The sequence below is a fragment of the Pseudomonas sp. S2_F07 genome (assembly GCF_054668325.1).
Map to the genome: position 1 here is coordinate 3265001 of NZ_CP162758.1, position 57671 is coordinate 3322671.

At 59.8% G+C, this 57671-nt stretch carries 52 protein-coding genes (2 of these 52 running past the window's edge); 27 read left to right on the plus strand and 25 right to left on the minus strand.

What is annotated here, in order from left to right:
- Nucleotides 1–31 carry the 5' portion of a tyrosine--tRNA ligase gene (tyrS, locus tag AB4O40_RS14785; protein WP_223541855.1) on the minus strand. Its footprint begins 1169 nt before the window's first position, so the window shows 31 of its 1200 coding nt (coding positions 1–31); its start codon is at nucleotides 29–31; the stop codon falls past the left edge of the window.
- Nucleotides 32–242: 211 nt separating this feature from the next.
- On the opposite strand from tyrS, the gene AB4O40_RS14790 reads away from it, so the two are divergent.
- Both AB4O40_RS14790 and AB4O40_RS14795 read left to right on the plus strand, forming a co-directional pair.
- Nucleotides 243–1673 (plus strand): peptidoglycan DD-metalloendopeptidase family protein, encoded by a 1431-nt coding sequence (locus AB4O40_RS14790; RefSeq protein ID WP_223541854.1) that lies wholly within the window; start codon nucleotides 243–245, stop codon nucleotides 1671–1673.
- A gap of 3 nt (nucleotides 1674–1676) precedes the next feature.
- Nucleotides 1677–2768, plus strand: coding sequence for an anhydro-N-acetylmuramic acid kinase (locus tag AB4O40_RS14795; RefSeq protein WP_056726668.1), 1092 nt, complete (start codon nucleotides 1677–1679; stop codon nucleotides 2766–2768).
- Nucleotides 2769–2836: 68 nt separating this feature from the next.
- On the opposite strand, the gene erpA is transcribed toward AB4O40_RS14795, so the two are convergent.
- Nucleotides 2837–3187, minus strand: coding sequence for an iron-sulfur cluster insertion protein ErpA (erpA, locus tag AB4O40_RS14800; RefSeq protein WP_007906865.1), 351 nt, complete (start codon nucleotides 3185–3187; stop codon nucleotides 2837–2839).
- 166 nt (nucleotides 3188–3353) lie between these two features.
- Nucleotides 3354–4388 (minus strand): N-acetyl-gamma-glutamyl-phosphate reductase, encoded by a 1035-nt coding sequence (gene argC / locus AB4O40_RS14805; protein ID WP_007980174.1) that lies wholly within the window; start codon nucleotides 4386–4388, stop codon nucleotides 3354–3356.
- Between the two features lie 295 nt (nucleotides 4389–4683).
- Here argC and hemJ point away from each other — a divergent pair, with 295 nt between their 5' ends.
- From hemJ to coq7, 6 genes are all read left to right on the plus strand, one after another.
- Entirely contained in the window at nucleotides 4684–5112 is a 429-nt protein-coding gene (hemJ, locus tag AB4O40_RS14810; protein WP_056726667.1) for a protoporphyrinogen oxidase HemJ, read from the plus strand.
- 33 nt (nucleotides 5113–5145) lie between these two features.
- Nucleotides 5146–6114 carry an NAD(P)H-dependent flavin oxidoreductase gene (locus AB4O40_RS14815; protein ID WP_056726666.1) on the plus strand — a complete coding sequence of 323 codons (969 nt, stop codon included), beginning with the start codon at nucleotides 5146–5148 and terminating at the stop codon, nucleotides 6112–6114.
- A gap of 93 nt (nucleotides 6115–6207) precedes the next feature.
- Nucleotides 6208–7173, plus strand: a complete 966-nt coding sequence (locus AB4O40_RS14820) for a DUF805 domain-containing protein (protein WP_414913377.1) — start codon at nucleotides 6208–6210, stop codon at nucleotides 7171–7173.
- Between the two features lie 61 nt (nucleotides 7174–7234).
- On the plus strand, nucleotides 7235–8023 hold the full coding sequence (locus AB4O40_RS14825) for an SDR family NAD(P)-dependent oxidoreductase (RefSeq protein WP_056726664.1): 789 nt from the start codon (nucleotides 7235–7237) through the stop codon (nucleotides 8021–8023).
- 80 nt (nucleotides 8024–8103) lie between these two features.
- Nucleotides 8104–8442, plus strand: a complete 339-nt coding sequence (locus tag AB4O40_RS14830) for a histidine triad nucleotide-binding protein (protein ID WP_056726663.1) — start codon at nucleotides 8104–8106, stop codon at nucleotides 8440–8442.
- A gap of 149 nt (nucleotides 8443–8591) precedes the next feature.
- Nucleotides 8592–9239 (plus strand): 2-polyprenyl-3-methyl-6-methoxy-1,4-benzoquinone monooxygenase, encoded by a 648-nt coding sequence (coq7, locus tag AB4O40_RS14835; protein WP_056726662.1) that lies wholly within the window; start codon nucleotides 8592–8594, stop codon nucleotides 9237–9239.
- Between the two features lie 82 nt (nucleotides 9240–9321).
- On the opposite strand, the gene speD is transcribed toward coq7, so the two are convergent.
- Nucleotides 9322–10113: an adenosylmethionine decarboxylase gene (speD, locus tag AB4O40_RS14840; RefSeq protein ID WP_007986012.1), complete on the minus strand. Its 792-nt coding sequence runs from the start codon at nucleotides 10111–10113 to the stop codon at nucleotides 9322–9324.
- A 240-nt stretch (nucleotides 10114–10353) separates the two neighbouring features.
- Nucleotides 10354–10776, minus strand: coding sequence for an OsmC family protein (locus tag AB4O40_RS14845; RefSeq protein WP_007994936.1), 423 nt, complete (start codon nucleotides 10774–10776; stop codon nucleotides 10354–10356).
- Nucleotides 10777–11004: 228 nt separating this feature from the next.
- On the opposite strand from AB4O40_RS14845, the gene crp reads away from it, so the two are divergent.
- Nucleotides 11005–11649: a cAMP-activated global transcriptional regulator CRP gene (gene crp, locus AB4O40_RS14850; RefSeq protein WP_056726661.1), complete on the plus strand. Its 645-nt coding sequence runs from the start codon at nucleotides 11005–11007 to the stop codon at nucleotides 11647–11649.
- Nucleotides 11650–11659: 10 nt separating this feature from the next.
- Here the strand turns inward: crp and AB4O40_RS14855 are convergent, their stop codons facing one another.
- From AB4O40_RS14855 to AB4O40_RS14870, 4 genes are all read right to left on the minus strand, one after another.
- Nucleotides 11660–12361 (minus strand): lipoate--protein ligase family protein, encoded by a 702-nt coding sequence (locus AB4O40_RS14855; protein WP_056726660.1) that lies wholly within the window; start codon nucleotides 12359–12361, stop codon nucleotides 11660–11662.
- Nucleotides 12362–12460: 99 nt separating this feature from the next.
- The gene (gene trpC, locus AB4O40_RS14860) at nucleotides 12461–13297 is read right to left on the minus strand and encodes an indole-3-glycerol phosphate synthase TrpC (RefSeq protein WP_460053964.1); all 837 of its coding nucleotides are present in this window, start codon (nucleotides 13295–13297) and stop codon (nucleotides 12461–12463) included.
- Entirely contained in the window at nucleotides 13294–14343 is a 1050-nt protein-coding gene (gene trpD / locus AB4O40_RS14865; protein WP_056726658.1) for an anthranilate phosphoribosyltransferase, read from the minus strand. The genes trpC and trpD overlap by 4 nt, the downstream gene beginning before the upstream one ends.
- Before the next feature lie 9 nt (nucleotides 14344–14352).
- The gene (locus AB4O40_RS14870; protein WP_007906885.1) at nucleotides 14353–14946 is read right to left on the minus strand and encodes an aminodeoxychorismate/anthranilate synthase component II; all 594 of its coding nucleotides are present in this window, start codon (nucleotides 14944–14946) and stop codon (nucleotides 14353–14355) included.
- A 408-nt stretch (nucleotides 14947–15354) separates the two neighbouring features.
- Here AB4O40_RS14870 and estP point away from each other — a divergent pair, with 408 nt between their 5' ends.
- Nucleotides 15355–17265 (plus strand): esterase EstP, encoded by a 1911-nt coding sequence (estP, locus tag AB4O40_RS14875; RefSeq protein ID WP_056726657.1) that lies wholly within the window; start codon nucleotides 15355–15357, stop codon nucleotides 17263–17265.
- A 167-nt stretch (nucleotides 17266–17432) separates the two neighbouring features.
- Here the strand turns inward: estP and trpE are convergent, their stop codons facing one another.
- From trpE to AB4O40_RS14925, 10 genes are all read right to left on the minus strand, one after another.
- Entirely contained in the window at nucleotides 17433–18914 is a 1482-nt protein-coding gene (gene trpE / locus AB4O40_RS14880) for an anthranilate synthase component I (protein WP_056726656.1), read from the minus strand.
- A 69-nt stretch (nucleotides 18915–18983) separates the two neighbouring features.
- On the minus strand, nucleotides 18984–19802 hold the full coding sequence (locus AB4O40_RS14885; RefSeq protein WP_056726655.1) for a phosphoglycolate phosphatase: 819 nt from the start codon (nucleotides 19800–19802) through the stop codon (nucleotides 18984–18986).
- Nucleotides 19799–20473 (minus strand): ribulose-phosphate 3-epimerase, encoded by a 675-nt coding sequence (gene rpe / locus AB4O40_RS14890; RefSeq protein ID WP_008027088.1) that lies wholly within the window; start codon nucleotides 20471–20473, stop codon nucleotides 19799–19801. Before rpe ends, AB4O40_RS14885 begins: the two co-directional genes overlap by 4 nt.
- Before the next feature lie 115 nt (nucleotides 20474–20588).
- The gene (locus tag AB4O40_RS14895; RefSeq protein WP_056726654.1) at nucleotides 20589–21737 is read right to left on the minus strand and encodes an iron-containing alcohol dehydrogenase; all 1149 of its coding nucleotides are present in this window, start codon (nucleotides 21735–21737) and stop codon (nucleotides 20589–20591) included.
- A 219-nt stretch (nucleotides 21738–21956) separates the two neighbouring features.
- Nucleotides 21957–22781 (minus strand): ABC transporter permease, encoded by an 825-nt coding sequence (locus tag AB4O40_RS14900; protein WP_007980200.1) that lies wholly within the window; start codon nucleotides 22779–22781, stop codon nucleotides 21957–21959.
- A gap of 12 nt (nucleotides 22782–22793) precedes the next feature.
- Nucleotides 22794–24041: an ABC transporter permease gene (locus tag AB4O40_RS14905; RefSeq protein ID WP_056726653.1), complete on the minus strand. Its 1248-nt coding sequence runs from the start codon at nucleotides 24039–24041 to the stop codon at nucleotides 22794–22796.
- Nucleotides 24042–24211: 170 nt separating this feature from the next.
- Nucleotides 24212–25255 carry an ABC transporter substrate-binding protein gene (locus AB4O40_RS14910; protein ID WP_056726652.1) on the minus strand — a complete coding sequence of 348 codons (1044 nt, stop codon included), beginning with the start codon at nucleotides 25253–25255 and terminating at the stop codon, nucleotides 24212–24214.
- A gap of 48 nt (nucleotides 25256–25303) precedes the next feature.
- The gene (locus tag AB4O40_RS14915; RefSeq protein ID WP_056726651.1) at nucleotides 25304–26428 is read right to left on the minus strand and encodes an ABC transporter ATP-binding protein; all 1125 of its coding nucleotides are present in this window, start codon (nucleotides 26426–26428) and stop codon (nucleotides 25304–25306) included.
- Between the two features lie 257 nt (nucleotides 26429–26685).
- Nucleotides 26686–27315, minus strand: a complete 630-nt coding sequence (locus AB4O40_RS14920) for a response regulator (protein WP_008051638.1) — start codon at nucleotides 27313–27315, stop codon at nucleotides 26686–26688.
- Nucleotides 27316–27385: 70 nt separating this feature from the next.
- Entirely contained in the window at nucleotides 27386–29782 is a 2397-nt protein-coding gene (locus AB4O40_RS14925) for a PAS domain-containing sensor histidine kinase (RefSeq protein WP_223541851.1), read from the minus strand.
- 73 nt (nucleotides 29783–29855) lie between these two features.
- Between AB4O40_RS14925 and AB4O40_RS14930 the strand changes: the two genes are divergently transcribed.
- Nucleotides 29856–30845, plus strand: a complete 990-nt coding sequence (locus AB4O40_RS14930; RefSeq protein ID WP_460053955.1) for an alpha/beta hydrolase family protein — start codon at nucleotides 29856–29858, stop codon at nucleotides 30843–30845.
- 120 nt (nucleotides 30846–30965) lie between these two features.
- Here the strand turns inward: AB4O40_RS14930 and AB4O40_RS14935 are convergent, their stop codons facing one another.
- Genes AB4O40_RS14935 through AB4O40_RS14945 form a run of 3 tightly spaced genes read right to left on the minus strand, consistent with a single transcriptional unit; the run spans nucleotide 30966 to nucleotide 33422 of the window.
- A complete protein-coding gene (locus AB4O40_RS14935) occupies nucleotides 30966–31733 on the minus strand; it encodes a TerB family tellurite resistance protein (protein ID WP_056726648.1) in 768 nt (255 codons plus the stop codon).
- 1 nt (nucleotide 31734) lies between these two features.
- Nucleotides 31735–32406: an N-acetylmuramate alpha-1-phosphate uridylyltransferase MurU gene (murU, locus tag AB4O40_RS14940; RefSeq protein WP_056726647.1), complete on the minus strand. Its 672-nt coding sequence runs from the start codon at nucleotides 32404–32406 to the stop codon at nucleotides 31735–31737.
- Complete coding sequence (locus AB4O40_RS14945) at nucleotides 32403–33422, minus strand: aminoglycoside phosphotransferase family protein (RefSeq protein WP_056726646.1); 1020 nt, start codon at nucleotides 33420–33422, stop codon at nucleotides 32403–32405. The genes murU and AB4O40_RS14945 overlap by 4 nt, the downstream gene beginning before the upstream one ends.
- A 130-nt stretch (nucleotides 33423–33552) precedes the next feature.
- On the opposite strand from AB4O40_RS14945, the gene AB4O40_RS14950 reads away from it, so the two are divergent.
- The 11 genes from AB4O40_RS14950 (at nucleotide 33553) to AB4O40_RS15000 (ending at nucleotide 47722) form a co-directional block, all read left to right on the plus strand.
- Entirely contained in the window at nucleotides 33553–36351 is a 2799-nt protein-coding gene (locus AB4O40_RS14950) for an LPS-assembly protein LptD (protein WP_056726645.1), read from the plus strand.
- The gene (gene surA, locus AB4O40_RS14955; RefSeq protein WP_156385820.1) at nucleotides 36332–37648 is read left to right on the plus strand and encodes a peptidylprolyl isomerase SurA; all 1317 of its coding nucleotides are present in this window, start codon (nucleotides 36332–36334) and stop codon (nucleotides 37646–37648) included. The genes AB4O40_RS14950 and surA overlap by 20 nt, the downstream gene beginning before the upstream one ends.
- The gene (gene pdxA, locus AB4O40_RS14960; protein ID WP_056726643.1) at nucleotides 37645–38634 is read left to right on the plus strand and encodes a 4-hydroxythreonine-4-phosphate dehydrogenase PdxA; all 990 of its coding nucleotides are present in this window, start codon (nucleotides 37645–37647) and stop codon (nucleotides 38632–38634) included. The genes surA and pdxA overlap by 4 nt, the downstream gene beginning before the upstream one ends.
- Nucleotides 38631–39440: a 16S rRNA (adenine(1518)-N(6)/adenine(1519)-N(6))-dimethyltransferase RsmA gene (rsmA, locus tag AB4O40_RS14965; protein WP_046039480.1), complete on the plus strand. Its 810-nt coding sequence runs from the start codon at nucleotides 38631–38633 to the stop codon at nucleotides 39438–39440. The genes pdxA and rsmA overlap by 4 nt, the downstream gene beginning before the upstream one ends.
- Nucleotides 39441–39555: 115 nt before the next feature.
- Entirely contained in the window at nucleotides 39556–39936 is a 381-nt protein-coding gene (gene apaG, locus AB4O40_RS14970; protein WP_007980214.1) for a Co2+/Mg2+ efflux protein ApaG, read from the plus strand.
- A complete protein-coding gene (locus AB4O40_RS14975; RefSeq protein WP_414917941.1) occupies nucleotides 39936–40817 on the plus strand; it encodes a symmetrical bis(5'-nucleosyl)-tetraphosphatase in 882 nt (293 codons plus the stop codon). Before apaG ends, AB4O40_RS14975 begins: the two co-directional genes overlap by 1 nt.
- A gap of 33 nt (nucleotides 40818–40850) precedes the next feature.
- Nucleotides 40851–41180 (plus strand): thiosulfate sulfurtransferase GlpE, encoded by a 330-nt coding sequence (glpE, locus tag AB4O40_RS14980; RefSeq protein ID WP_008051614.1) that lies wholly within the window; start codon nucleotides 40851–40853, stop codon nucleotides 41178–41180.
- Between the two features lie 297 nt (nucleotides 41181–41477).
- Entirely contained in the window at nucleotides 41478–43400 is a 1923-nt protein-coding gene (locus AB4O40_RS14985) for a PrkA family serine protein kinase (RefSeq protein WP_007980217.1), read from the plus strand.
- A gap of 204 nt (nucleotides 43401–43604) precedes the next feature.
- On the plus strand, nucleotides 43605–44876 hold the full coding sequence (locus AB4O40_RS14990) for a YeaH/YhbH family protein (protein WP_056726641.1): 1272 nt from the start codon (nucleotides 43605–43607) through the stop codon (nucleotides 44874–44876).
- Nucleotides 44873–46435 carry a SpoVR family protein gene (locus tag AB4O40_RS14995; protein WP_056726640.1) on the plus strand — a complete coding sequence of 521 codons (1563 nt, stop codon included), beginning with the start codon at nucleotides 44873–44875 and terminating at the stop codon, nucleotides 46433–46435. Before AB4O40_RS14990 ends, AB4O40_RS14995 begins: the two co-directional genes overlap by 4 nt.
- Before the next feature lie 63 nt (nucleotides 46436–46498).
- A complete protein-coding gene (locus tag AB4O40_RS15000; protein ID WP_056726639.1) occupies nucleotides 46499–47722 on the plus strand; it encodes a multifunctional CCA addition/repair protein in 1224 nt (407 codons plus the stop codon).
- 86 nt (nucleotides 47723–47808) lie between these two features.
- Here AB4O40_RS15000 and folK read toward each other — a convergent pair whose 3' ends face one another.
- Both folK and folB read right to left on the minus strand, forming a co-directional pair.
- Entirely contained in the window at nucleotides 47809–48327 is a 519-nt protein-coding gene (gene folK, locus AB4O40_RS15005) for a 2-amino-4-hydroxy-6-hydroxymethyldihydropteridine diphosphokinase (protein WP_223541849.1), read from the minus strand.
- Nucleotides 48318–48674: a dihydroneopterin aldolase gene (gene folB / locus AB4O40_RS15010; protein WP_056726637.1), complete on the minus strand. Its 357-nt coding sequence runs from the start codon at nucleotides 48672–48674 to the stop codon at nucleotides 48318–48320. The genes folK and folB overlap by 10 nt, the downstream gene beginning before the upstream one ends.
- A gap of 74 nt (nucleotides 48675–48748) precedes the next feature.
- On the opposite strand from folB, the gene plsY reads away from it, so the two are divergent.
- Entirely contained in the window at nucleotides 48749–49318 is a 570-nt protein-coding gene (plsY, locus tag AB4O40_RS15015) for a glycerol-3-phosphate 1-O-acyltransferase PlsY (RefSeq protein WP_056726636.1), read from the plus strand.
- Between the two features lie 23 nt (nucleotides 49319–49341).
- Here the strand turns inward: plsY and tsaD are convergent, their stop codons facing one another.
- On the minus strand, nucleotides 49342–50367 hold the full coding sequence (gene tsaD / locus AB4O40_RS15020; RefSeq protein ID WP_056726635.1) for a tRNA (adenosine(37)-N6)-threonylcarbamoyltransferase complex transferase subunit TsaD: 1026 nt from the start codon (nucleotides 50365–50367) through the stop codon (nucleotides 49342–49344).
- A 199-nt stretch (nucleotides 50368–50566) separates the two neighbouring features.
- On the opposite strand from tsaD, the gene rpsU reads away from it, so the two are divergent.
- The 4 genes from rpsU to AB4O40_RS15040 all read left to right on the plus strand — a co-directional run.
- Nucleotides 50567–50782 carry a 30S ribosomal protein S21 gene (rpsU, locus tag AB4O40_RS15025; RefSeq protein ID WP_002551877.1) on the plus strand — a complete coding sequence of 72 codons (216 nt, stop codon included), beginning with the start codon at nucleotides 50567–50569 and terminating at the stop codon, nucleotides 50780–50782.
- A gap of 481 nt (nucleotides 50783–51263) precedes the next feature.
- Nucleotides 51264–53231, plus strand: coding sequence for a DNA primase (gene dnaG / locus AB4O40_RS15030; RefSeq protein ID WP_460053944.1), 1968 nt, complete (start codon nucleotides 51264–51266; stop codon nucleotides 53229–53231).
- Between the two features lie 67 nt (nucleotides 53232–53298).
- Nucleotides 53299–55146 carry an RNA polymerase sigma factor RpoD gene (rpoD, locus tag AB4O40_RS15035; protein WP_150725191.1) on the plus strand — a complete coding sequence of 616 codons (1848 nt, stop codon included), beginning with the start codon at nucleotides 53299–53301 and terminating at the stop codon, nucleotides 55144–55146.
- A 123-nt stretch (nucleotides 55147–55269) separates the two neighbouring features.
- Nucleotides 55270–57671, plus strand: the 5' portion of a protein-coding gene (locus AB4O40_RS15040; protein WP_056726631.1) for a bifunctional diguanylate cyclase/phosphodiesterase. Its footprint extends 1345 nt past the window's final position; 2402 of the gene's 3747 nt are visible here — the first part of the coding sequence; the start codon lies at nucleotides 55270–55272; the stop codon falls past the right edge of the window.

Genomic DNA, 57671 nt, shown 5'->3' on the forward strand with positions numbered 1-57671 from the left:
TCAGCGCTAGCTGCTCTTCAACCGACTTCATAACAGACCCGCAAGGCTCAGATTCAAAGGGAACCAACCATACAAGATCGCGCGTCAAATACAAGGTTTGCCCGGCGCACGGAAGCCAATCCATAGACAGAACGTCTGCGGACTTGCTTCAGAGATGATTTGGTTATATTTTATACAGTTATTTCATCTTCATCATGTCATTCATCTTTTCCAATTCATCTTTTTCAAAGTCAAAACCACTTATGACCACAGAATCGTCTAAAGCGCCGCCGCTTTACCCGAAGACCCACTTGCTTGCCGCAAGTGGCATCGCTGCCCTTCTCAGTCTGGCGCTCCTGGTATTCCCTTCCAGCGATGTCGAAGCCAAAAAGACAACCCTGAGTCTTGAACTGGAAAGCCCTGCTGAACAACTGACACAAGATCAAGACGCTGCTGACGCCGTTCAAGCCACAAATGAACCAGCAACCTCCCCCTTCGCGCAGATCGACAACAGCGCCGAAGACACTCAGGAAACCGCTCAGGCCGAACCTGCACCTGCACCTGCACCAGTCGTCGAAGAAAAGAAGCCGGCAAGCCACAGGGAAGTGATCGTCACCAAGGGTGACACCCTCTCTACACTGTTCGAGAAGGTCGGCCTCCCGGCCACTTCAGTGCATGACGTGCTGGCCAGCGACAAGCAGGCCAAGCAGTTCAGCCAGCTCAAGCACGGGCAAAAACTCGAGTTCGAACTGAGCCCTGACGGCCAGTTGACCAACCTGCACAGCAAGCTCAACGACCTCGAAAGCATCAGCCTGACCAAGAACGACAAGGGCTACACCTTCAATCGCATTACCGCGAAACCGACCGTGCGCTCTGCCTATGTACACGGCGTGATCAACAGCTCGCTGTCGCAGTCCGCAGCCCGGGCCGGCCTGTCTCACAGCCTGACCATGGACATGGCCAGTGTGTTTGGCTACGACGTGGACTTCGCCCAGGATATTCGCCAGGGCGACGAGTTCGACGTGATCTACGAACAAAAAGTCGTCAACGGCAAGGCCGTCGGCACTGGCCCGATCCTGTCGGCGCGCTTCACCAACCGCGGCAAGACCTACACCGCCGTGCGCTACACCAACAAACAAGGCAACAGCAGCTACTACACCGCTGACGGTAACAGCATGCGCAAGGCGTTCATCCGCACACCGGTGGACTTCGCCCGCATCAGCTCGAAATTTTCCATGGGCCGCAAACACCCGATCCTGAACAAGATCCGCGCCCACAAAGGCGTTGACTACGCAGCACCGCGCGGTACCCCGATCAAAGCTGCCGGTGATGGCAAGGTCCTGCTGGCCGGCCGCCGTGGTGGCTACGGCAATACCGTGGTCCTCCAGCACGGCAACACCTACACCACGCTCTACGGCCACATGCAAGGCTTCGCCAAAGGCGTGAAGACTGGCGGCACGGTGAAACAGGGCCAGGTGATTGGCTATATCGGCACCACCGGTCTCTCCACCGGGCCACACCTGCACTACGAGTTCCAGGTCAACGGTGTACACGTCGATCCGCTGGGCCAGAAACTGCCAATGGCCGATCCGATTGCCAAGGCTGAACGCGCACGCTTCCTCGCCCAAAGCCAGCCACTGATGGCGCGCATGGAACAGGAAAAAGCCACTCTGCTGGCTTCGAGCAAGCGCTAGGCCATGGCGCTCTATATAGGTGTGATGTCCGGAACCAGCCTTGATGGCCTGGATATCGCACTGATCGAGCAAGCCCCGGCGATCAGACTGATCGCCTCCCACTACATCCCGATGCCCGACTCCCTGCGCGCCGAGCTGCTCGGTTTGTGCGCCAGCGGCCCGGACGAAATCGCTCGTTCCGCCATCGCCCAGCAGAACTGGGTGAAACTGGCAGCCCAAGGGATTCATGCCGTACTCGCCCAAGAGCAACTGAAGCCTGACGACATTCGTGCGATTGGCAGTCATGGCCAGACCATCCGCCATGAACCGGCACGCGGCTTCACTGTGCAGATCGGCAACCCGGCCCTGCTGACCGAGCTGACCGGTATCACCGTGGTCAGCGACTTTCGCAGCCGCGATGTCGCCGCCGGCGGACAAGGCGCACCACTGGTTCCCGCTTTTCACGAAGCCTTGTTTGAAGAGCAGGCCGGCAATCGCGCAGTGCTGAACGTTGGCGGCTTCAGCAACCTCAGCCTTATCGAGCCCGGCAAGCCGGTCGCCGGTTTCGACTGTGGCCCGGGCAATGTGCTGCTGGATGCCTGGATTCATCAACAACGCGGCGACCACTTTGACCGTGACGGCCAATGGGCTGCCAGCGGCAAGGTAGAACCGGTGCTATTGAATGCCCTGCTCAGCGATCCGTTCTTTGTGACCAAAGGCCCGAAGAGTACCGGCCGGGAAGTGTTCAACCTGCCATGGCTGACACGGCATCTGGCACAACTGCCAGCCTTCGCCACCGAAGATGTTCAGGCGACGCTGCTTGAGCTGACCGCGCTGACCATCATCGAATCACTGCAAAGCGCCCAGCAAGACACGCAAGAACTGCTGGTCTGCGGCGGAGGCGCTCACAACACCACTTTGATGACGCGCCTGGCCAGCCTGCTGCCAAACGCCAGCGTCAGCAGCACCGCCACTTACGGCGTGGACCCCGACTGGGTCGAAGCCATGGCCTTCGCATGGCTGGCTCATTGCTGTCTCGAAGGCATCGCAGCCAACCGTCCGAGCGTCACCGGTGCCCGCGGCTTGCGCGTACTGGGTGCCATCTATCCCGCATAAATCCTCCACACAGCAAAACGCCGCAAGGCCCTGAGGCCGTGCGGCGTTCTGTGAAACTGGTGCGCTGATCAGATCGAGAACGAAGAACCGCAGCCACAGGTGGTGGTCGCATTCGGGTTCTTGATGACGAAACGCGAACCTTCCAGACCTTCCTGGTAGTCCACCTCGGCACCTGCCAGGTACTGGAAACTCATCGGATCGACAACCAGACTCACACCTTCGCGCTCGACGATGGTGTCGTCATCGGCCACTTCTTCATCGAAGGTGAAGCCGTACTGAAAACCTGAACAACCGCCGCCCGTAACGAATACGCGCAGCTTCAAGCGATCATTCCCCTCTTCATCGACCAGGCTCTTCACCTTGTGCGCGGCACCGTGGGTGAATTGCAAAGCCGTGGGGGTGAAGGATTCGACGCTCATGCTGACTATCTCCCGGCGTTACGCCGTCATATTGCGTGATGACGCGCATTATCCGCTTCTCCTAGAAAAGCGGTCAACTATTGTTATGGTATATCAACCAATCCAATCGCCGGCCCGGAATGCAAAAAGGCCCGTCTGACGGGCCTTTTGCTGTACGCCATAAAGCTTATGGCAGCATGCCGGCGTGGGACAGGCCCAGACGCTCATCCAGCCCGAACAGAATGTTCATGTTCTGCACCGCCTGACCCGAAGCGCCTTTGACCAGGTTGTCGATCACCGACAGCACAACCACCAGATCGCCATCCTGCGGGCGATGCACCGCGATACGGCAGACGTTGGCACCCCGTACGCTACGAGTCTCCGGATGGCTGCCGGCCGGCATCACATCGACGAACGGTTCGTTGGCATAACGCTTTTCAAACAACGCCTGCAGGTCCACCGAGCGATCAACAACGGTTGCGTAGAGCGTGGAGTGAATGCCACGAATCATCGGGGTCAGGTGCGGAACGAAGGTCAGGCCGACGTCCTTGCCTGCTGCGCGACGCAGCCCCTGGCGAATCTCCGGCAGGTGGCGGTGACCCTTGACCGCATAAGCCTTCATGCTTTCCGACGTTTCGGAGTACAGCGAGCCTACGGAAGCACCACGACCGGCACCGCTGACGCCGGACTTGCAGTCAGCAATCAGATGCGCGGCATCGGCCAGGCCGGCTTCGAGCAATGGCAGGAAACCCAATTGCGTTGCAGTCGGGTAGCAGCCCGGCACGGCAATCAGGCGCGCCTTCTTGATCTGCTCGCGATTGACTTCCGGCAAGCCGTAGACCGCCTCGTCCAGCAACTCCGGTGCACCGTGCGGCTGGCCGTACCACTTGGCCCATTCATCCGCGTCTTGCAGACGGAAGTCGGCCGACAGGTCGATGACCTTGGTCCCGGCCGCCAGCAGTTCACCCGCCAAGGCATGGGCAACACCGTGCGGCGTGGCGAAGAACACCACATCGCAGGCACCCAGGGTCTTGATGTCCGGAACGCTGAACGCCAGGCCGTCGTAATGGCCTCGCAGGTTCGGGTACATGTCGGCCACGGCCAGGCCAGCCTCGGATCGGGAAGTGATGACAACCACCTCAGCTTGCGGATGTTGCGCCAACAGACGCAGCAGTTCGACACCGGTGTAACCCGTGCCGCCGACGATACCGACCTTGACCATAAACCTGCCCTCAACGAACCCACTGGAAAGCCGTCGATAATAGGGGCCGCGCGCCCCTGCGACAACCGTCAAGGTGACGTGCGGACGCTCACGAGTCCCGTCTCGGGCATACGTTCAAGTTTTGGCGAGTGGATTTTGTTGCCAGACAAGGCGCCGCGACGAGTCATAGCCCGCTATGGCGAGGAGCGGCAACGCAGTATGGCGACAAAAGACACCGTCAAAATTGAACAGTTATGTCCGAGACGGGACTCTTTCTCTACTATTCGGGTTACCGTGAATTGGGGAATAACTAAAAATGCTCTATCTGTGGCTCAAAGCGTTTCATATCGTCAGCGTCGTGTGCTGGTTTGCCGGCCTGTTCTACCTGCCACGGCTGTTCGTTTATCACGCACAAAGTGAAGACACGATCAGCAAGGAACGCTTCAGCATCATGGAGCGCAAGCTGTACCGGGGCATCATGGGCCCGGCGATGATCGCCACGCTGATTTTCGGCGGCTGGCTCATCTACCTCAACCCAGGCATCTTCAGCCAGGGTGGCTGGATACACGCCAAACTGACCCTGGTCGTATTGCTGATCGGCTACCACCACATGTGCGGCGCCCAGGTAAAACGTTTTGCCCGTGGCGAGAACACCCGCAGCCATGTCTTTTATCGCTGGTTCAATGAAGTGCCGGTTCTGATATTGCTGGCTATCGTAATTCTGGTCGTCGTTCGGCCGTTCTAAATCCACCAGGCACAACTTACCGGGGTACTTCCAATGTCGCTGCCCGCTCTGCTCGAAGAACGTTTGCGTCTGCCCGTGGTGGCGGCGCCGATGTTCCTGATTTCCAATCCGCAATTGGTACTCGCCTGCTGTCGCCAGGGCGTGGTCGGCAGCTTCCCGGCGCTGAACCAGCGCGAAAGCAGCGGTTTCAAAGCCTGGCTGGAAGAAATCGAAGCCGGGCTGGCGACAATGGAAAACCCCGCGCCTTATGCCGTGAACCTGATCGTCCATAACAGCAATCCTCGTTTACAGGCGGATCTTGAGATCTGCGTCGAACACAAAGTGCCGATCGTGATCACCAGTCTCGGTGCCGTGAAAGAACTGGTCGACGCGGTGCACAGCTACGGCGGCCTGGTGTTCCATGATGTGACAACTCGTCGTCATGCCGAGAAAGCGGCCGAAGCCGGCGTGGATGGCTTGATCGCCGTGGCTGCCGGCGCCGGTGGACACGCCGGGACCTGGAGCCCGTTCTCGCTGATTGCCGAAATCCGCCAGTTCTTCGACAAGACCTTGTTGCTGGCCGGTTGCTTGAACCACGGCCACGAAATTCTTGCCGCTCAATTGCTCGGCGCGGATTTGGCCTACTTTGGCACACGATTTATCGGCACGACCGAAAGTCACGCGCCTGACGCCTACAAAGAAATGCTGCTGACATCCAAAGCGGCAGACATCATCCATACTCCAGCCGTGTCAGGTGTACCCGCGAGTTTCATGCGCCAGAGCCTGGAGGCCGCCGGTTTTGACATGGCCGCCTTGCAAGGCAAGGGCGAGATCAACTTCGGTTCCAAGCTCAAACCCGTGAGCGATGAGGCCAAGGCCTGGAAGACCGTTTGGTCTGCAGGCCAGGGTGTGGGAGAAATCGAAGACTTGCCGAGTGTCGAGCAGTTGATTGCACGTCTCGACGCGGAGTACCGCCAGGCCCTGGAGCATGCCGCCCAGTTGCCAAAACGCTGGCCGCGCTGACAGCAAATCTTGGCCAGTCTTGCCCGGCTGGCCCTACATTCACCCGGGCACAAGCTTCTTCTTTCAACCTCTCGCGACAAGGATGCCTCGCACATGGGCGAAAATCGTTTCAAGATCGTATTCGAAGGCGCCTTGCTACCCGGTGTCGACATCACCACGGCAAAGCTCAATCTCGCCGACTTGTTCAAAAGCGATGTCACAGCCATCGAGCGCTTGTTCGCCGGGCGTCCGGTAGCGCTCAAACGCAACCTGTCGCAAGCCGACGCCCATACCTATCTCCAGGCGCTGAGCAAAACCGGTATCGACGCCCGCATCGAAGCCGAAACGCCGATCGAACTGAACCTCGCCGACGTGCATGAGCATGCTCCGGCCAACAGCCAGGAGCCATTGGCAGACCCGCAATCCCCTTACGCGCCGCCTCGCGCGCCCGTCGGCGAAGCCGTGGCGGAATTCGCTACGCTCAAGCCATTCAGTTTCGATGGCCGTATCGGCCGCTTGCGTTACCTCGCCTGGACGCTGGTGCTGTCAACTGTGCTCTTGGCCGTTTGCGGGGTGTTTGCCTTGGTCGCCCTGGCTCTCATCGGCGCGGATTCGACCGGCGGCCTGATATTGGGCAGCTTGCTGGCCTTGATCCTGTTCGTCGGCTTTATATTCGTCAGCATCCAGATCACTGTTCAACGCTTGCACGATGTCGGTTGGTCCGGCTGGTTGTGGCTGCTGAACCTGGTGCCGTTCGTTGGCAGTTTCTTTCCGTTCGTGATCATGGTTGTGCCGGGCAACGACACCGCGAACCGCTACGGCCCGCCGCCTCCGCCGAACAGTACTGCGGTCAAGGTATTGTCTTCGCTGTGGCTGGTGGTTATCGCGCTGGTTCTGTTCGGCTCGCTGGCCGGTGGTCTCACGGCGATACGGGAAGAATACAAAAGCGCCGCCCAGAGCAGCTACGAAAGCAGTTCGGTCACCACCGATGAAATCGAAGTCGAGGTCGAACCGGTGCCAAATTCCACCGACGATGCAGCCGAAGAGGCCCAGCCCCCTGTAGACTCTGCGAAAGAATGAACAGCGCTCCTGGCCCGTGACACCTGCGTCGCGGCGCGGAGCTGTTGCGATGGAGAACTGCATGACCCGTTACGCTCTGATCACTGGCGCCTCCAGCGGCATCGGCCTGGCAATGGCCGAAGCGCTGGCCCGGCGTGGCCGCAGCCTGATTCTGGTGGCCCGACAACGTGATCAGCTGGAAAGTATTGCGATTGAACTGACCCAGAGGTTCGGCGTGGAGGTGTTGTTCCGTGCCTGTGACCTGGGCGAACCGCTGCGCCTGTCCGGGTTCCTGCTGGAGCTGGAAGAAGGCGACCGGCAGATCGATCTGCTGGTCAATTGTGCCGGTATCGGTACATGCGGCCCGTTTCTGGCCCAGGACTGGATGACCGAGCAAGACCTGATCGAAGTGAACATCCTCGCCCTCACCCGCCTGTGCCATGCCATCGGCAACAGCATGGCCCTGCAAGGCGGCGGACAGATTCTGAATGTGGCCTCGGTGGCGGCGTTTCAGCCCGGGCCGTGGATGAGCACCTATTACGCCAGCAAGGCGTATGTGCTGCACTTTTCCGAAGGATTGCGCGTCGAGCTGAAAAAATGTGCGATCAAGGTTTCGGTGCTCTGCCCCGGGCCGACCCGAACGGCATTTTTCCGTACCGCGCAACTCGACAGCGAAAAACTGACCAACAGCAAACTGCTGATGAGCCCTGAGGAAGTGGCGCTCTACACCGTGCGCGCACTGGAAAAGAACAAGGCGATCATCATTCCCGGGCGGCGCAACCGCTGGTTCGCCTTCCTGCCGCGACTCGGCTCGCGGTGGCTGACTCGCACAATCGCCGGCATGATCAACAAGGCCTACTGCCCGCGCTGATCCAACCCAAGGTAAAAGGCTGGGCGCTGGCATACACCATGAGTACACTCAGGCCAGCCCAAACAACGGAGAAAACAGCTGTGGATACTCTGTTCACCAAGATCATCAACCGGGAAATCCCGGCGAAGATCATTTACGAGGACGACCAGGTACTGGCCTTCCACGACATTGCCCCACAGGCGCCAGTACATTTCCTGGTGATCCCGAAAAAACCGGTTCGCACCTTGAACGACCTGACCGAGGACGACAAGACATTGGCCGGGCACATACTGTTCACCGCCCAGCGCCTGGCACTGGAACTGGGCTGTGAAAAAGGTTTCCGCGTCGTCATGAACTGCAATGAAGAAGGCGGGCAAACCGTCTACCACATTCATATGCACGTGCTGGGTCAGCGCCAGATGCACTGGCCGCCGGGCTGATTGCGCCAAACCCTGTGGAAGCGGTGCATTGCCGCCTCCACACAAGGCATCACAACAATGTCACAGCACCTGCATCACAATGACCCAGCGCAAACCTTCCCCGGCCGATTGGGTTAAACTGGCCGCCGAAATTCCCCCCGGAGGTCAGCATGACTACCCAACGTCACTACTCGCCGATTGACCGCCTGCTGCTGCAAGCCGATGCCGCGATGCGCACCTTGCTGCCCTTCAGCGGCCAGCCGTACCGTCCGTCGCCTGCCATCGTGCAGCCGGATGCGAAAATGAGCGACGAAGATACGCGCCACGTTGCCGGCCTGATGCGCATCAACCATACCGGCGAAGTCTGCGCCCAGGCGCTGTACCAGGGGCAGGCGCTGACCGCCAGGCTGCCGCAAGTGCGCGCTGCGATGGAGCATGCCGCCGAAGAAGAAATCGACCACCTGGTCTGGTGCGAACAACGCATCCATCAACTGGGTAGCCACACCAGCATCCTCAATCCGCTGTTCTATGGCATGTCGTTCGGGATTGGCGCAGTGGCCGGCCTGATCAGCGACAAAGTCAGCCTCGGTTTCGTTGCGGCAACGGAAGACCAGGTGTGCAAACACCTGAACGAGCATCTGGAACAATTGCCGGCCGAGGACGAAAAATCCCGGGCAATTCTTCAGCAGATGCGCATCGATGAAGAACAGCACGCCGAAAGCGCGCTGGAGGCTGGCGGCTTCCGCTTTCCGGCACCGGTGAAGTTCGGGATGAGTCTGATGGCCAAGGTGATGACAAAGAGTACTTATCGGATCTGACTCCGTTTTTTTGTAGGAGCCAGCGCCAAAATAAAAAAAGGCGACTGCCGTGAGGGAGTCGCCTTTTTTGTGTTCGAAAATCTTACGCCATATTGCGCGCGTAGAAGATTTCGAGCATTTCGTGTTTCACCCGTTCGGTCACCTGGGCGCGTTGCTCAGAGGACAGGTTGCTGGTGGCGTCGCCGAACAAGTAGTTATCCAGTTCGAAGTTCTTCAGCAGCATCTTGGTGTGGAACAGGTTTTCCTGGTACACGTTCACGTCGGTCATCTGGTACGCGTCGTAAGTGTCGTCGGAGAGGTAGTTCTGGATCGAATTGATCTCGTGGTCGATGAAGTGCTTTTTGCCTTCAACGTCACGGGTGAAGCCGCGCACTCGGTAATCCACGGTCACAATGTCCGAATCGAACTGGTGAATCAGGAAGTTGAGCGCTTTAAGCGGTGAAATGACCCCGCAAGTCGACACGTCGATGTCCACACGGAAGGTTGCAATACCGCTGACCGGATGGATTTCCGGGTAGGTGTGCACCGTGATGTGGCTCTTGTCGAGGTGGGCCAGAATGATTTCGGGCAGCGGGCCCGGGGACTCTTCGATCTGACTGTCGGTCGGGGTTACCGGTTCCTCCGAGATCAGGATCGTGACGCTGGCGCCCTGCGGCTCATAGTCCTGACTGGCAATGTTCAGGATGTTGGCACCAATGATATCGACAACTTCCGTGAGGATCTGCGTCAGGCGTTTCGCGTTGTACTCTTTATTGATGTACTCGACGTAAGCCTGCTGGTCTTGCGGGGTTTCCGCGTAGCAGATGTCATAGATGTTGAAGCTCAAGGTCTTTGTCAGGTTATTGAACCCGTGGAGCTTGAGTTTGCTTTTCACCGTTAAAAACTCTCTATGTGTTTGCGGCCCGGCCGCGTGATCAAGCATGCCCGTCAGATGCGAACAACGCACCTGCGTAGGACGGTTAACACCTCTTCGCGATGGCGATTTTGGTTGTCTGTTTCGGGTTTGAGGCCTGTCGGCTGACGGGCCACTACCCTGAAAAAAGTGGCGCATTATGCAGACGTCAGCTTGTGTTCGCCAGAGTCTGCACTGCTTTTATGATAGTTGAATGTCGATTCAACCGAGCTCGATGATCTCGTAGTCGTGGGTAATTGCCACGCCAGCCGCGCCGAGCATGATCGAGGCCGAGCAATACTTCTCGGCAGACAGTTCGATGGCACGTTTGACCTGGGCTTCTTTCAGCCCGCGGCCCTTGACCACAAAGTGCATGTGGATCCTGGTGAACACCTTTGGATCTTCGGTCGCACGCTCGGCTTCGAGGAAGGCTTCACAGCTTTCCACTGCCTGGCGGGACTTCTTGAGGATGCTGACCACATCGAAATTGCTGCAACCGCCAACACCCAGCAGCAGCATTTCCATCGGCCGGACACCCAGGTTACGTCCGCCGGCATCGGGCGGACCGTCCATGACCACGACATGACCGCTACCGGATTCGCCGAGGAACATGGCTTCGCCAGCCCATTGGATGCGTGCCTTCATCGCCAAGACTCCACTGTATAAAAAAGGGTCGCCAGCTTAGCACAGGCCCCGTGATTGACAGCGCCCGGCGTCCTGGGACATATCCCACTGCCTTGTAGGTAAATGCTCGAATATTGCAGGAAGTGTCTGTTAAGCTGACGCCAATTCTATGGCGCACAGCCAGCCTTACTCCAGCGTTCACTATTTATAAAAACCAAACATACCGTGCAGTTTTTTCGGGATACAACCATGGTTGCTATTGCCCCCAACTCCAAGATCAAGAACCTCGACAAGCTGTTGATGCATTGCCAGCGCCGCCGTTATCAGGCCAAGAGCAACATCATTTGTGCCGGCGACCGCTCGGAAACGCTGTTCTTCATCATCAAAGGCTCAGTCACCATCCTGATCGAAGATGATGACGGCCGGGAAATGATCATTTCCTACCTGAACGCCGGGGACTTTTTCGGCGAGCTGGGTCTGTTTGAGCAAGCCGGCCTGGAGCAGGAGCGCAGCGCCTGGGTGCGGGCCAAGGTTGAATGCGATGTCGCGGAAATCAGCTACGCGAAATTCCGCGAATTGTCCCTGCAGGACCCGGACATTCTTTACGTCCTTAGCGGACAAATCGCACAGCGCCTGCGCAACACCACGCGCAAGGTCGGTGACCTGGCATTCTTTGATGTAACCGGTCGAGTCGCCCGCTGCCTGCTGGAGCTGTGCAAACAGCCAGACGCCATGACGCACCCCGATGGCATGCAAATCAAGGTAACCCGTCAGGAAATCGGTCGAATTGTCGGTTGTTCACGGGAGATGGTCGGTCGCGTGCTCAAGGATCTGGAGGAACGCAACCTGGTGGACGTCAAAGGCAAGACCATGGTGGTCTTCGGTACGCGATAAGCTCGAAAACCTAGCCGCTGAACATCTGCACGAGCATCAACCGGTAGAGTTCGTCGAGGCGTGCCAGTGCATTGGGTGCCGTGAACTTCTCATGCAGCGCGATGTGGCTTTCGGCGCGCACTCGTTGCTCCAGACCGCAAGCCTCGTTGAAACGATTGACCGCGGCGACCATAGACTCTCGCTCGTTATCGATCAGCATCGCTCCGTGCACCAGTCCTACCGGACGCTGCCCACCCAGGCTCTGACGCCAGCGCTGGGCGGTGCCAACCATCTTGCGACCATCGAGGTTGACGTTGAAGCGACCATCACAGAACGCCCCCTCGATTTCGCCAAGGGACGACGTGCCGCCCAACTCATCCAGCAGCTGACAAATGGGATCGCACAAACGGTGGTAACCGGTTTCGATGCGATTCAGATCCCCTTCGCTGCGCGGCGGTGCGTAAACCAGCGCGATGTTGATCGTTGAGGCCGATTGCGGCACCGGCTCGCCACCGGTTTCACGCAACAGTACTGGCCAACCGGCCACCGCCGACACTTCACATGCAGCCTCGAAACCCGACAAGCGGCTCAAACGGCGTGGCATAACCAGCGCCCGATCGCTCGGCTGCCAGAACAGCAGGCCGAACTCCGCGTCGCCGGAACAGACCGATGCCAGCAAGTCCTGTTCGGCTTGCAGGCCGGCTTCGATGGTGAGGGAGGTTGGCAGCGACATGGAAGGCTCCGACAGACCAGAGGTCTTCAGGGGATTTGCGGGCCTCTTCGCGGGCAAGCCCGCTCCCACAGTGGAAGCGGATTGCCTGTGAAGATGTATTCAGTCGAGGGTCGAGCCGCTGACGGGAATACCGCGCTCAGGGAAGAACAGACGCTGCAACTCGGTACCCGGGCTTTCGGCGCGCATGAACGCCTCGCCGACCAGGAATGCGTAGACGTCGCTGATTTCCATCAGTTCGACATCGGCGCGATTGAGAATGCCACTCTCGGTGATGACCAGACGATCTCGCGGAATACGCGGCAACAGGTCGAGGGTGGTTTCCAGGCTGACATCGAAGGTGTGCAGGTTGCGGTTGTTCACGCCAACCAGCGGAGTATCGAGGGTTTTCAACGCTCGCTCCAGCTCATCGCCGTCATGGACTTCCACCAGCACATCGAGGTTGACGCTTTTGGCCACGGCTGCCAGTTCGGCCATTTTCACGTCATCCAGCGCGGAGACGATCAACAGCACGCAGTCGGCACCCAAGGCACGGGCTTCGACGATCTGGTATGGATCGATCATGAAGTCCTTGCGGATCACCGGCAGCTGGCACGCCGCGCGGGCCTGCTGCAGGTACGCATCCGCGCCCTGGAAGTAGTCGATGTCGGTGAGTACCGACAGGCAGGTCGCGCCGCCCTTCTCATAGCTTCTGGCGATGTCGGCGGGAACGAAGTTCTCGCGGATCACGCCCTTGCTCGGCGAGGCTTTCTTGATTTCGGCAATGACTGCCGGCTGCTTCAGCTTGGCCTGAGCCAGCAAGGCCCCGGCAAAGCCACGGGGCGCATCGGCCGCCTTGGCCAGGCTTTCCAGCTCGCAGAGGCTGACGCGAGCGCTACGCTCGGCGACTTCCTCGACCTTGCGCGCCAGAATCTTTTCCAGAACCGTCGGTACACTCATCCCTCATTCTCCACTCTGAATACCGCGGTAAACGCACCCAGCTCCTCGAGCTTTTCCCGAGCGAGGCCGGTGTGCAGCGCATCGTGCGCAAGTGCAACTCCCTCTTTCAAACTGCTGGCATGATCGGCGGCGTACAGCGCGGCACCGGCATTGAGCATGATCATCTCGGCCGCTTTCTGACCGTTCTCGGTCTTGCGCTTGCCCAGGGCATCGCGAATCAGCTCAAGTGAAGCCGCCGGGCTTTCCACCGCCAGGCCATGCAGACTCTGGCTCTTCATGCCCAGGTCTTCCGGCTCGACCCAATACTCGGTGATCTGGTCGTTTTTCAGCTCTGCCACGAAGGTCGGTGCTGCCAGGCTGAACTCGTCCAGGCCATCCTTCGAATGCACCACCAGCACATGCTTGCTGCCCAGACGCTGCAACACTTCCGCCAGCGGCCGGCACAAGGCCTGGGTGAATACGCCTACTACCTGATGCTTCACGCCGGCCGGATTCGTAAGCGGGCCGAGCATGTTGAACAAGGTCCGCAGACCCAGTTCGCGGCGCGGGCTTGCAGCGTATTTCATCGCAGAGTGATGGGTCTGGGCAAACATGAAACCAATACCAACGTTGTCAATGCAGCGCGCCACTTGCACGGGTGTCAGGTTCAGGTAGATACCGGCCGCCTCCAGCAGATCGGCACTGCCGCTCTTGCCCGAGACTGCACGGTTGCCGTGCTTGGCCACGGTGCAGCCAGCAGCGGAAACCACGAACGCAGCAGCGGTCGACACGTTGAAGATATTGGCGCCGTCGCCGCCGGTGCCCACTACATCGACCACACCGTCGAGGGTCTTGAGTTCGACCTTGTCCGCCAGTTCACGCATCACCGACACGGCACCGACGATTTCGTCGATGCTTTCGCTCTTCATGCGCATGGCCATCATGAACGCGCCAATCTGTGCGTCCGAGCATTGCCCGGTCATGATTTCGCGCATCACATCGCGCATTTCATCGGTGCTGAGGTCAAGGTGATCGACGATACGGCTCAGGGCTGTCTTGATGTTCATGAAAAGTCCTTAGCGCGTGCCGCCGGTTTGTTTGAGGAAGTTGGCGAACAGTTCATGGCCCTGTTCGGTGAGGATCGACTCAGGGTGGAACTGCACGCCTTCGATGTTCAGAGTCTTGTGACGCAGGCCCATGATCTCGTCGACCGAGCCGTCTTCGAGCTGAGTCCAGGCGGTCAGCTCCAGGCAATCTGGCAGGGTTTCGCGCTTGACGATCAAAGAATGATAGCGGGTCACCGTCAGCGGACGATTCAGGCCTTCGAATACACCCTTGTCCTCGTGAAATACCGGGCTAGTCTTACCGTGCATCACTTGACGGGCGCGCACCACATCACCGCCAAAGGCCTGGCCGATGGATTGGTGGCCGAGGCAGACGCCAAGAATCGGCAGTTTGCCGGCGAAATGCTTGATCGCTTCAATCGAAATTCCGGCCTCGGTCGGGGTGCAAGGACCGGGGGACACAACGATGCGCTCAGGGTTGAGGGCTTCGATTTCAGCGATGGTCAGTTCATCGTTGCGCACGACCTTGACCTGGGAGCCGAGCTCGCCCAGGTACTGCACAACGTTGTAGGTAAAGGAGTCGTAGTTATCGATCATCAGCAACATGGCGTATAGAACCTCTTGAACTCACTGACTTTAAAGATGGCCTTCGAATGTTTTACCCGCAGGGCGCTGCGCTTTGTCAGGTGCCGACGTAGCGCCAGCAAAGCGGCATTTCAAACAGGTAAAGAAGGCAAAGCGGTACAGGTCCGGCGAAGCCGGTAAAAGAATTCAGGCGCGCCAACGCCAGCGGGCGTGTGCCTTGATGACTTGATCCAGGAGTTTACTGATGATCAACACGGGGAAGGTCTCGTTCGTACGTCCCGGCACAGTAACTTAGCTGGGCAGAGCGCGCAATATCGCCGGAGGCACTGTCCGCGAATCTATCAAAGGCTTCGCGACAGATGGCAAAAGGCCGAAAGTTTTTGGTACTGTCGTTTCGTTCACTAAAACAATAAATAAACGGACTTGCTCATGATCAAACAGTCGTTGTTTGTACCGCTCGCAGGATGCTTGCTCGCGATCGCATGCGCCCAGGCGAACGCCGCACCCAATCCTTATACAAATTTCGTTGTCTTCGGGGACAGTCTCAACGATGCAGGGACCTTTGCCGACACGGGCGGGCCTGCCGGAGCGACACAGCGCTTCACCAACCGGACGGGACCGGTGTACCTGGATGGCAGCGGCGAAGTCCGCTCGCTCAACTCCACACAGATCCTGGGTGGGAAACTGGGGTTTTCACCGGACCAGACGGCATCTTCTACTTCAGCAGTTCGCGCCAACGAAGGCCTGCCTGATGGTAACAACTGGGCTGTAGGCGGCTACCGTACCGACCAGATTCTTGATTCGATTACCAGCATCTCCGCCACCGGCGAACGCACCCGGTCCGGCTATCTTCCATCCAATAACTTCCGTGCCGACCCGAACGCACTGTATTACCTGTCGGGCGGCGGTAACGACTTCCTGCAAGGACGCGTCACCAGCCTGCCCCAAGCCAGTGCCGCCGCCGACCGCCTGGCCGACAGCGTGCAGACCCTGCAAACCGCCGGTGCCAGATACGTCATGGTCTGGTTGCTGCCCGATATCGGCTTTACCCCGGCGTTCAACGGCACCCCGCTGCAAGCGTTCACATCTCAACTCAGCGCCCAGTTCAACACTGAACTGGTAAGCCGACTGCAAAACATCAATGCCGAAGTCATCCCGCTGAACATTCCGGTACTGCTCAAAGAGACTTTCGCCAACCCGGCACAGTTTGGCCTGGCCACCGACCAGAACCTCATCACCACCTGCTTCAGCGGCAACGGTTGTACCGAGAATGCCCGCTACGGCATCAACAGCGCCACGCCGGACCCGACCAAGCTGATCTACAACGACTCGGTGCACCCCACCGAAGCCGGGCAACGCCTGATCGCCGATTACGCCTATTCCCTGCTGGCCGCACCATGGGAGCTGACCCTGCTGCCGGAAATGGCCCAGGGCACCGTGCGTGCGCATCAGGATGAGTTGCGCAACCAGTGGCTGGCCGATTGGGAAAACTGGCAAGGCGTCGGCCAATGGCGAGCCATCGTTTCCGCCGGCGGACAGCATCAGGACTTTGACGGCCAGGACAGCGTTGCAAGCGCCGACGGCAACGGAGCCAACCTGAACATCGGTGGCAGCTATCGTCTCAACGATGCCTGGCGTGTTGGTCTGGTGGCCGGTTTCTATAACCAGGAACTCGAAGCCGGCAACAACGACTCCGACTACAAGCTCAACACTTACCTGGGCACGGCATTCGCCCAGTACCAGCAAAACCGTGTGTGGGCCGACGCGGCGCTGACGGCCGGGCATCTGGATTACGACAGCCTCAAGCGCAAATTCCAGCTGGGCGTCAACGAACGCGGCGAAAAAGGCGATACCAGCGGCTACGTCGAAGCCTTCAGCGCACGCGTGGGCTACGACATTGCGCAACAAGCCAGCAGTCCTTGGCACCTGTCGCCGTTTGTCAGCGCCGACTTCGCCAAGGTACAAGTCGATGGTTACTCGGAGGACGGAAACAATTCCACGGCGCTGACCTTCGCCGATCAGGAGCGTATTTCCCGGCGCCTGGGCGCTGGCCTGCAGGGCAAATACCAGATCACCCCGCAAACCCAGGTGTTCGGCGAAGCGGCAATCGAGCGTGAGTACAACGACGATACCCAGGACGTGGACATCAACCTCAACAGCCTGCCAAACAACCAGTTCACGCTGGAAGGCTACACCCCGCAAAGTCACTTGCAACATGTGAACCTGGGGGTGAGCCACAACCTCACCAAGGACCTGGCACTGCGCGCCAGCTACAACATCCGCAAGGACGACGACTTCACCCAACAGGGCATCAATGTAGGTGTTGCGCTGGACTTCTGATGTGCAACCAATAAAAAACGCGGCGCCCTCACAGGCGCCGCGTTTTTTTGGCGATGAGATCATTGTGGGAGCGAGCTTGCTCGCGATAGCGGTGGGTCAGACAACATCAATGTGGCAGTGATGGCCCCATCGCGAGCAAGCTCGCTCCCACAGGTTTTTTCGCAAACTCAGGCGTTCGGTGTTTGTTCCGCCAGGGCAACGGCGCGGAACATCGCGCGGCGCTTGTTCAGGGTTTCTTCCCATTCCAGCGCCGGCACCGAGTCGGCAACGATGCCGCCACCGGCCTGCACATGCAGCTCGCCGTTCTTGATCACCGCCGTGCGGATCGCAATGGCGGTGTCCATGTTGCCGTTCCAGGCGAAGTAACCGACCGCACCGCCGTAGACGCCACGTTTGACCGGCTCCAGTTCGTCGATGATTTCCATCGCGCGAATCTTCGGTGCGCCGGACAAGGTGCCCGCCGGCAGAATCGCCCGCAGTGCATCCATGGCCGTCAGCCCGGCTTTCAGTTGCCCGGTGACGTTGGACACGATATGCATCACGTTGGAGTAACGCTCGATGACCATCTTCTCAGTCAGTTTCACCGAGCCGATTTCCGAAACGCGACCGGTGTCGTTACGCCCCAGGTCGATCAGCATCAAATGCTCGGCGATTTCCTTGTCGTCCGACAGCAGGTCTTTTTCCAGCGCCAGGTCAGCCTCTTCGTTGGCGCCCCGCGGACGGGTGCCGGCAATCGGGCGCACGGTGATCAGGTTGTCTTCGACCCGCACCAGTACTTCCGGCGAACTGCCAACGACGTGGAAGTCGCCGAAGTTGAAGAAGTACATGTAAGGCGTCGGGTTGAAGCAGCGCAGTGCGCGATACAGATCGATGGGGGCCGCCTTGAAGTCGATCGACATGCGCTGGGATGGCACGACCTGCATGCAGTCACCGGCCAGGATGTATTCCTTGATGGTGTCGACGGCTTTTTCGTAATCGTTCTGGGTGAAGCTGGAGCGAAACACCGGGTCAGCCGATTGTTGCTTGCTGAAGTCCAGGCCACGGCGCGGGGTGATCGGCTGTCGGAGTTTTTCCAGCAGCTCTTCCAGGCGCGCGCGACCTTGTTCAAAGGCGTCTTCCTGCGCCGGGTCGGCCAGGACGATGGCGTGCATCTTGCCGGCCAGGTTGTCGAACACCACCACGGCGTCGGACACCATCAGCAGAATGTCCGGTACGCCCAGCGGGTCCGGGTTCGGGCATTTGCCCAAGCGCTTCTCCACATAACGCACGCAGTCATAACCGAAGTAGCCCACCAGGCCGCCGTTGAAACGCGGCAGGCCAGCAATGGTCGGCACGTTGTAGCGCGCCTTGAAGGCTTCGACGAAGGCCAGCGGATCTTCCACGTCGTGGCTTTCGGTCTCGACGCCATCGACGGTCACGCTGACGTGATGATCATGAACCCGCAGCACGGTTCGGCACGGCAGGCCGATGATCGAGTAACGCCCCCATTTCTCGCCGCCCTGTACGGACTCCAGCAAGTAGGAATTGGGCTCGTCGGCCAGCTTCAGGTAGATCGACAGCGGCGTGTCGAAGTCGGCCAGGGTTTCGCAGGCAAGCGGAATGCGGTTGTAGCCGGCAGCGGCCAAGCGCAGGAATTCTTCGCGGATCATGAGGTGCCTCGTGGCTTGAGGGTCGAACAGTCAGGTATGCAAACGCGCCGGAAACCGGCCAGGATCAAGTCAGGCGCGCCAACGCCAGCGGGCCAGGGCCTTCATGACTTTCATCCAGAGTTTGCGAGTGACCACCACGATGGCGTTTCCAGAAGGGGGTTTGACAGCGTCGGCCAACGTTATCTCAGCGGCCGGATCCAGGCAACCGGGAATTAGCTTGCGCAGGTCGTCGATCACCAGTGCCGGCGATTCTTCCGCGATCGGCCGACCGTGGTTATAGCCGTAGCTCAGGGCCACGCACTTGACCCCCGCCGCTTTCGCCGCCAGCACATCGCTGCGCGAATCGCCGACGAACAAAGACTGCGAAGCCGGAATGTTGGCCATTTTCATCACGAAAAACAGTGCGGCCGGATCGGGCTTTTTTTGTGGCAGGGTGTCGCCGCCGATGATCCAGCGGAAATAACGGCCGATTTTCATCTGATCCAGCAGCGGCGCGACGAAACGCTCCGGCTTGTTGGTGATCAGCGCCATCTCGACGCCCTGCTTTTGCAGCCATTTGAGGGTGTCGCGCACGCCGGGGTAAACCACGGTCAACTCATGGCTCTCGCCATAAGCCTGCATGAAATGCTCCAGCGCCCGTTCGGCTTCGTGGTCATCGACCGCCGAATGATCGATAGCGCCAGCCAGCGCACGACGCACCAGTACCGGCGCGCCGTTGCCGACCCATTCGCGTACCGCTTCCAGACCGGCGGGCTTGCGACCGAGTTTGAGCAGCATCTTGTCCACAGCCACTGCCAGGTCCGGGACCGAGTCGATCAAGGTACCGTCCAGATCGAACATCACCAGCCGCGGCAGTTGCCCCGGGAACAACTGCTCAAATCCACTCATGGGCGAGCCAGCGCCAGTTCGGAACGCATCTTCTCGATGACTTCCTGATAGTTCGGCGCATTGAAGATGGCCGAGCCGGCGACGAAGGTGTCAGCGCCAGCCGCGGCGATTTCGCGAATGTTGTTCACGTTCACGCCGCCGTCGATTTCCAGGCGGATGTCACGGCCCGACGCATCGATCAGTGCCCGCGCTTCGCGCAGTTTGTCGAGGGTGCCGGGGATGAACTTCTGCCCGCCGAAGCCCGGGTTGACGCTCATCAGCAGGATCATGTCGACCTTGTCCATCACGTACTTGAGCACGTCCAGCGGGGTCGCCGGGTTGAACACTAGGCCCGACTTGCAGCCGCCTTCGCGGATCAGTTGCAGAGAGCGGTCGACGTGCTGGCTCGCTTCCGGGTGGAAGGTGATGTAGGTCGCGCCGGCTTCGATGAAGTCGCCCACGATGCGGTCCACCGGGCTGACCATCAGGTGCGCGTCGATCGGCGCGGTCACGCCATACTTGCGCAGTGCCGCGCAGACCATCGGGCCGATGGTCAGGTTCGGTACGTAATGATTGTCCATGACATCGAAGTGCACGAAGTCGGCGCCGGCGGCCAGGACGTTGTCCACTTCTTCACCCAGGCGGGCGAAGTCGGCGGAGAGAATCGACGGAGCAATTACGAAGGGCTGCATGACGCACCTTTTCTGAGCAGAATCACGATGGCGCGCATTGTATACCTCATGCTTTGAAGCGCGCACCGTGAGCGCGATGATTGGACCTTGCCATCATCCATCGACGGCTGGGGTCCTAGTACGCCGCGCGATAGATCTTTTCGATATCGACGGCACTCAACTTACGCGGATTGTTGCGCATCAAGCGCTCGATCCCCGCTGCTTCCACGGCCATGGAAGGAATGGCGTCCTCGGGCACACCGAAACTACGCAGGCCCTGGGGAATTTCCACCGCGGCACACAGTTCGGTCATGGCTTGCACGGCTTTGTCAGCCGCTTCGTTGATGCTCAAGCGAGCGGTCTTCACGCCCATGGCCTCGGCGATATCCTGCATGCGTTCGATACAGGCCATCTTGTTCCAGGTCATGACATGGGGCAGTAGCAAGGCATTACTGACCCCATGGGCAATGTTGAAGCGCCCGCCCAGCGGATACGCCAGCGCGTGCACCGCGCCAACCCCGGCATTGCCGAACGCCATGCCGGCCATCAGGCTGGCAGTGGCCATGTCTTCCCGGGCTTGCAGGTTCGACGGATTGGCATACGCCTTGGGCAAAGCCTTGGCGATCAACTTGATGGCGCCGATGGCCAGGGCATCGGTAATCGGCGAGGCGTTGACCGACAGATAGGACTCGATGGCATGCACCAGCGCATCGACACCGCTGGCCGCCGTGACGCTGCGCGGACAGGTCAGGGTCATTTGCGGACTGACCAGCGCCACATCCGGCAACAGAAAGTCGCTGACAATGCCCTTCTTCAGTTGCGCGACCTTGTCGGAAAGGATGGCGACGTTGGTCACCTCCGAGCCGGTGCCGGCGGTGGTCGGGATGGCGATCAGCGGCGGGCCTTTGCGCGGGACCTGATCGATGCCGAACAGATCCGCCAGCGCACCGTGGTACCCGGCGTAGGCCGCCACGCTCTTGGCAATGTCGATGGCACTACCGCCACCGAGGCCGATCAAGCCGTCATGCCCACCGTCACGATAGGCCTGCATGCAATCTTCGACGATGGCTATTTCCGGGTCCGGCAGCACCCGGTCGAAAATCTCGTAACTGCGTTCGCCCAGCTGCTCCAGTGCCAGTTCTACCGTGCCGGATTTCACCAAAGCGGCATCAGTAACGATCAGTGGGTTGTCTATGTCCAGACGCGCCAGTTCGGCAGACAGTTGCTCGATGGCACCTGCGCCGGTGATCAATTTGTGAGCGATTTTGAAAGAGGAAAGACTCATGTGCGCAGCCTCTTATAGGTAGGGGAGCTGGGCACAATAGTAGCTGGGGATTAGAGGTTGTCTTCTATTCAGGTCGTGAATGACCGAGGACCTCGAAAACGCCAAAAATCCCTGTGGGAGCGAGCTTGCTCGCGATGAGGTAGTTCCAGTCGATAAAGATGTCGACTGATAGTCCGTCATCGCGAGCAAGCTCGCTCCCACAGGGAATGAGGTGATTCGTCAGACCTGCGCAGTACGCAGTTTCTCGCTACGCCCTCGCAGCCATTCCAGGGTCAGCAGCAGGATCACCGAGAAAGCAATCAGCAGCGTCGCGGCGGCGGCGATGGTCGGGCTGAGGTTCTCGCGGATGCCGCTGAACATCTGCCGTGGCAGGGTCGCTTGTTCGGGGCCGGCGAGGAACAGCGTCACCACCACCTCATCGAACGACGTCGCAAAGGCAAACAGCGCCCCGGAGATCACGCCCGGCGCAATCAGCGGCAAGGTCACCCGGCGGAACGTGGTCAGCGGCGAAGCACCCAGGCTCGCGGCGGCCCGCACCAGGTTATGGTTGAACCCCTGCAAGGTCGCCGACACGGTAATGATCACGAACGGCACACCCAACACCGCATGCACCACGATCAGCGAGAAGAAGCTGTTACCCAATCCCAACGGAGCAAAGAACAGGTAACTGGCCACACCGATGATCACCACCGGCACCACCATCGGTGAAATCACCAGAGCCATTACCAGCGCCTTGCCGGGGAAGTCGCCCCGGGTCAGGCCGATCGCCGCCAGCGTACCGAAGACCATGGCCAGCACCGTGGCTGCCGGGGCGACGATGATGCTGTTCTTCAGGGCGCGCATCCATTCCGCCGAGGCGAAGAAATCGTGATACCACTGCAATGAGAAGCCCTGCAGCGGGTACACCAGGAAGCTGCCGGAGTTGAACGACAGTGGAATGATCACCAGCACCGGCAGGATCAGGAACAACAGAATCAAGCCGCAGAGAATCCGCAAGCTGTAGAACCACACCCGTTCGATGGGCGACATATAAGGACTCAGCATTTCGTTCTCCCCTTAGCTCAGGCGCAGGCGGCTTGCGCCTACCAGCCAGCTGTAAATCAGATAAAGCACGACCGTCGCGAGCAACAGCAGCCCACCGAGTGCGGTCGCCATGCCCCAGTTGATGCTGGTGTTGGTGTAGAAGGCGACGAAGTAGCTGACCATCTGGTCGTTCGGGCTGCCCAACAATGCCGGGGTGATGTAGTAGCCGATGGCGAGGATGAACACCAACAGGCAACCGGCGCCGACACCGGCATAGGTCTGCGGGAAATACACCCGCCAGAAGCTGGCGAACGGATGGCAGCCGAGGGAAATCGCGGCGCGCATGTAGGTCGGCGAGATCCCTTTCATCACGCTGTAGATCGGCAGGATCATGAACGGCAGCAGGATGTGCACCATGGAGATGTAGACACCGACGCGGTTGAACACCAGCTCGATCGGCTTATCGATAATGCCCATGGCCATCAGGCCGCTGTTGATCAGGCCACCCGATTGCAGCAACACGATCCACGCCGCGACCCGTACCAGGATCGAAGTCCAGAACGGCAGCAGCACCAGGATCATCAGCAGGTTGCTCTGACGCGACGGCAGGTTCGCCAGCAGATAAGCCAGTGGATACGCCAGCACCAGGCAGATCACGGTGATGACCAGGCCCATCCAGAAGGTACGGGCGAAGATGTCGAGGTAGATCGCCTGATCCGGGGTGGCCGGGGCGATTTCGCCGAGGTCGTCGATGCGGTGATCGACGGCCGCCAGCAGATAATACGGGGTGATGCTGCTGGTGTTGCGACGTACCGCTTGCCAGTAGGCCGGGTCGCCCCAACGCTCATCGAGACCTTCCAGCGCTTCTTTATAAGAAGCCGGCTCGGTTGTGAGCGGCAAGGCGCGGGCGGTTTTGGTCAGCAGGCTGCGGTAGCCGGCCAGTTCCATGTTCAGGCGTTTGGACAGATCACCCAGGGTCTGATTCTTGCGAGCCTCGGCGAGGTCTTCGGCCGCTGCTTTGTAAACCGGTTCAGCGGGCAGGCCGCGGCCGTCCCAACTGGCGATGGCGGTCACTGTGCGGGGCATGCCGCCGACCACTTCCGGGTTGCCAACGCTTTTGTAGAGCAGCGCCACGATCGGCACCAGGAACACCAGCAACAGAAACAGCACCAGTGGCGCGATCAACGCCTGGGCCTTCCAGCGATTGACCCGCTCGGCGTGCTTGAGCCGCTGCTTCAAGGTGGGGCTGGTGCCCTCGTTCAGGGGAACGGCGATAGCCATGACGTACTCCGGGAATCTTTGAATGGGCGGCACCACCCACGGTGATGCCGCATTACATCAACACTCATGAAACACGCCAGTCCCTGTAGGAGCTGGCGCAGCCTGCGATCTTTTGGCGTATTCAAGGCCGCTGAAGAGCAAGATCAAAAGATCGCAGCCTTCGGCAGCTCCTACTTGGCAGCCCAGGCGTTGAAGCGCTGTTCCAGTTGCTCGCCGTTGTCAGCCCAGAAACTGACGTCGATCTGCACCTGGTTGGCGATGTTTTCCGGGGTGGTCGGCATGTCCTTCAGGACATCCTTGGCCAGCAGCGGTACGGCCTGGGTGTTGGCCGGGCCGTAGGCGATGTTTTCCGAGTAGGTCTTCTGCTGCTGCGGCATTACCGAGAAGGCGATGAACTTCTTCGCCGCTTCAGCGCGCTTGGCATCCAGACCTTTTGGAATGGCCCATGCGTCGAAGTCGTAGATGCCGCCGTTCCACACGACTTTCAGGTTGCTTTCTTTCTGCACGGCAGCGATACGGCCGTTGTAGGCCGAGCTCATCACCACGTCACCCGAAGCGAGGTATTGCGGCGGTTGTGCGCCGGCTTCCCACCACTGGATGTTTGGCTTGAGCTCATCGAGCTTCTTGAACGCGCGGTCCTGACCGTCCTTGCCGGCCAGCACTTTGTAGACGTCTTTGGGCGCAACGCCGTCGGCCATCAGTGCGAATTCCAGGGTGTACTTGGCGCCTTTACGCAGGCCACGCTTGCCCGGGAACTGCTTGGTGTCCCAGAAATCCACCCAACTGGTCGGTGCGGTTTTCAGCTTGTCGGCGTTGTACGCCAGCACGGTCGACCACACGAAGAAACCTACGCCGCAAGGCTGGATGGCGCCCTTGACGTAGTCTTCTGTCTTGCCGAACAACTTCGGATCAAGCTGCTCGAACATGTCTTCGTCGCAACCACGGGACAGCTCCGGCGATTCAACCTCTACCAGATCCCAGGACACGCTCTTGGTGTCGACCATGGCCTTGACCTTGGCCATTTCGCCGTTGTACTCGCCGGCCACGATCTTGCCGTTGCCTGCCGCTTCCCACGGTGCGTAGAAGGCTTTGACCTGAGCCGCCTTGTTCGCGCCGCCAAAGGACACCACGGTCAGGTCCGGGCCGGCCGCCATTGCGTGTGCCGCGCCCATCATGCCCAGTGCCAAAGCGGTGAATTTCAGGGATCTCAACATTTATTGTTCTCTCCACGTGCAGGGTTGGTGTTGGTGTTGCCGGGGCGATCAATGCGCCTCTAGAAGTGGATCGAGCGCGCGAACGTGTTCGACCTGCCAGCCAAGCGGTACCACGTCGCCGACGGCGAGCGAGGGATCTAGCTCGGCAATCGGCTGTTTCACGAAGAAGTCGGTCTTGCCGCAGACTTCCATGCGAACCCGGACGTGGTCGCCCAGATAGATGAATTCCTCGACTCGCCCGGAGAAGCGGTTGACGCATTGGTCGCTGGAGCCATTGAGGCTCACTCGCTCCGGACGAATGGACAGGGTCACCGGCTCGCCGGTCTGGCCGACGTTGACCGCCAAGGCCTCTACCTTCTCACCCCGCCCGAGCTCGACAATGCAACGGTCGCCGGTCTGGCTGTGCAGGCGGCCATTGAGGCGGTTGTTCTCGCCGATGAAGTTGGCGACGAAGGTGTTTTTCGGCTCTTCATAGAGGGTGCGCGGCGGCGCGATCTGCTGGATTTCGCCCTGGTGGAACACCGCCACACGGTCGGACATGGTCAAGGCTTCGCCCTGATCGTGGGTCACGTAGACCACGGTGACGCCCAGGCGCTGGTGCAGGTGCTTGATCTCCATCTGCATGTGTTCACGCAGTTGTTTATCGAGTGCGCCGAGGGGTTCGTCCATCAGCACCAGTTGCGGCTCGAACACCAGCGCGCGGGCCAATGCCACACGCTGTTGCTGACCACCGGAAAGCTGCGCCGGGTAGCGCTGGGCGAAGGCATCGAGCTGGACCATGCTCAGCACGCGCTTGACCCGGGCACTGACGTCGCTCTTGTTCATGCCGCGTACGGTCAGCGGGAACGCCAGGTTCTCCGCCACCGTCATGTGCGGGAACAATGCGTAGTTCTGGAACACCATGCCGATGTCGCGCTTGTGCGGCGGCACGTTGTTGATGGCGCGCCCGCCCAACAGGATTTCGCCCGCGGTCGGCGTTTCGAAGCCGGCGAGCATCATCAGGCTGGTGGTCTTGCCGGAACCGGACGGCCCGAGCAATGTGAGGAATTCGCCTTTGCGAATGTCCAGGTTGAGGTCCTTGACGATCAGGTTCTCGCCGTCGTAGCTCTTCTGCACTCCACGAAAGCTGACCAGAACATCATTGGCCCCTGCGCTTGAATCGACCTGGCTCATACCCACACCTTTGTTATTGATGACTGCTGTGGGACTAAGCCTAGTGGACGCTGGGGACCGCGCAAATCGGGGGGCAAGAGAGATTGGCCTCAGCCGGATGGAAGGTTGGGGGTAGGGATTGCCCTACAAGGATGGCGCGTTTGGGCAAATGTAGTGGCAAGGGGTCAGCTATAAGCCACAAGAATAAGCCCATGCGATATCTGGAGCTGTCGTAAATGGATATGCCACCACTGGACCACACTGAATTTCGGTGTGTTTTAGAGGAGCTTGTGTTCCATCGCGTACTTCACCAGTTCCGCCAGCGAGGTGATGTTGAGCTTCTGCATCAGCCGCGCCTTGTGGGTGCTGATGGTCTTGCTGCTCAGCGCCAGTTGCTGGGCGATGTCATTGACGTTGGCGCCCTGGGCCAGGCGTTCGAACACGGAGAATTCGCGCTCGGAGAGCAACGAGTGCAATGGACGCGAGTCGGTAAGACCGACTTCGAAAACCATGCGATCGGCCAGTTCCGGGTCGATATAACGCCCGCCTGACGCCACTTTGCGAATGGCCGTCAGCAAGAGCGCCGGGTCGCTGTCCTTGGTCGCATAACCCGCAGCGCCCACCTTCAACGCCCGGGCGGCCATTTGCGCTTCGTCATGCATCGACAGCACCAGGATCGCGGGTGGATTGTTCAGGGCGCGAATCCGCGGAATCGCTTCCAGGCCGTTGACGCCCGGCATGGAGATATCCAGCAACACCACTTCGCAGGGCACATGACGCAAGGTGTCGAGCAACTGCTCACCATTGCTCGCCTCCCCCACTACCAGCAAGTCCTTGGCCAGGCCGATCAACTGCTTGATGCCTTCGCGGACAATGGTGTGGTCTTCGGCTACCAGTACACGGATCACGTTCTTCTCCAGGGTCAAGATCTATCGCGAGCGTTCCGACGATGACGTCAGAGCAAACAATAGATAAACATCAGGCTGCATCCAGCGGCACTCGCACACTCAGAGTCGTGCCTTCACCCGGCTCACTCTCAAGCGACAACTCACCGCCCATGATCAACACCCGCTCGCGCATGCCGACCACCCCAAAGGATGTCGGCCTGCCAGCTGCGGCGACAAATCCTACGCCATCATCGCTGACCGTCAGACACAACTCGTCGCCTTCCAGCGCCAGTGTCAATTCAACAGTATGCGCCTGGGCGTGCCGCATGACATTGGTCAGCGCTTCCTGAAGGATCCGGAACAAACCGATTGCCTTCGCATCGCTGAGCACCGGCAAGTTGTCCGGCACCTGCACCAGACACGGGATCTGCGTGCGCGCCTCGAATCGACGGGCCTGCCACTCAATGGCCGAGGCGATGCCCGCGTCGAGAATCGGCGGTCGCAATGCCGTGGCCACATCACGAACCAGCTGAAACAACTGAGCGATCAAGCGCTTCATGCTGTTCAAGCGCTCGTTCAGACCCGGATCAAGCTGCGCGTAAGCCAGTTCGCACATGGACGTTTCCAGCTTCAACACGGTGAGCATCTGACCCAACTCGTCGTGAACTTCCCGGGCAATGCGCGCCTTTTCTTCTTCGCGCACGCTTTCCAGGTGTGCGGACAACTCACGCAACTGCTCCCGGGAGCTGGCCAGCTCAAGCTCGATGCGCTTGCTTTCGCTGATGTCCCAGACGATTCCGTCCCAGACATAGGCACCGTCATCCAGCCGGCGGGTGATGGCCTTGATTTCCGCCCAGCGCTGCTCGCCCTGACGCGTGAGGATTCGCCCCTGCCACGACCAGTCGCTGTCGGTATCCAGCGCATGATCCTGGGTCTGGTGATAGCTGGCCTTGTCATCCGGATGCACCAGGCTGCGCAGGCCTTTATCGCGATGCGCCAGCGTGGCCGGCGAGTAACCCACCAGGCTTTCGCTGCCTTCACTGATGTAGGCAAAGTCGATCTGACCGGTCACCGGCGCCCGCTCCAGGCGGAAAACCAGCCCCGGAACGTTGGCGGCGATGCCTTGCAGGCGCGCCTCGCTTTCCTGCAAGGCCGCCAGGGCGCGACGCCTCTCGGTGACATCGTTGAGGTAAACCACCAGGTATTCGCCATCGCGAAAGCGCAGAAAACTCAACGAGACATCGGCCGGCAGGATGCTGCCATCGGCCCGCACGCAATTGGATTCAAAGCTTTGCGGGCCGTCTTCACTGGCCCGCGCGCGCTTCCACAGGTTCAGCCAACGGTCCATGTGCAGGCCAGGCTCGAAATCGATCAGGGGCCGATCGATGATCCCGCCGGCCGGATAGCCCAGCATGCTTTCCGCCGCGCGGTTGGCGTAGCGCACATGGCTGTCCCAGTTGACCCAGAGGATACCGACGGTGCTCTGATCGATGGAAAACTGGGTGAGCCGCAGGGCCTCTTCGCTGGCGGCGCGCAAGGCAATGTCTTCCTGCGCGGCCAGCAGACGCTGCTCCAGGAGGTGCTGCTGGCGACGCTGCCAGACCACAATGGCCATGCAACTGGACGCCAGCACGGCCAGCAGAAGGCAGAGGTTTTGCCAAAACCCCGGAGACTCGGTGAGCCGCGGATACTTGGGTTGCAGCCATTGATTGTGCAGTTGCTCCAGATCCTTGGCCGGGATCGCCCGCAATGCACTTTCGACGATGCCCGCCAGTTCCGGCTTGTCGCGCCGCGTGGCCACCCGCAGCAGTTGCGGCAGGCCGACATCCCCCACCACCACCAACCCGGCGAACTCCGTCTCGACCGACAAGCGTCCCAGTTGCGCCTCATCGATCACCGCATAAGTTGCCTGCTGGCCAACCAGTAATTGCAATGCCTGGCGCTCCATCGGTACGCCTTGCAGATTCAGGTGCGGGTAGTTGCCACGCAGGTAATCGGCGATGGCACTGGGCATGCGCACGGCGACGCGGGTCTGGCTGTCGAGTTTTTCCAACTCGACCGCGCCAGCGCTTTTCTGGTCGCTGACCACCAATTGCGGCACCCGCATGTAGGGGTCGGAAAACTGCCAGAGACGCAGCCCGCCAGGGGTCTGGGTCAGGCCCGGAGCGATGTCGATTTCGCCCTCGCGGGCCGCGGCTTCCAATTGTTCAAGGTCGGGAAAATTGCGCCAGCTCAGTTCGACATTGAGGTTTTTAGCCAACCACTTCATCAACTCGATGTTCACCCCGGACAAGCGCTGCAAGCGGCGGTCGTATTGCGCATAGGGCGCCTGCAACACCACGCCGACCCGCAACTCGCCCTGCTGCGCCAGCCAGTGCTGCTGTTTCGGGGACAGTTGGGCAACGGGCGCCGGAGGCGCGGCGGCCGCCCAGCCCATCAAGGGAAACCACAAACAGCCGATAACCCACAGGCAGCGAAAACGCATCATTGAACTCTCACACCCTGACAAATACAGACCAACCCATTAGGCTGCCGGAACATCTTCTGGCCTGGAATATCCGATGCCCCCTGTCTACCGCCTGGCACTGCCAGCATTGTGCCTGTCGCTGATCCTGCCTTGCGCTTTTTCCGTCAAGGCGGCCGACCCGACGCCCGCCGCGGAGGAAAAAACCGCCGAAGAAAAACCACTCGAACGTCAGCCGCTGCCTGAGCGTAGTCAGGAAGAAGCGACTGCACTTGAGCGAAAGATCCCGGCTCAGGAACAGCAACAACTGCAAGCAGGCACCGACACGTTTCTGGCCTTGTGGAAACCGGCCAATACCGCCGAACCCAAAGGCGCGGTGATTATCATCCCCGGCGCCGGCGAAACCGTTGACTGGCCGCAAGCAGTAGGCCCTTTGCGGCGCAAATTGCCGGATGCCGAGTGGAGCAGCCTGAGTATCACCTTGCCGGACCTGCAAAGCGATGCCATTGCGCCACGAATCGTCGAAGCAGCGCCGACACCCAAACCCGCCGAAACCGGCAGTAAAGACTCGACCACCGCGGCCCCTATCGAACAGGTCGCCGGTGGCGAGGCCGATGTGGCCGACAAGCCCTTCGCCGAAACCACCGAGGAACAGTCCAAGGCAGATGCCGAGCGGATCTTTGCCCGAATCGATGCCGCGATCGCCTTCGCCGAACAGCAAAGCGCCCGCAGCATCGTGGTGTTGGGGCATGGTTCGGGCGCCTATTGGGCCGCGCGCTACCTGAGCGAAAAGCAGCCATCGCAGGTCGAAAAACTGCTGATGGTTGCCGCCCGGACACCTGTGGCGGCCACGCCCGGGCTGGCCGAGCTGACCCCGACCCTGAAACTGCCGACCGCAGATATTTTCTACAAGGACAAAGCGCTGGATCGCGATGCAGCATTGGAGCGCCTGCAGGCCAGCAAACGCCAGAAATCATCGGCATTCAGCCAGGTCGCACTCAAGGCGTTGCTGGATAACAAGGCCGAACAGGAGCAGCTGTTTCGTCGGGTGCGAGGTTGGTTGAATCCGCAGAACCCGGCGGGCTGACAGACCGAGGCGCGATCATCGCGGGCAAGCCACGCTCCCACAGGTTTTTTGCCGATCAGAAAATTGCGAACGACACAAAACCTGTGGGAGCGAGCTTGCTCGCGATAGCGGTATCACTGGCTAGCGAAAATCCCGCCGCTCCCGAATCAGCGTGTAGGCGTTATGCAGTTCACGCGTTCGTTCGGTGGCCTCACGCACCTGCGTGGCCGTCGCGCCAGTGCCGGCAATCTTGTCCGGATGATGGCGACTGAGCAGGCGCCGATAAGCACGTTTGATCTGCGCCGGCTCAGTGGTGGCCGACACCCCCAAAAGCCTCAGCGCGTCCTGATAACTGGGCACACTTTTGCCCAAGGGCCGTTTCTGCGGTTCATAATCGTGGGCCAACGCCTGCACCTGATGGGATGTCCAGCCCAACCACTTGCCCCATTGGCCGATCAATTGACGTTCACTGCTGCCGGCACGACCATCGGCCCAGACCATTCGCCAACAGGCGCGCAACACACCTTCCGCCGCATGGGGCTGGGCACTCAGGCGACGCAAATAACCGCGCAGGCGGTCGTTGCCCGACTTGCCGCGATTGAACGCGGCAATCGCACGACGCTGGGCCGACTCGGACATCTCCAGCGAGCGCATTTCCGCCCGGGCCTGTTCGATGTGCCCGGCCATCACCTGGCCGTCACACTTGGCCAGTCGCCCTAACAGGACAAACAGCAATTCATCGTTACGCAGCACTGGGCGACCGCCCAGTTTTTCCCGCAAGTGCCCCCAGCTCTGCAGGTGCAAGCGCCGGTCCAGCGCCTGCCCCAACAACGCCCCGAGAATGGCCCCCGGAATACTGGCTATGGCATAGCCTGCTCCGGCTCCGATCAGAGTCCCTGGCCACAACATGTCAGCGCCTCGCTTCTATTAATGTTTCAACTTCGGCCAGACGCTCGTGAGTACCGACATCGACCCAGTCCCCCTTCAACTGCTCGCCAGTCACCTGACCGTCAGCCATGGCTTTGCGTAACAGCGGCGCGAGCTTGAAGGCCTCGGCGGTGCAACCGTCGAACAACTGCGGATGCAACACGGCGATACCGCTGTAGGTCAGGGTGCCAATCTCTGGCTGACCGTCGCGGACCTGCGTTTCGACCAGGCTGAAGTCCCCGGCCGGATGATGGGCCGGGTTACTGGCCAGCACCAGGTGCGCCAGGCCGTTGATGGGTTGATGCAGCACGCTGAAATCGTAATCGGTCCAGATGTCGCCATTGACCACGACAAACGCTTCATCCCCCAGCAACGGCAACGCGCGGAAAATCCCGCCGCCGGTTTCCAGGGGCTCACCTTCGGCCGAGTACTGAATGCTCACGCCATAACGCGAACCATCGCCCAGATAGTCTTCGATCTGCTGACCGAGCCAGGCGTGATTGATCACGATGTCGGTGAACCCGGCGGCTGCCAGCGCTCGCAGGTGATACTCGATCAGCGGCACGCCGCCTGCACGCACCAGCGGTTTTGGCGTGGTCAGGGTCAGCGGGCGCATGCGCTCGCCTTTACCCGCGGCCAGAATCATTGCCTTCATGCTTTCACTCCGGCACGCAGACTGGCCAGCAGCACATCCAGTTCGGCCAGCTCAGGGCGACGAGCGATCACTGCTTCTATGTACGCAAAGAAACGTGGCACGTCCCCCAGATAACGCGGTTTACCGTCGCGATGACAGATGCGCGCGAAAATGCCGATGACTTTCAGGTGACGTTGCACGCCCATCAAGTCGCTGGCACGCAGGAAGTCCTCGAAGTCGGGCTGAACCGCAATCCCGAGGGCGCCCGCCTGCTGCCAGTAGCTTTCGAGCCAGCCGTGCACGCGCTCCTCGGGCCAGCTGAGGAATGCATCCTTGAACAGGCAGGTCACGTCGTAGGTCACCGGGCCATACACCGCATCCTGGAAATCCAGCACGCCGGGATTGGGTTCGCTGAGCATCAGGTTGCGCGGCATGTAGTCGCGATGCACCAGGACTTTCGGTTGAGCCAGGGCGCTGTCGATCAACAGTTCGCTGACCTGCTGCCAGAGCACTTGTTGTGCCGCGTCAAATTCGATGCCCAGTTCGCGCTTCACGTACCACTCGGGGAACAGTTCCAGCTCGCGACGCAGCAAGGCCACGTCATAGCTCGGCAAAGGCGCAACCATTGGCAACTGCTGGAAAGCCAGCAACGCCTGCAGGGCATCCTTGAACAAATTGTCGGCGTTTTCGCTGTCGATGACGTCCAGATAGGTCTTGTTGCCCAGGTCATTGAGCAAAAGAAAACCGCGCTCGAGGTCTTCGGCATAAATTTTCGGCACATTTATTCCGGATTTCGCCAGCAAAAAAGCGATATCCACGAAGGGTTTGCAGTTTTCCTGGGGCGGCGGCGCGTCCATCACAATGAAACTTTTGCCATCGCCTTGCCAACGGAAATACCGCCGGAAACTCGCGTCACTGCTGGCCGCAGTCAACGTGGCCGGGGGTACGACGCCCCAGCCCTGCTCGGCAAAAAGGGTCGCCAATTGTTCATCGAGCCAAACTTTCAGGTGTTGCAAGCGTACATCTTGATCAGGCATTGCAAGGGTCTCCGACGGCGCTAGCCGTCAAGCGGGTCATGCTTTATTATCCAGCATCTTTTTCAGACCATCGAGAGGCGTGCGGCCCACACCGCGGGCAGATGGCACGCAGGAAGCCCGGACTAATAAGATGGCATTGAAATCCCCCGCGTTTCGTAAAAAATTTCCGTTGTTGGTTACCGGCAGTTTGCTGGCGCTGCAACCCCTTGCCACTTCCTACGTGGTCGCCGCGGAACAGTATGACTGCTCAGTCTCTGCTTCGGGTTCCTGGGACTGTGCGCCAAAGACGCCGGCGGCTGCATTGCCACCGCGTCCCGTCCATGACGGCAGCGCAGTTTCGGCCACCGGCGAAGCTCCGGCCGAGAACGGTTCCAGCGAAGACGCCGGCGCCAAGCCGGTGCTGGTCACCGAATCCAAAGGCCGTGGCCTGAAGTCGCGTAGCGCAGACTACAGTCACCTCGACTGGGTTCCCCGCGAGCAGCTCACCGCCGCACAATTGGCCGAAACCGGTCCTTATTGCTCTGGTTCCTATATCGAACCGATTCGTCCTGGCATGGATGACAAGACCAATAAAAGTGACGCTCCAACCTTTATCGGCGCAAAAGCCTCCCGCTATAAGCAGGATGAGCAAGTCGCGACCCTGGCCGGCGACGTTGTCATGCGCCAGGGCAGCATGCAGGTCGAAGCAGACGAAGCCAACCTTTACCAGGCCGAGAGCCGTGGCGACCTGAACGGCAACGTGCGCATTCGCGACAACGGCGCCCTGATCGTCGGCGACCACGCCGACGTACAGCTCGACACCGGCGAAGCCAAGGTCGACAACGCCGAATACGTGATGCACAAATCCCGCATCCGCGGTAATGCGCTGTACGCCAAACGTGCCGAGAACGCGATCATCCGCCTCAAGGATGGTACGTACACCACGTGCGAACCGAACAGCAACGCCTGGCAGCTCAAGGGCAACAACATCACCCTGAACCCGGCCACCGGCTTCGGTACCGCGACCAACGTGACGCTGCGGGTCAAGGACATTCCGATCCTGTACACGCCGTACATCTATTTCCCGATCGACGACCGTCGCCAGTCCGGCTTCCTGCCGCCGACCATCGGCACCGGCAGCGATACCGGCTTCATGCTGGTCACCCCGTATTACTTCAACCTGGCGCCGAACTACGATGCCACGTTGTACCCGCGCTACATGGAAAAGCACGGCTTGTTGATGGAAGGCGAATTCCGCTACCTGACCAAGTCCAGCGAAGGCCAGTTCGGTGCGGCGTACCTCAACGACGAAAGCAACGAACGCGACAAGCAGAGCGACGCCGAAAAAACCCGCTACATGTACAACTGGCAGCACAAGGGCGGTCTCGACTCGCGAGTGCTCACGCAAGTCGACTACACCAAGATCAGCGATCCGTATTACTTCCAGGATCTGCAGACCGACCAGATTGGCATCAAAAGCAACGACTACGTGAACCAGCAAGGCTCCGTCACCTATCGTGGCGACAGCTATTCCGCTCGCGTGAACGCCCAGGCCTACGAACTGGCGAGCGTGTCGAACATTACGCCGTACGACCGCCTGCCGCAGCTCACCCTCGACGGCATGCTGCCTTATCATCCGGAAGGCCTGGACTTCACGTACAACACCGAACTCGTGCGGTTTGACCGGGATCTGCAGAGCGGAACATACTTTGACGAAGACGGTGTCGGCTCTCCCCGCCTCGATAACAACGTTCAAGGCCTGGCTCGTGCCAATGGCGACCGCCTGAACCTGGCGCCCGCCATCAGCTTGCCGATGAATACGACGTACGGCTTCCTGACACCGAAGCTCAAGTACCAGTACACACAGTACCAACTGGACCTGGACAGCACTGGCAAAGGTCAGATTGCGAATCAGACCGCAGAACAGGACAAGCTCCTGGGAACGTTCGACAGCAACCAGAACCGCGGCGTACCAATCGCCAGCATCGACAGCGGCCTGTACTTCGATCGCAATACCCAGTATTTCGGCAAGAACTACCGCCAGACCCTCGAGCCGCGCCTGTTCTACCTGTACGTGCCTGAGGTCGACCAGGAAGACATCCCGGTATTCGACACCAGCGAATACACCTTCAACTATGCGTCGCTGTTCCGTGACAACCGCTTCTCCGGCTCCGACCGTGTCGGCGACGAGAACAAACTGTCCCTGGGCGTGACCAGCCGCTGGATCGAAGACGACGGTTTCGAGCGTCAGCGCATCAGTGTCGGCCAGGCCTTGTACTTCAAGGACCGCGAAGTTCAGTTGCCGGGTATCGATGCAAAAACCCGTGCCGATGCCCAAGCCAGCGTTTCGCCGTACGCACTGGAATACGAATATCGCTGGAACCGCGACTGGCGTACCACCGCCGACTACAACTGGGACCCGGACAGCCGCAGCCCTCGCTCGGGCAGCGCGATGTTCCACTACCAGCCTGAAGACAATCCGAACAAGATCGTCAACTTCGGCTACCGCTATCGCAATGACCAGGTCCGTTACGACCAGAACACCGGTAAATGGACTGTGGGCGGCGGTGACTACGGCACCCCTGGCCAGCCTGGCTACGTGAAGGATTACTACAAGATCGAACAGCACGACTTCTCGGTGATCTGGCCAATCGTGCCGCAATGGAGCGTTATCAGCCGTTGGCAGTATGACTACAACCGCAACCGTACCCTGGATGCATTCGGTGGTTTCGAGTACGACAACTGCTGCTGGAAACTGCGCCTGATCAACCGTTACTTCGTTGATTACGACGAGTTCAGCCAGGAAGCACCGCAAAACGAAAAAGGCGACCATGGCGTCTTCCTCCAAATTGTTCTGAAGGGACTCGGCGGCCTTACCGGCTCCAAGGCCGAGAGCTTCCTCGACAAAGGCATTCAAGGTTATCGTGAACGTGAAGACCAAGCTTTCTGATTGTCTGCGCCCGCTGATGCTGGGCGCGCTGTTCCTGAGTACGGCGGCCAGCGCCGCCGTGCAGTCCATCGATAAAGTGGTGGCCATCGTCGACAACGACGTGGTCATGCAGAGCCAACTGGACCAACGGGTTCATGAAGTTCAAAAAACCATTGCCAAGCGCGGTTCTGCCGTGCCGCCGGCCAGCGTGCTGGAACAGCAGGTACTTGAGCGCCTGATCGTCGAAAACCTGCAATTGCAGATCGGCGAGCGCTCCGGCATCCGCATTACCGACGAAGAGTTGAACCAGGCTGTCGGCACCATTGCCCAGCGCAACAACATGTCGGTCGAGCAGTTCCGCACCGCCCTGACTCGCGACGGTCTGTCCTACGACGACGCACGCGAGCAGATTCGCCGCGAAATGGTCATCAGCCGTGTACGCCAGCGTCGGGTCGCCGAACGCATCCAGATCTCCGAGCAGGAAGTGAAGAATTTCCTGGCGTCCGACCTGGGCAAAATGCAGCTGTCTGAAGAGTTCCACCTGGCCAACATCCTGATTCCTACGCCGGAAAGCGCCAACTCCGATGCGATTCAGAGTGCAGCCAAGCAGGCCGATGCGATTTACCAGCAGCTCAAGCAAGGCGCTGACTTCGGTCAGTTGGCAATCGCCAAGTCCGCCAGCGAAACCGCACTGGAGGGTGGTGACATGGGCTGGCGTAAAGCCGCTCAATTGCCTCCGCCGTTCGATCGCCTGCTGAGCACCATGCCGGTGGGTGATGTCACCCAGCCAATGCGCACCCCGGGCGGCTTCATCATCCTGAAGGTCCTCGAAAAGCGTGGCGGCCAGACCCAGATGCGCGACGAAGTGCATGTGCGCCACATCCTGGTCAAACCGAGCCCGATCCGCGACGAAGCAAAAACCAAGGCCCTGGTTGAGTCGCTCTACAGCCGTATCGAGTCTGGCGAAGACTTCGGCGAGCTGGCGAAAAGCTACTCGGAAGACCCGGGTTCAGCCCTTAACGGCGGCGACCTGAACTGGATCGACCCGAACGCACTGGTGCCGGAATTCCGCGAAGTGATGGCCAAGACCCCGCAAGGTCAGCTGTCCAGGCCGTTCCAGACTCAGTACGGCTGGCACGTCCTGGAAGTCCTTGGCCGTCGCGCCACCGACAGCACCTCACAGGCCCGCGAGCAGCAAGCAATGACCGTTTTGCGTAACCGCAAATACGATGAAGAGCTGCAAACCTGGCTGCGTCAGATCCGTGACGAAGCGTACGTGGAAATCAAACTCCCTGGCGCCGACCAGGCAGCGCAGTGAAACCCCAACGTTTCGCGCTGACACCCGGCGAACCAGCCGGCATAGGTCCCGACCTGTGCCTGCTGCTCGCCTCGCAAGCCCAGCCTCATCCCCTGATTGCCATTACCAGCCGCGACCTGCTCATTGAGCGGGCCGCGCAGCTGGGTGTGGCTGTCGATTTGCTACCGGTCACACCGGACAACTGGCCGGATGCACCCGCGCCAGCCAACAGCCTGTATGTCTGGGATACACCGCTCAATGCCAAGGTCGTCGCCGGGCAACTGGACAAGGCCAACGCTGCCTTCGTACTGGAAACCCTGACCCGCGCCGGCCAGGGCTGCCTGGACGGACATTTCGCCGGCATGATTACCGCGCCGGTGCACAAAGGCGTCATCAACGAATCCGGCATCGCCTTTTCCGGGCACACGGAATTCCTCGCCGACCTGACCCACACCGCGCAAGTGGTGATGATGCTGGCTACACGCGGCTTGCGCGTGGCCCTGGTGACCACTCACCTGCCCCTTCGCGAGATTGCCGATGCAATCACGCCAGAGCGTCTGGAACGCGTCACGCGAATCCTGCACGCCGACCTGAAAAGCAAGTTCGGCATCGCCCGGCCACGCATCCTAGTCTGCGGGCTCAACCCCCATGCCGGCGAAGGCGGACACCTGGGCCATGAAGAAATCGATATCATCGAACCCACATTAGAGCGCCTGCGCGGCGAGGGCATGGACCTTCGTGGCCCCCTGCCCGCCGACACTCTGTTTACCCCCAAATATCTGGAGCACTGCGATGCGGTGCTGGCGATGTACCACGACCAGGGCCTGCCGGTGCTGAAGTACAAAGGCTTCGGCGCGGCAGTCAACGTGACCCTCGGCTTGCCGATCATCCGCACCTCGGTTGACCACGGCACAGCCCTGGACCTGGCCGGCAGCGGCAGGATCGACACCGGCAGCCTGCAAGTCGCCCTGGAAACCGCCTACCAGATGGCCGAGACCCGTTTATGACCGAGCACTACCAACACAAGGCGCGCAAACGCTTTGGCCAGAACTTCCTGCACGATGCCGGCGTTATCGACCGTATCCTGCGCTCCATTCATGCCAAGGCAGAAGACCGCCTGCTGGAAATCGGCCCGGGCCAGGGTGCACTGACCCAAGGCCTGCTCAGCAGCGGCGCGCAACTTGATGTGGTGGAACTGGACAAGGACCTGATCCCGATCCTCAACCAGCAGTTTGCCGGCAAGAGCAACTTCAACCTGCATCAGGGCGATGCGCTGAAGTTCGACTTCAACAGCCTGAATGCCGCGCCTGGCAGCCTGCGAGTGGTCGGCAACCTGCCGTACAACATCTCCACCCCGCTGATTTTTCACCTGCTGCACAACTCGCACCTGATTCGCGACATGCACTTCATGCTGCAAAAGGAAGTGGTCGAGCGCCTGGCTGCCGGCCCTGGTGGTGGTGACTGGGGTCGCTTGTCGATCATGGTTCAGTACCACTGCAGGGTCGAGCACCTGTTCAACGTCGGCCCTGGCGCGTTCAACCCGCCACCGAAAGTCGACTCGGCCATCGTGCGCCTGGTGCCCCACGCGGTACTGCCACACCCGGCCAAGGATCACCGCCTGCTGGAACGCGTCGTGCGCGAAGCGTTCAACCAGCGCCGCAAAACCCTGCGCAACACCCTCAAGCTGTTGCTGAGCAATGCTGAAATCGAAGCCGCCGGTGTCGATGGCAGCCTGCGTCCCGAGCAACTCGACCTGGCCGCGTTCGTGCGCCTGGCTGACAAGCTCAGCGAACAAAAGCCTGCCGCAGACTGACAAGCGATGAGCGCTATCGGGTAGGACGCCACTCTGGTCTACTACCCGATACTTGGCCTAGACTGAACCCCAACAGCTACGCCCCGCGTCCCGCTTCGTTTTTAAGGCCCCTTGCATGTCCGATCCTCGCTATCAGGTCGACGTCAGCGTCGTCACTCGCTATCTGGCAGAACAATCGCAACCCGAGCACGACCGCTTTGCCTTCGCCTACACCATCACCGTGCAAAACAATGGTGAAATGCCCGCCAAACTGCTTTCACGGCACTGGGTCATCACCGATGGTGACGGGCATGTCGAAGAAGTGCGCGGCGCAGGCGTCGTCGGCCAGCAACCGCTGATCGACCCCGGCAAGAGCCACACCTACAGCAGCGGCACGGTCATGACCACCAAGGTCGGCACCATGCAAGGCACCTATCAGATGTTGTCCGACGACGGCAAACACTTCGATGCCATCATCGCGCCCTTCCGCCTGGCGGTGCCCGGAGCCTTGCACTGATGGCAACGTACGCTGTCGGTGACCTGCAAGGCTGTCTTCAAGCCCTGCAATGCCTGCTCAAACAAGTGGCGTTCGACCCACAACGGGATCGCCTGTGGCTGGTGGGCGACCTGGTCAACCGCGGCCCGCAGTCGCTGGAAACCTTGCGCTTCCTCTACAGCATTCGCGAATCGCTGGTGTGCGTGCTCGGCAACCATGACCTGCACCTGCTGGCGGCCGGACGCAATATCGAGCGACTGAAAAAGGCCGATACACTGCGCGAGATCATTGAAGCGCCCGATAGCGCCGAACTGCTGGAATGGCTGCGCCAGCAAAAGCTCATGCACTACGACGAACAGCGCAACCTTGCACTGGTCCATGCCGGCATTCCACCGCAGTGGTCGCTGCGCAAAGCCTTGAAGTGTGCCGCCGAGGTCGAGACCGCCTTGCGCGACGACAACCTGTTGCCGCCCTACCTCGATGGCATGTACGGCAACGATCCGGCGAAATGGGACAACGACCTCAAAGGCGTGACGCGCCTGCGGGTGATCACCAACTATTTCACGCGCATGCGCTTTTGCACCGCCGAAGGCAAACTCGACCTCAAGAGCAAGGAAGGCCTCGATACCGCACCGCCTGGCTACAAGCCCTGGTTCCAGCACAAGGAACGCAAGACCAAGGACCTGAAGATCATCTTCGGTCACTGGGCAGCGCTGGAAGGCAACGTCGAAGAGCCGGGTATTTCGGCACTCGATACAGGCTGTGTCTGGGGCGGCGCCCTGACCCTGATGAACGTCGACAGCTTTGAGCGCCTGTCCTGCAAATGCGACGAACACGGTCATGCCGTGCCGCCAGTCGCCTCATCCATTCCCCAAACATCGCCAGCCAGCGCCCCGCGCTAGACTGCCCATTCAGCCGAGCCACAGGAGCCCGCCATGAGCGAATTCAAACGTATCCCCCCGGAACAGGCCCAGGCCCTGCGCGAACAAGGCGCAGTGGTGGTCGACGTCCGCGACCCGGCCACTTTTGCCGCCCTGCACATCGCAGGCTCCAAGCACCTGGATAACCATTCCCTGCACGCTTTCATCCAGGGTGCCGACCTCGATGCACCGACCGTGGTGGTCTGCTATCACGGCAATTCCAGCCAGGGCGCAGCCGCCTACCTGATCAGCCAGGGCTTCTCCGACGTCTACAGCATGGATGGCGGATTTGAGTTGTGGCGTACGACGTATCCTGCGGAAACGGCGCAAGGCACCACTGAATAATTTTTTTGTAACGTTGCAGGCCCCGGCTCCCGCGGGCTGGCGCGGTGGCAGACGAACGGTCTGCCACAACTAATTACGTATCTCGCCTTTACCTCCCGAATTCCCAACTATCCTTAAGCCCAGGCCATCCAAAACAGGGGAGAGCCGGTACACCGGCGCACGGGTCATCGGGAGTAGCTTTCGGAGTAGTCAGCTCCGGGAGAGTTCTGGGGGGTAAACAGCAATCGCCTGTTCGGTTGCTGCCAGCATCGACTGAGTGATCCGGCGTCGGCTCCACGTATCGAGCGAGGTGACGTCATGAGTATCTTTAGCCACTTCCAACAACGCTTCGAGTCCACACGCCAGGAAGAACTCTCTCTGCAAGAGTATCTGGAACTGTGCAAAAAAGACCGTAGCGCCTACGTTTCCGCCGCCGAGCGTCTACTGCTGGCCATCGGTGAACCGGAACTGCTCGACACCTCGACCAACTCGAGACTGTCGCGCATCTTCTCCAACAAGGTCATCCGTCGCTATCCGGCCTTTGAAGACTTCCACGGGATGGAAGAATGCATCGACCAGATCGTGTCGTATTTCCGCCATGCCGCGCAGGGCCTGGAAGAGAAGAAACAGATCCTTTACCTGCTCGGCCCAGTCGGTGGCGGTAAATCGTCCCTGGCCGAGAAGCTCAAGCAACTGATGGAAAAAGTGCCCTTCTATGCCATCAAGGGCTCGCCGGTTTTCGAGTCGCCCCTGGGTCTGTTCAACTCCACTGAAGATGGAGCGATCCTGGAAGAAGACTTCGGCATTCCACGGCGCTACCTCAACACCATCATGTCGCCATGGGCGACCAAGCGCCTGGCCGAATTCGGCGGCGACATCAGCCAGTTCCGCGTGGTGAAACTCTACCCGTCGATCCTCAACCAGATCGCCGTGGCCAAGACCGAACCTGGCGACGAAAACAACCAGGACATCTCGGCGCTAGTGGGCAAGGTCGATATCCGCAAACTGGAGGAGTTCCCGCAGAATGACGCCGACGCCTACAGCTACTCGGGCGCCCTGTGCCGGGCCAACCAGGGCCTGATGGAATTCGTCGAAATGTTCAAGGCACCCATCAAGGTGCTGCACCCACTGCTGACCGCCACCCAGGAGGGCAACTACAACAGTACCGAAGGCCTCGGCGCGATTCCGTTCACCGGGATCCTGTTGGCCCACTCCAACGAATCGGAGTGGCATACCTTCCGCAATAACAAGAACAACGAAGCCTTCATCGACCGGATCTACATCGTCAAAGTGCCGTACTGCCTGCGGGTCAGTGACGAAGTCAAGATCTACGACAAGCTGCTGTTCAACAGTTCGCTGGCCAAGGCGCATTGCGCGCCGGATACCCTGAAGATGCTGGCCCAGTTCACCGTGCTCTCGCGCCTCAAGGAGCCGGAAAACTCCAACATCTACTCGAAGATGCGCGTGTACGACGGCGAGAACCTCAAGGATACCGATCCGAAAGCCAAATCGATCCAGGAATACCGCGACAATGCGGGCGTCGACGAAGGCATGAACGGTCTTTCGACCCGCTTCGCATTCAAGATCCTGTCTAAGGTGTTCAACTTCGATCCGCACGAAATCGCCGCCAACCCGGTACACCTGCTCTACGTGCTTGAACAACAGATCGAGCAGGAACAGTTCCAGGCCGAGACCCGCGAACGCTATCTGCGCTTCCTCAAGGAGTACCTGGCACCGCGCTACATCGAGTTCATCGGCAAGGAGATCCAGACCGCCTACCTCGAGTCTTACAGCGAGTACGGTCAGAACATCTTCGATCGTTATGTGCTGTACGCCGACTTCTGGATCCAGGACCAGGAGTATCGCGACCCGGAAACCGGCGAGATCCTCAACCGCGTAGCGTTGAACGAAGAACTGGAGAAAATCGAAAAACCGGCCGGCATCAGCAATCCGAAGGATTTCCGCAACGAAATCGTCAACTTCGTACTGCGCGCCCGGGCCAACAACAACGGCAAGAACCCGACCTGGCTCAGCTACGAAAAACTGCGGGTGGTCATCGAGAAGAAAATGTTCTCCAACACCGAGGACCTGCTGCCAGTCATCAGCTTCAATGCCAAGGCCAGCAAAGAGGACCAGCAGAAACACAACGACTTCGTCACACGGATGGTCGAGCGGGGCTACACCGACAAACAGGTACGACTGCTCTCCGAGTGGTACCTGCGGGTCAGAAAATCACAATAACCCGCTGCCGGTCAGACCGGTTGTCGTCAGCCAGAGACCTGTGTGCGCTTTTTCTGTTACACAGGCCTCTGGAAGGTGTTCGAAAGTCGGTAGCGAGTTCAGGCAGCATCCAAAGCGCTTGGGGGAGCGTTCAACATCCCTCGGCTCTCGGTTCGATGCTGTATCACCGCTCGCCCCTTTCAGGACAGCTTCTAAGGAGCAGTCATGAGCTATGTGATCGACCGACGTCTCAATGGCAAGAACAAGAGCACGGTGAACCGCCAGCGGTTTCTGCGGCGTTACCGTGATCACATCAAGAAGGCTGTCGAAGAGGCGGTCAGCCGGCGCTCCATTACCGATATGGAACACGGCGAACAAATCAGCATTCCCGGCCGCGACATCGACGAGCCGGTGCTTCATCACGGTCGCGGTGGCAAGCAGACGGTCGTGCACCCGGGCAACAAGGAATTCACCAGCGGCGAACATATCGCCCGCCCACCGGGAGGTGGTGGTGGCCGTGGCCCCGGCAAGGCCGGCAATTCCGGCGAAGGAATGGACGAATTCGTCTTCCAGATCACCCAGGAAGAGTTCCTCGAGTTCATGTTCGAGGACCTCGAACTACCCAATCTGGTCAAGCGCAACCTGACCGGCACCGACACCTTCAAGACCGTGCGCGCCGGGATCAGCAACGAGGGTAACCCCTCGCGGATCAACATCATCCGCACCTTGCGTTCGGCTCACGCCCGGCGTATCGCCCTGTCCGGCAGCAGCCGGGCAAAGCTGCGCGAAGCCAAGGAAGAACTTCTGCGACTCAAGCAGGAAGAACCGGACAACTTCGGCGATATTCAGAAAATCGAAGAAGAAATCGAAAAACTCAGTGCGCGCATTCATCGCATCCCGTTCCTCGACACGTTCGACCTCAAGTACAACCTGCTCATCAAGCAACCCAACCCCAGTTCCAAGGCCGTGATGTTCTGCCTGATGGACGTATCCGGCTCGATGACCCAGGCGACCAAGGATATCGCCAAGCGCTTCTTTATCCTGCTGTACCTGTTTCTCAAGCGTAACTACGACAAGATTGACGTCGTGTTCATCCGCCACCACACCAGCGCCCGCGAAGTGGATGAAGAGGAGTTTTTCTACTCCCGTGAAACCGGCGGCACCATCGTCTCCAGCGCCTTGAAACTGATGCAGGAGATCATGGCCGAGCGTTATCCGAGCAACGAGTGGAACATCTACGCCGCCCAGGCCTCCGACGGTGACAACTGGAACGACGACTCCCCTATCTGCCGCGACATCCTGATCAACCAGATCATGCCTTTCGTGCAGTACTACACTTACGTTGAGATCACCCCGCGCGAACACCAGGCCCTGTGGTTCGAGTACGAGCGCATCGCCGAAGCCTTTTCCGACACATTTGCCCAGCAACAACTGGTCTCGGCCGGGGATATCTATCCGGTCTTCCGTGAACTCTTCCAGCGCAGGTTAGTGACATGACCGCCAAAGAGCAGAAACGCCAACCCATTTCCACCGGCTCCGAATGGACGTTCGAGCTGATTCAGGCCTACGACCGCGAAATCAGTCGTATTGCGGCCGGTTACGCACTCGATACGTATCCCAACCAGATCGAAGTGATCACCGCCGAACAGATGATGGACGCCTACGCCTCGGTCGGTATGCCGCTGGGTTATCACCACTGGTCCTACGGCAAGCACTTCCTCAGCACCGAAAAGTCCTATACCCGCGGCCAGATGGGGCTGGCCTACGAAATCGTGATCAACTCCGATCCATGCATCGCCTACCTGATGGAAGAAAACACAATCTGCATGCAGGCGCTGGTGGTGGCCCATGCCTGCTACGGGCACAACAGCTTTTTCAAAGGCAATTACCTGTTCCGCACCTGGACCGACGCCAGCTCGATCATCGATTACCTGGTGTTTGCCAAGCAGTACATCATGCAGTGCGAAGAACGCCACGGCATCGACGCGGTCGAGGACCTGCTCGACTCCTGCCATGCCCTGATGAACTATGGTGTCGACCGCTACAAACGCCCTTATCCGATCTCCGCGGAGGAAGAACGTCGCCGGCAAAAGGACCGGGAAGAACATCTACAGAAACAGATCAACGATCTGTGGCGCACCATTCCCAAGGGCGCGGACAAGTACAGCGACAAGGACAACGCGCGCTTCCCCGCCGAACCTCAGGAAAATATCCTGTACTTCATCGAAAAACACGCGCCGCTGCTGGAGCCATGGCAACGGGAAATCGTGCGCATCGTGCGCAAGATCGCCCAGTATTTTTATCCACAGCGTCAGACCCAGGTGATGAACGAGGGCTGGGCCACGTTCTGGCACTACACCCTGATGAACGACCTCTACGACGAGGGCCTGGTCACCGACGGCTTCATGATGGAGTTCCTGACGTCCCACACCAGCGTGGTGTTCCAGCCTGGTTTCGACAGCCCTTACTACAGCGGCATCAACCCCTACGCCCTGGGGTTTGCCATGTACCGCGACATCCGTCGCATGTGCGAAGAACCTACGGAAGAAGATTACCGCTGGTTCCCGGACATCGCCGGTACCGACTGGCTGGCAGCCATCAAATTCGCCATGAGCAGCTTCAAGGACGAGAGCTTCATCCTGCAGTACCTGTCGCCCAAGGTGATCCGCGACCTGAAGCTGTTCAGCATTCTCGATGACGACCAGAAGGACGACCTGCTGGTGCCCGCCATTCACGACGAAGGAGGCTACCGCATCATCCGTGAAACCCTCGCGGCACAGTACAACCTGGGTAATCGCGAGCCCAACGTGCAGATCTACAGCATCGACCGGCGTGGCGATCGATCCCTGACCCTGCGTCACCAGCAGCACGACCGCAAACCACTCGGGGACTCGACTGAAGAAGTGCTCAAACACCTGCACCGCCTCTGGGGCTTCGATATTCACCTGGAAACCCTGCAAGGCGATCAGGTCATGAAAACCCACCATGTGCCGCCCAGAAGCGAGCACAGCGAAGGTGATTACGGCCGCCTGGACCTGGCCGTCATCCATCTTTGATCCGGTTTGCGCCTCCGAAAGCTCGATGCAACGGTTATCCTGTCGAGCTAACGGAGGTTTTTTATGCGTATTTATAAAGTCGGCGGCGCGGTACGCGATCGCCTGCTGGGCAAACCGGTAACCGATATCGACTGGGTCGTGGTCGGCGCCACCACCGAAGAAATGCTCGCCAAGGGCTTTCGCCCGGTGGGTGCGGACTTCCCGGTGTTTCTTCACCCAAAAAGCGGTGAGGAATACGCCCTGGCCCGCACCGAGCGCAAAAGCGGGCGCGGTTACGGCGGGTTCACTTTTCACGCAAGCCCTGAAGTCACCCTCGAAGAAGACTTGATCCGTCGCGACCTGACCATCAATGCCATGGCCGAAGACGACCAGCAGAACCTGACCGACCCGTACCACGGCCAGCGCGATCTCGAAGCGCGCCTGCTTCGCCATGTTTCCCCGGCATTTGCCGAAGATCCGCTCCGGGTCCTGCGTGTTGCCCGCTTCGCGGCACGCTACGCGACGCTGGGTTTTACCGTTGCCCCGGAAACCCTGGCACTGATGCGCCAACTCAGCGAGTCAGGCGAACTTGAAGCACTGACCCCGGAACGCAGCTGGAAGGAAATTTCCCGCGCCCTGATGGAAGATCAGCCACAGGTGTTTGTGGAGGTTTTGCGCGCATGCGGCGCACTCCAGGTCCTGATGCCCGAGGTCGACGCGCTGTTTGGCGTACCGCAACCACCCGCCCACCACCCGGAAATCGATACAGGCATACATACCCTGAGCGTGTTGCAGCAAGCGGCGCTGCACAAACAGCCGTTGACCGTGCGCTGGGCCTGCCTGCTGCACGACCTGGGCAAGGGCCTGACGCCCGAGGAAGAATGGCCGCGACACATTGCCCACGAGTTCAAAGGCCTGAAGCTGATCAAAGCGATCAATGAACGCTTCAAGGTACCGAGGGACTGCCAGGAACTGGCACTGCTGGTGGGCGAGTATCACACCCATGGGCATCGCGCCCTTGAGCTGAAGCCATCAACGTTGCTGGAGGTGCTGCAAAGCTTCGACATTTACCGCCGGCCACAGCGGTTCGAGGAGTTCATCGCGGCATGTGAGATGGATGCGCGTGGGCGCGAAGGGCTGGAAGAAAGAAGTTATCCACAGGCGGATTATTTGCGCGGCGCGGCAACCGCGGCTCGTAGCGTGGCGGTTCAGCCGCTGCTGGAGAAAGGCTTCAAGGGGCCGGAACTGGGGGAGGCGATCAAGCGTGAGCGACTCAAGGCGCTGAAGGCCTACAAAGAAAAAGCCTGAACAGGATAAAAGATCGCAGCCTTCGGCAGCTCCTACAGGACGCATCAATCCTTGTAGGAGCTGCCGAAGACTGCGATCTTTTTGCTTTACAGTAAATCAGAGGGTGTCAGCTGCCCACCACGCCATTCGAAAGCCACTGGCGCCAACACCTGATCAATCTGCGCTTCAGCCCACAAGGTCGCAAAGCTCTTGCCTGCGCCCGGGTGCACGCGATCCGGTGCTATCAACGACAACGGCCACAGAACAAACGCATTCTTCAGAATTTCTGCCCGCGGCAAGATCAGGCCGTCGAAGTTGCCCACCAGGTCACCGAACAACAACACGTCGATATCCAGTGGCAAACCTCGGCGATCCGGTGCGTAACGACCGTTATCCGCCTCGATGAATTTCAATCGACGATCAAGTTCAATAAGCGGCAGATCGGTATACGCCGACACCACGAAATTGAAGAATGGCCCACTCTTGATGCCCACCGGCTGACTTTCGAACACCGCCGAACAGCGGATATCGACAAGAAACGCCGCCAAAGCATCGAGCCCCGCCCGCAAATGGGCTTCACGCTCGATATTGCTACCGAGCCCGAGGTACACCTGTGTCAGCGACATCCGCGCTCGATCTCCACGCCCACACCGCCGATGGCAGCCGGGACAGCGCCGGGCTTGGTCAGCTTCAGGCGCATCCAGGTGATCTTGAATTCGCTCATCAGTACTTCAACCAGCCGCTCGGCAAAGGTTTCCACCAGCTGGAATTGCGCCTGCTCGGCAAACGCCTGGATACGCGAGGAAACACTGGCGTAGTCGAGCGCCAGGGTCAGGTCATCACCGGCTGCGGCCGGGCGATTATCCCAGGCGAAGCTCAGATCAAGACGCAAGCACTGTCGGATGCCTCGTTCCCAGTCGTAGGCACCAATCACCGTGTCGACTTCCAGGCCCTCGATAAACACTCTGTCCAAGCACTTCTCTCCGCTACACGACAAGGGCGCAATGCGCCGTTAGAATCAGGGCTTCCTCGCCCGGAATAGTTAGCATGTTTTGGTTATTGGCGATCCTCGCCTACCTGCTCGGCTCTCTGTCCTTTGCCATTTTGCTCAGCCGCCTGACCGGTAACCCCGATCCGCGAATGAGTGGCTCGGGTAATGCCGGCGCCACCAACATGTTGCGCCTGGCCGGCAAGAAACTCGCCATCCTGACCCTGCTCGGCGACCTTTGCAAAGGCCTGCTGCCCGTGCTGATCGCCGGTATCGCGGGCCTTTCACTACAGGATCAGGCCTGGATCGGCGTCTATGCCGTGATCGGCCATCTGTTTCCGTTGTACTTCCGCTTTCGTGGCGGCAAGGGTGTCGCCACCGCAGCCGGCATGTTGCTGGGACTATACCCGCCCGCAGCCTTTCTGGCGGTCTGCGCCTGGCTCTTGACGTTCTACCTGACCCGCACCAGCTCCCTGGCCGCCCTCATCGCCACACCACTGACCCTGCCGCTGCTGGCCTGGCAGGAACCGGCCGCCCTGTTGCCCATGAGCGTACTCACAGGCCTGATCGTCTGGCGCCATCGCGGCAATCTACGCGACCTGTTTGCCGGGCGCGAACGGCACTTCTAGCGGCCGGACATAAGCACCGTTCATCACAATGCGGTCAACTGCTCCATCGGCCAGCGTGCCTGCACGCTGATAGCCAGGCTTTCCTGCTGACCGGCCTGCAAGCGCTGGCAACCGGCGAACGCAATCATTGCGCCATTATCGGTGCAGAACTCAGGGCGTGCATAAAACACATCGCCTTTCATGTCGCCGAGCATTTTTTCCAGGGAAGTGCGCAACGCCTTGTTGGCACTGACGCCCCCTGCTATCACCAGGCGCTTCATTCCTGCCTGCTTGAGGGCACGCTTGCACTTGATGGTCAAAGTCTCCACCACGGCCTGCTGGAACGCCAGCGAGATGTCGCAACGGGCTTGCTCGCTGTCGTCCCCGGCGCTGACGCACTGCTGCCAGGTATTCAAGGCGAAGGTTTTCAAGCCGCTGAAACTGAAATCCAGGCCCGGGCGGTCGCACATAGGCCGCGGGAACACGAAACGTCCTGCAACGCCCTGCCCTGCAAGGCGAGCGATCTCCGGCCCGCCCGGATAATTGAGGCCCATCATCTTGGCTGTCTTGTCGAAAGCTTCGCCGGCGGCATCATCCAGGGTCTCGCCCAGGAGCGTGTACTGACCGATTCCGTCGACCTGAACCAGTTGCGTATGACCACCCGACACCAACAAAGCGACGAACGGAAATTCCGGCGGTTGCGACTCCAGCATCGGCGCCAGCAAATGGCCTTCCATGTGATGCACGCCGAGGGCCGGGATGCCCCAGGCAAAGGCCAGCGCCTGGGCGCAGGAAGCCCCTACCAGCAGGGCACCGACCAGGCCAGGACCCGCGGTGTAGGCGATCGCATCGATCTCGGTCGGCACGCAGCCGGCCTCGGCCAACACCTGACGAATCAAGGGCAGCATGCGTTTGACGTGATCGCGCGAAGCCAGCTCGGGCACAACGCCGCCATAGGCGCGATGCAGGTCGATCTGACTGAACAGCGCGTCGGCCAGCAGGCCGCGCTCACTGTCATATAATGCGACACCGGTTTCGTCGCAGGAGGTTTCTAATCCCAGTACTAGCATGGGTTTGCGCCTTGTTTAGGCTGAATTCGAAGGCGCGCATAATAGTCGTCGCGTGATGCCCCGACCAGCGGTTTTCGATCAGAGGCTTTGCATTCCGAGCGATGAGGGGTTAACATCCGCAACCCTTAAAAACCGACGTCTTCAAGTGCTCTTTTGCCGCGAGGATGTTGACCCCGGTAATGAATGAAGGTAGCTCTGGATGCCAGCCGTCAAAGTAAAAGAGAACGAACCCTTCGACGTAGCTCTGCGTCGTTTCAAGCGCTCCTGCGAAAAAGCCGGTGTACTGGCTGAAGTTCGTAGCCGCGAATTTTACGAGAAGCCAACTTCTGAGCGTAAGCGCAAAGCAGCAGCCGCTGTTAAGCGTCACGCCAAGAAAGTTCAGCGCGAACAGCGCCGCGCCGTTCGTCTGTACTAATACACAGACGATCGTAGCAAGCTTCTGCCAAGCCCGGCCCTCAGCCGGGCTTATGGCATTTGCGTAAAACGCTTGATGCTTCACTGTCAAAGCCGCAGACGCGACCGAGACAAATCTGCTTCACCGCGTCAGACCTGGCTCTTTTGCCAGCGGTGCACGTCTTTTCTGACGAGCCTTTCAAGGCTACTGACGAGCACACCCACTGATTCCTCTCACGACGATCAGCCCAAGGCACCTGCTTGCGTGCCAGATGATGAGCTATCCGGGGCCTATGATTGGCCGTAGCGGATTCAGCGCAACACATTCAAACAGTCGGATACTGATTGGCATTAACGTCAGTGGATTTTCGGCAGATACACTTCCCGACAATGAATACGCAGACGACACTGGTCGAGCCGCACACTTTGCGCGCCTCAAACAATGACCGCCGTTCGGTCGCCGTACGTTACGGGATCCTTTCAGCGCAGATGACGAGAACGCCATGGCCGGGCTAATTCCCCAGAGCTTCATTGACGACCTTCTGAACCGCACCGACATCGTCGATGTGGTCAGCTCGCGCCTGCAATTGAAAAAGGCCGGCAAGAACCACACCGCCTGCTGCCCGTTCCACAAGGAAAAGACTCCGTCGTTCAGCGTCAGCCCCGACAAGCAGTTCTATTACTGCTTCGGCTGCGGCGCTGGCGGCAACGCCCTCGGCTTCATCATGGACCACGACAACCTGGATTTCGTCCAGGCCGTCGAAGAACTGGCCAAAGCCGCCGGCATGGAAATCCCCCGCGAAGAAAGCGGCCGACCGCACAAACCGCGACAGCCGACCGATTCGCCGCTGTATCCGCTACTGAGTGCCGCTGCCGATTTTTATCGCCAGGCCCTGAAAAGCCACCCATCGCGTAAAGCCGCCGTGGAATACCTGAAAGGTCGCGGGCTGACCGGCGAAATCGCCCGGGACTTCGGCCTGGGCTTTGCTCCGCCCGGCTGGGACAACCTGTTCAAGCACTTGAGCAGCGATACCCTGCAACAAAAAGCCATGATCGATGCCGGCCTGTTGATCGAAAACGCCGAAAGCGGCAAACGCTACGACCGCTTCCGCGACCGCGTGATGTTTCCGATCCGCGACAGTCGTGGGCGCGTCATCGCCTTCGGCGGTCGGGTATTGGGCGACGACAAGCCGAAGTACCTGAACTCCCCGGAAACCCCGGTTTTCCATAAAGGCCAGGAACTCTACGGCCTGTACGAAGCGCGCAAGACCAACCGCAACCTCGACGAGATCATCGTCGTCGAGGGCTACATGGACGTCATTGCCCTGGCCCAGCAAGGCCTGCGCAATGCCGTCGCAACCCTGGGCACAGCCACCAGCGAGGAACACCTCAAGCGGCTGTTTCGCGTCGTGCCCAACGTGCTGTTCTGCTTCGACGGCGACCAGGCCGGCCGCAATGCAGCATGGCGGGCGCTGGAGGCGACACTTTCGAGCCTGCAGGACGGTCGTCGCGCACGCTTTCTGTTCCTGCCCGAAGGCGAGGACCCGGACACCCTGGTCCGCGCGGAAGGCACCGATGCCTTCCGCGCGCGCATCAACCAGCACGCGCAGCCACTGGCAGATTACTTCTTCCAGCAACTGACGGAGGAAGCCGACCCGCGCTCGCTTGAGGGCAAGGCTCACATGGCCACCCTCGCCGCGCCGTTGATCGACAAAGTCCCGGGCGCCAACCTGCGCATATTGATGCGTCAACGCCTGAGCGAAATCACCGGCCTGAGCGGTGAAGCGGTGAGCCAGTTGGCACAAAGCGCCCCGCAAGAAGCACCGCCCGCCTACGACCCGGGCATCGATTACGACGCGATGCCCGATTACAGCGACTATCATCAGCCGCAGGCACAGGAAATGTATGTGCCGCAGCAGGAATGGACGCCGAAGAAACCCGGTGCAGGAGGCAAGAAATGGGACAAGAAACCGTGGGACAAGAATGGCAAACGGGGCGGTGATCGTGATCAACCCCGCGCGCCACGGGTGCCCGCCGCCGTAGAACCGCCGACCCTCGCCGCCTTGCGCACGTTGCTGCATCACCCGCAACTGGCCGAAAAAGTCGAGGATGCCGGGCACTTCGCCGCCGAGGATCACACCAACACGCAATTGCTGGTGGCGCTGCTCGAAGCTGTGCAGAAGAATCCCAAGCTAAACTCAATTCAATTGATTGCGCGTTGGCACGGCACAGAACAAGGCCGCTTGCTCAAAGCCCTGGCGGAAAAGGAATGGCTGATTGATGGAGATAACCTTGAACAACAGTTTTTCGACACCATTACTAGCTTGTCAGCCCGCCAACGCGAGCGAAACCTGGAACAACTTCTGCGAAAAGCGCGTCAAAGCGAATTGACCAGCGAAGAGAAAAATCAACTGCGCGACCTCTTGAGTCGCAATGTTTCCGCATCAAACCCGACCTCAACTGGCGCGTGAGGTCATAGCTCAGGTATAATCCTCGGCTTGTTTTTTGCCCGCCAAGACCTTCAGTGGATAGGGTGTTATGTCCGGAAAAGCGCAACAGCAGTCTCGTATCAAAGAGTTGATCACACTTGGTCGTGAGCAGGGCTACCTGACTTACGCGGAGGTCAACGACCACCTGCCGGAGGATATTTCAGATCCGGAACAGGTGGAAGACATCATCCGCATGATCAATGACATGGGGATCAACGTATTCGAGGTTGCGCCAGATAAGGATTCCCTTATGCTGGCCGACGCCGATACCGACGAAGCCGCAGCCGAAGAGGCCGCTGCAGCGTTGGCTGCGGTCGAGACCGACATTGGTCGCACTACCGACCCGGTGCGCATGTACATGCGCGAAATGGGTACGGTGGAGCTCCTCACGCGTGAAGGCGAAATCGAAATCGCCAAGCGTATTGAAGAGGGCATCCGTGAGGTGATGAGCGCAATCGCGCACTTCCCCGGCACGGTTGATCATATTCTCTCCGAGTACACCCGCGTCACCACCGAAGGTGGCCGCCTGTCCGACGTCCTGAGCGGTTATATCGACCCGGACGACGGCATCGCGCCGCCTGCGGCAGAAGTGCCGCCGCCGATCGACGCGAAAGCCGCTAAAGCGGATGACGACTCCGAGGACGATGACGCCGAAGCCTCCGATGACGAGGAAGAAGCCGAAAGCGGTCCGGATCCGATCATCGCTGCACAGCGCTTCGGTGCTGTGGCCGATCAGATGGAAATCACCCGCAAGGCGCTGAAAAAGCACGGCCGCAACAACAAGGCAACGATTGCCGAGCTGTTGGCCCTGGCCGAGCTGTTCATGCCGATCAAACTGGTTCCGAAGCAATTCGAAGGCCTGGTCGAGCGTGTTCGCAGTGCCCTGGATCGCCTGCGTCAGCAAGAGCGCGCAATCATGCAGCTCTGCGTTCGTGATGCACGCATGCCGCGTGCCGACTTCCTGCGCCAGTTCCCGGGCAACGAAGTCGACGAAAGCTGGAGTGACGCCCTGGCCAAAGGCAAAGGCAAATACGCTGAAGCCATTGGTCGTCTGCAGCCGGACATCATCCGTTGCCAGCAGAAGCTGACCGCGCTGGAAACCGAAACCGGCTTGACCATCGCTGAAATCAAGGACATCAACCGTCGCATGTCGATCGGTGAGGCCAAGGCCCGCCGCGCGAAGAAAGAGATGGTTGAAGCCAACTTGCGTCTGGTGATCTCGATCGCCAAGAAGTACACCAACCGTGGTCTGCAATTCCTCGATCTGATCCAGGAAGGCAACATCGGCTTGATGAAAGCGGTGGACAAGTTCGAATACCGTCGCGGCTACAAGTTCTCGACTTATGCCACCTGGTGGATCCGTCAGGCGATCACTCGCTCGATCGCCGACCAGGCCCGCACCATCCGTATTCCGGTGCACATGATCGAGACGATCAACAAGCTCAACCGCATTTCCCGCCAGATGCTGCAGGAAATGGGTCGCGAACCGACCCCGGAAGAGCTGGGCGAACGCATGGAAATGCCTGAGGACAAGATCCGCAAGGTATTGAAGATCGCTAAAGAGCCGATCTCCATGGAAACCCCGATCGGTGATGACGAAGACTCCCATCTGGGTGACTTCATCGAAGACTCGACCATGCAGTCGCCAATCGATGTTGCAACCGTTGAGAGCCTTAAAGAAGCGACTCGCGAAGTGCTGTCCGGCCTCACTGCCCGTGAAGCCAAGGTACTGCGCATGCGCTTCGGTATCGACATGAATACCGACCACACCCTCGAAGAGGTTGGTAAGCAGTTCGACGTGACCCGTGAGCGGATTCGTCAGATCGAAGCCAAGGCGCTGCGCAAGCTGCGCCACCCGACGAGAAGCGAGCATCTGCGCTCCTTCCTCGACGAGTGATCACAAAACCCCCGGCCCAGGCCGGGGGTTTTGCTTTGTACAGATTAAATCCCCCCCGCCTCCCCCCTCCGCCCTGTAGCCGTCTACACTCGAAACATTCCCCCGAGCCATAACGAGACCGTTATGCCCAGACTGCCGACCGTGCTTTTTTTGCTGTCGCTGATGACCTGGACCGCAACGGCTGGCGCGCTGACTCTCACTGACGAAGAACGTAGCTGGCTGGCGGCTCACCCGGAATTGCGCCTGGGTGTCGATGCGTCGTGGCCGCCTTTCGAGTTTCGTGACGATGAGGGCCGCTACCAGGGCCTTGCCGCCGATTACATCGAGGTCATCCGCAAAAGGCTGGCAACCCGACTCACGCCCATCGAGCCGGTGAGCTGGACCGCCGTCCTGGAGCAGGCCAAGAAGGGCAAGCTAGACCTGCTGCCGGGCATCATGTCGACCCCGGAACGCCAGCAATACCTGTCGTTCACCCGCCCCTACCTGGATTTTCCGATTGTCATCCTGGCCCATGTCGGGGGCCCCCAACCACACAACCTGAAAGACCTGTACGGCCTGAAAATCGCCGTAGTGGAAAACTACGCCCCTCACGAACTGCTGCGCACCCACCATCCCGACTTGAATCTGGTAGCGATGCCCAACGTCAGTTCGGCGCTACAGGCACTGGCCACCGACGAAGTGGACGCCGTGGTAGGCGATCTGGCTTCCAGCGTCTGGAGCCTACGCCAACTCAAGCTCGACGGGTTGTATGTCAGCGGTGAAACGCCCTATCGCTATCAACTGGCCATGGGTGTACCCCGCAACAACAAGATGCTGGTTGGCATTCTCGACAAAGTCCTGGCGGACATGAGCCCCGCTGAAATCAGCGCCATTCAGGAGCATTGGGTCGGCAACGTCCTCGATCATCGAACGTTCTGGAGTGACCTGCTGGTGTATGGCCTGCCCGGACTGCTGCTGCTGACTGTCGTACTGGCGGTGGTCATCCGCATCAACCGCCGTTTGAGCTCGGAAATCGCCCGCCGGGTCGACCTTGAACAGGAACTGCGCAGCAGCGAATACCACTACCGCGGCTTGGTGGAGAGCCTGTCGGCCATCGCTTGGGAAGCAAAAGTCACCGACTTCACCTACAGCTATGTATCGCCCCACGCCGAAGACCTTCTCGGATATCCCCTGTCCCATTGGCTGATCCCGGGCTTCTGGCGCAACATCATTCACCCCGCCGACCTGACCCGCGCCCAGACCTTCTGCGACCACGAAGTGCTGGCCGGGCGCGACCATCGCCTCGATTACCGGGTAATCACCGCCGACGGCCGCTGCCTGTGGGTGCGCGACATCGTCAGCCTGATCGAGCACGGGCATGAACCGGTGATGCGTGGGCTGATGATCGACATCACCGACGCCAAGCGCACCGAAGAAGCACTGCGCCTGTCGGAACAGAAATTCGCCTCTGTGTTCCAGCAATGCCCGGACATTCTGGTGATCGCGCGCCTGAGCGACGGTTGTCTGCTGGAGGTCAACGAAGCGTTCGAGGAGCAAATTGGCCTCAAGGCCGAGGACGTCATTGGCCAGACCGCCACCAACCTGAACATCTGGGGGATTCCCGGTGTCGGGCCGGGCCTTCTGCAACGCTTGCAGGCCGGCAGCATCCGCAACCTGGAAATGCCCTTCCGTCGCAGCAACGGCCAGGTGTTTACCGGCCTGATCTCCGCCGAACCGTTCGACCTCGACATGACACCGGCGCTGGTGGTCGTGGTGCGGGACATCACCCAGCTCAAGGAAACCCAGCAACAGCTGCAAACGTCCGAAGAAAAGTTCGCCAAGGCCTTCCACGCCTCCCCCGACGGCTTGCTGCTGTCGCGGCAAAGCGATGGCTTGCTGTTGGAGGTCAACGACGGTTTCAGCCGCATCACCGGCTTCAACAGCGCCATGTCGGTGGATCGTTCGGCGCTGGACCTGGGGATCTGGGTCAACCTCAATGAACGCAAGCAAATGCTCGACCTGCTGCACCGCGACGGTTTTGTCCGCGATTTCAGCTGCCATATCCGCCGCAGCGACGGGCAGATCCGCCTCTGCGAAGTGTCCAGCCGTCCGCTGCCGATTGGCGATGAAAACTGCATGCTGACCATCGCCCGGGACATCACCGAGCGGCACCTGATGCAGGAAAAACTGCAACAGGCCGCCACCGTGTTCGAAAGCACCGCCGAAGGCGTATTGATCACCGACACCCAACAGCACATCAGCGCGGTCAACCGTGCGTTCACCGAAATCACCGGTTACAGCGAAAGCGAAGCCCTGGGCCACACGCCACGCCTGCTCGCCTCGGGCCTGCATGACAGCGCGTTCTACGCGGCCATGTGGCACCAACTGACCGCCGAAGGCCATTGGCAAGGTGAAATTTCCAACCGACGCAAGAATGGCGAGCTGTACCCCAGCTGGCTGACCATCAGTGCCGTGCGCAACCGGGAGAAGTTCATCACCCACTTTGTCGCGGTGTTCGCCGACATTTCCAGCCTCAAGCATGCCCA

What these genes read in the sequence shown, in the direction of transcription:
- AB4O40_RS14975 (WP_414917941.1), top strand. Translation starts at nt 39,936, where the DNA reads ATGGCAACGTACGCTGTCGGTGACCTGCAAGGCTGTCTTCAAGCCCTG.
- rsmA (WP_046039480.1), top strand. Translation starts at nt 38,631, where the DNA reads ATGACCGAGCACTACCAACACAAGGCGCGCAAACGCTTTGGCCAGAAC.
- AB4O40_RS14820 (WP_414913377.1), top strand. Translation starts at nt 6,208, where the DNA reads ATGGGCGAAAATCGTTTCAAGATCGTATTCGAAGGCGCCTTGCTACCC.
- AB4O40_RS14995 (WP_056726640.1), top strand. Translation starts at nt 44,873, where the DNA reads ATGACCGCCAAAGAGCAGAAACGCCAACCCATTTCCACCGGCTCCGAA.
- AB4O40_RS14815 (WP_056726666.1), top strand. Translation starts at nt 5,146, where the DNA reads ATGTCGCTGCCCGCTCTGCTCGAAGAACGTTTGCGTCTGCCCGTGGTG.
- folK (WP_223541849.1), bottom strand. Translation starts at nt 48,327, where the DNA reads ATGTCGCTGACACAGGTGTACCTCGGGCTCGGTAGCAATATCGAGCGT.
- trpD (WP_056726658.1), bottom strand. Translation starts at nt 14,343, where the DNA reads ATGAACATCAAGACAGCCCTGAGCCGTATCGTCGATCACCTTGACCTC.
- AB4O40_RS14895 (WP_056726654.1), bottom strand. Translation starts at nt 21,737, where the DNA reads ATGAGTCTTTCCTCTTTCAAAATCGCTCACAAATTGATCACCGGCGCA.
- AB4O40_RS14825 (WP_056726664.1), top strand. Translation starts at nt 7,235, where the DNA reads ATGACCCGTTACGCTCTGATCACTGGCGCCTCCAGCGGCATCGGCCTG.
- plsY (WP_056726636.1), top strand. Translation starts at nt 48,749, where the DNA reads ATGTTTTGGTTATTGGCGATCCTCGCCTACCTGCTCGGCTCTCTGTCC.
- apaG (WP_007980214.1), top strand. Translation starts at nt 39,556, where the DNA reads ATGTCCGATCCTCGCTATCAGGTCGACGTCAGCGTCGTCACTCGCTAT.
- argC (WP_007980174.1), bottom strand. Translation starts at nt 4,388, where the DNA reads ATGGTCAAGGTCGGTATCGTCGGCGGCACGGGTTACACCGGTGTCGAA.
- glpE (WP_008051614.1), top strand. Translation starts at nt 40,851, where the DNA reads ATGAGCGAATTCAAACGTATCCCCCCGGAACAGGCCCAGGCCCTGCGC.
- trpC (WP_460053964.1), bottom strand. Translation starts at nt 13,297, where the DNA reads ATGAGTGTACCGACGGTTCTGGAAAAGATTCTGGCGCGCAAGGTCGAG.
- rpe (WP_008027088.1), bottom strand. Translation starts at nt 20,473, where the DNA reads ATGCAGCCCTTCGTAATTGCTCCGTCGATTCTCTCCGCCGACTTCGCC.
- coq7 (WP_056726662.1), top strand. Translation starts at nt 8,592, where the DNA reads ATGACTACCCAACGTCACTACTCGCCGATTGACCGCCTGCTGCTGCAA.
- AB4O40_RS15000 (WP_056726639.1), top strand. Translation starts at nt 46,499, where the DNA reads ATGCGTATTTATAAAGTCGGCGGCGCGGTACGCGATCGCCTGCTGGGC.
- AB4O40_RS14790 (WP_223541854.1), top strand. Translation starts at nt 243, where the DNA reads ATGACCACAGAATCGTCTAAAGCGCCGCCGCTTTACCCGAAGACCCAC.
- estP (WP_056726657.1), top strand. Translation starts at nt 15,355, where the DNA reads ATGATCAAACAGTCGTTGTTTGTACCGCTCGCAGGATGCTTGCTCGCG.
- AB4O40_RS14910 (WP_056726652.1), bottom strand. Translation starts at nt 25,255, where the DNA reads ATGTTGAGATCCCTGAAATTCACCGCTTTGGCACTGGGCATGATGGGC.
- AB4O40_RS14900 (WP_007980200.1), bottom strand. Translation starts at nt 22,781, where the DNA reads ATGCTGAGTCCTTATATGTCGCCCATCGAACGGGTGTGGTTCTACAGC.
- trpE (WP_056726656.1), bottom strand. Translation starts at nt 18,914, where the DNA reads ATGATCCGCGAAGAATTCCTGCGCTTGGCCGCTGCCGGCTACAACCGC.
- AB4O40_RS14915 (WP_056726651.1), bottom strand. Translation starts at nt 26,428, where the DNA reads ATGAGCCAGGTCGATTCAAGCGCAGGGGCCAATGATGTTCTGGTCAGC.
- hemJ (WP_056726667.1), top strand. Translation starts at nt 4,684, where the DNA reads ATGCTCTATCTGTGGCTCAAAGCGTTTCATATCGTCAGCGTCGTGTGC.
- dnaG (WP_460053944.1), top strand. Translation starts at nt 51,264, where the DNA reads ATGGCCGGGCTAATTCCCCAGAGCTTCATTGACGACCTTCTGAACCGC.
- AB4O40_RS14925 (WP_223541851.1), bottom strand. Translation starts at nt 29,782, where the DNA reads ATGATGCGTTTTCGCTGCCTGTGGGTTATCGGCTGTTTGTGGTTTCCC.
- AB4O40_RS14870 (WP_007906885.1), bottom strand. Translation starts at nt 14,946, where the DNA reads ATGTTGCTGATGATCGATAACTACGACTCCTTTACCTACAACGTTGTG.
- erpA (WP_007906865.1), bottom strand. Translation starts at nt 3,187, where the DNA reads ATGAGCGTCGAATCCTTCACCCCCACGGCTTTGCAATTCACCCACGGT.
- AB4O40_RS14950 (WP_056726645.1), top strand. Translation starts at nt 33,553, where the DNA reads ATGGCATTGAAATCCCCCGCGTTTCGTAAAAAATTTCCGTTGTTGGTT.
- AB4O40_RS14795 (WP_056726668.1), top strand. Translation starts at nt 1,677, where the DNA reads ATGGCGCTCTATATAGGTGTGATGTCCGGAACCAGCCTTGATGGCCTG.
- tsaD (WP_056726635.1), bottom strand. Translation starts at nt 50,367, where the DNA reads ATGCTAGTACTGGGATTAGAAACCTCCTGCGACGAAACCGGTGTCGCA.
- rpoD (WP_150725191.1), top strand. Translation starts at nt 53,299, where the DNA reads ATGTCCGGAAAAGCGCAACAGCAGTCTCGTATCAAAGAGTTGATCACA.
- AB4O40_RS14990 (WP_056726641.1), top strand. Translation starts at nt 43,605, where the DNA reads ATGAGCTATGTGATCGACCGACGTCTCAATGGCAAGAACAAGAGCACG.
- AB4O40_RS14985 (WP_007980217.1), top strand. Translation starts at nt 41,478, where the DNA reads ATGAGTATCTTTAGCCACTTCCAACAACGCTTCGAGTCCACACGCCAG.
- AB4O40_RS14945 (WP_056726646.1), bottom strand. Translation starts at nt 33,422, where the DNA reads ATGCCTGATCAAGATGTACGCTTGCAACACCTGAAAGTTTGGCTCGAT.
- AB4O40_RS14845 (WP_007994936.1), bottom strand. Translation starts at nt 10,776, where the DNA reads ATGAAGGCACGCATCCAATGGGCTGGCGAAGCCATGTTCCTCGGCGAA.
- AB4O40_RS14935 (WP_056726648.1), bottom strand. Translation starts at nt 31,733, where the DNA reads ATGTTGTGGCCAGGGACTCTGATCGGAGCCGGAGCAGGCTATGCCATA.
- AB4O40_RS14855 (WP_056726660.1), bottom strand. Translation starts at nt 12,361, where the DNA reads ATGTCGCTGCCAACCTCCCTCACCATCGAAGCCGGCCTGCAAGCCGAA.
- murU (WP_056726647.1), bottom strand. Translation starts at nt 32,406, where the DNA reads ATGAAGGCAATGATTCTGGCCGCGGGTAAAGGCGAGCGCATGCGCCCG.
- rpsU (WP_002551877.1), top strand. Translation starts at nt 50,567, where the DNA reads ATGCCAGCCGTCAAAGTAAAAGAGAACGAACCCTTCGACGTAGCTCTG.
- AB4O40_RS14905 (WP_056726653.1), bottom strand. Translation starts at nt 24,041, where the DNA reads ATGGCTATCGCCGTTCCCCTGAACGAGGGCACCAGCCCCACCTTGAAG.
- crp (WP_056726661.1), top strand. Translation starts at nt 11,005, where the DNA reads ATGGTTGCTATTGCCCCCAACTCCAAGATCAAGAACCTCGACAAGCTG.
- AB4O40_RS14930 (WP_460053955.1), top strand. Translation starts at nt 29,856, where the DNA reads ATGCCCCCTGTCTACCGCCTGGCACTGCCAGCATTGTGCCTGTCGCTG.
- AB4O40_RS14885 (WP_056726655.1), bottom strand. Translation starts at nt 19,802, where the DNA reads ATGAGTGGATTTGAGCAGTTGTTCCCGGGGCAACTGCCGCGGCTGGTG.